Genomic DNA, 54921 nt, shown 5'->3' with positions numbered 1-54921 from the left:
GTGAGAGGCGGGGGATGGCCAGGACCTCCGGCCCTGCCCGCGACCGGCCCCGCGAGGTCCGATGGAGTCTGATCGTTCACCGTGCCGGGCGCAGCGGCGGGACCTAAGACTCCCCGACCTGGGACGTTCGCCGCTGCCGGGCCTGCCGGGCACAGGAGAGCGTGATAGCTGGAAGTGAGGTGACATCGATGACGATCGAGGTCAAGGACATCATGGGGCGCGTCGCCATCGCGGTGCTGCAGGAGGCCTCGTTCACGGAGATCGTGGACGCGATGAAGCGCTACGCCGTCGGCGCCGTCACCGTGATCGACGCCGAGCGGCGCCCCGTGGGCGTGGTGTCGGAGGAGGACCTGCTGCTCAAGGAGGTGGACACCGCCCGGCACAGCGTCTCGATGTACGAGTCGCGCAAGCAGCGCGAGGATCACGAGAAGGCCGCGGGCGTGACGGCGGCGCAGCTGATGACCTCCCCGGCGATCACGGTGACCCCGGAGACGGCCGTGCGCGACGCGGCCAGGATGATGCGCGACAGGCACATCAAGCAGCTGCCCGTGGTCGACCCGGCCACCGGGCACGTGGTCGGCACCCTGCACCAGCAGGACGTGCTGCGCGTCTTCACCCGCCCGATCGCCGAGATCGAGGCGGAGATCGCCGACCTGGTCGGCAAGCCCGAGGCGTTCTCGATCAAGATCGAGGGGGGCATCGTCACCATCGGCGGCAAGGTCGAGCGCAAGTCGCAGGTCATCGCCCTGGTGGAGCGGATCCGCGCGGTGGAGGGCGTCGTGGACGTCGTCTCCGACCTGACCTACGACAGGGAGGACATCCTCATCGTCCCGCCGCTGCTGTAGGCGGTCACGACGAGGCTTTCCACCGCTCGTAGGCGGCCACGGCGGTCGGCAGCGTGGGGAAGAGGAGGTCCGCGCCGATGGACTCGGTCAGGCCGAACGCGTCGAGCGAGGTGCGCAGGTCCTGCTTGACCCTGGCCATGGCGAACACGATGTCGCGGCGGGCCAGCTCGGCGCGGAGCGAGTCGACGGCGTCCAGCGCGGTGATGTCCACCTCCACGTTGGCCTCGGCGTTGAGGACGAACCACGACACCGGCTCTTTCTGCTGGTCGACGGCCGCCAGGGCGCGGCGCAGGAAGTTCTGCGCGTTGGCGAAGAACAGCGGGGAGTCGTAGCGGTAGACGACCAGCCCGGGAACGGTGCGCGCCTGCGGGTAGTCGTCGATGTCGTGCATTCCGGCCAGCCCCGGCACGATGCCCAGGATCGCGTCGTGCGGCCTGGCGACCCGGGCCAGCATCTCCACGACGGACAGGCCGACCGCCAGCAGCACCCCGTACAGGATGTCGAAGGCCAGCACCCCGGCGAGCGCGGCCAGCGCGAGCAGCAACTCGCTGCGCCGGAAGGACGCCAGCCGGCGGAACGCGGTCACGTCGATCAGCTGGATGGCGGCGAAGACGACCAGGGCCCCGAGCGCGGCGGTGGGGAAGTCGGCCAGCAGCGGGCCGGCGAACAGCAGCACCGCCACCACCCCGGCCAGGCAGACCAGGGAGTACAGCTGGGTGCGGGCGCCGGCCGCGTCGGCGAGCGCGGCGCGGCTGCCGCTGCTGCTCACCGGGAACCCCTGCAGCAGGCCCGCGCCCACGTTGGCCGCGCCGAGAGCGAGCAGTTCCTGGTTGGCGTCGATGGTCTGGTTGTGCTTGGCGGCGAACGCCCGGGCGGTGAGCATGTTGTCGGTGTAGCCGACCAGGAGCACGCCGAGGGCGGGCAGCAGCAGGTTCCGCAGGTCGGCGAGCGCGGGCAGGGCGGGCGCGGGCAGCCCGGTCGGGACGGGGCCGACCACCTTGATCCCGTACCTCTCCAGCCCGAACAGCGCGACACAGGCGGTGGCCAGGAGGACGGCGAGCAGCGGGGCGGGGAACCGCGGCAGTCGCCACTGGACGAGGAACAGCAGTGCCAGCACCGCGGCCGAGAGCAGCACCGTCCACAGGTGGACGCCGGGCAGCCCGCGGACGAACGAGACCAGCTCGGCCCCGACCCCCTCCCCGGACACCGGCACCCCGGTGATCTTGCCGAGCTGGCCGACGATCATGATGAGGGCCACCCCCGCCAGGTAGCCCACCAGGATGGGCCTCGACAGCAGGTCGGCGACGAAGCCCAGCCTGAGCAGCCAGCAGAGCAGGCAGAGCAGGCCCACGACGACGGCGAGCCCGGCCGCGAGCGCCGCGTACCTGTGCGGGGCGCCCGCCGCGAGCGGCCCGACCACGACCGCGGTCATCAGCGCGGTGGTCGACTCGGGCCCGACGGACAGCTGGCGCGAGGAGCCGAGGACGGCGTACAGCGCCAGCGGCGCCAGCACCGCCCACAGGCCCGTCACCGGTGGCAGCCCCGCCACCGTGGCGTACGCCATGACCTGCGGAACCAGGTAGGCCGCCACGGTGAGGCCGGCGAGCACGTCACCGCGCAGCCAGGCCCGCCGGTGCCGGGTCAGGTGCTGGACCATGCCGTAAGTCTCTCAGCACGCCTCCGGTCCGGCGCCGGTCCGGCGTCCTCAGGCTCGGCGAGCCTCACACCAGGCTCGGTGGGGTAGGAACCGGTGGAGTGCCGAACGTCCGCCGGACGAGGGCCGACGCCCTGTCAGGTCGGGACTTTCGACTCTCGCCCGCGCCCCTCCCGCCGTGATGCGCTGGCCTCATCACCAGCAGGAGGGGAAGCCATGACCACCGGTGGGACGCAGGACGCGGAGCATGCGATCAAGGCGTCGCTGGAGGCCGCCCGCTGGGCGCCGTCGGTGCACAACACCCAGCCCTGGTCGTTCGCGGTGTCCGGCGACGAGATCAGCCTGCGCGCCGATCCCGACAGGAAGCTGCGGGCGAGCGACACCGCGGGCAGGGAACTGCTGATCAGCTGCGGGGCGGCGCTGTTCAACATCCGGACGGCGCTGCGCGGCGAGGGGTACGAGCCGGTCGTGCGCGTCCTGCCGGACCCGGATCGGCCGTCGCTGCTGGCCACGGTCAGGCTCGCGCCCGCTCCGGCGGTCGACGACCAGGCGCGGGAGCTGGCCAGGGAGTTCGAGCGCAGGCGCACCCACCGGGCGGGTTTCGCGAACCTGCCCGTTCCCGCGGCCCTGATCGCGTCGCTGGCCAGGCACGCCGCCGAGGAGGGCGCCGAGCTGACCGTGATCGCCTCGTCGGAGGCGGTGCGGGTGCTGGCGGCGCTGACCCAGGCGGCGCAGGTGGTGCAGTCCCAGGATCGGCGGTTCTCGCTGGACGTGATCCGGTGGGCGCGCCCACCGGGCAGCACGCGTGCGGACGGCGTGCCGGCGGGCGCCTACCCGCGTCAGGAGGTGGCGGGCGATCCCGACTTCCCGCAGCGCGAATACGCCTGGCGGCACGACTGGGGCGGTCCGGCGCAGGGCGGGCCGACCACCACGGGGCTGGTGGCGTTGCTGACTACGGGCGGTGACGAGCGGGCGGAGTGGATCGCGGCCGGGCAGGCGTTGCAGAGCGTCCTGTTGCGCGCCGCCGCGCACGGTGTCAGCGCGGCCTTCCACACCCAGGCGCTGGAGATGTTCCACCTGCGGGAGTTCCTGCGCCAGGAGCTGTGCTCGGGCCGCTACCCGCAGATGATCATGCGGTTGGGCGTCGCCCTGGACGACAAGGAAGCGGTGCGCAGGCCGCTGGGCGACATGCTCGCGTGAACAGCCGCAGTCCCGGCAAATCCGCAAAAAGCACCCACAATCCCGGCAAACACGTATATAAGTAAAGAATTCCCTCCTCTGCCTCGTGTGTCCGTAGCACTGCTCCGGTGGGAGACTGGCTCGTATGACGCAAGGCATGCAGCGTGCGTTGATGCCGCAGATGCGGCTCGACGAGTTGCTGGCGGAGCTGCAGGTCAGGCTGAACGCCGTCCTGGCCACCCGCGACCGCGTGCACGCCCTGCTGGAGGCCGTGGTCCTGGTCGGCAGCGACCTCGACCTCGAGACCGTGCTGCGCCGCATCGTGGAGACGGCCACCAAGCTGGTCGACGCCAGCTACGGCGCCCTCGGCGTCGTCGGGCAGGAGCAGACGCTGATCCAGTTCATCCCGGTCGGGCTGACCGAGGAGGAGATCGCCGGGATCGAGCACTGGCCGCACGGGCTGGGCCTGCTCGGCCTGCTGATCAAGGACGCCCGGCCGCTGCGGCTGGGCCGCATCGCCGAGCATCCCGAGTCGTACGGCTTCCCGCCCGGGCATCCGCCGATGCGCACCTTCCTCGGGGTGCCGGTACGCGTGCGCGACGAGGTGTTCGGCAATCTGTACCTGACGGAGAAGCGCGGCGGCGGCGAGTTCGACGAGGAGGACGAGGCGATCGTCATCGCGCTGGCCGCGGCCGCGGGCGTCGCGGTGGAGAACGCCCGCCTGTACGAGGAGACCCGCCGGCGTGAGACCTGGCTGCAGGCGTCGTCCGAGGTGACCACCAGCCTGCTGTCGGGGGCCGACCCCCGCGAGGTGCTGACCATGCTGGCGACCCGCGCCCGGCAGATGAGCGACGCCGACCTGGTCAAGATCCTGCTGCCGGACGAGCCCAGGCGGTCCCTGGTCGTGGAGTACGTCGACGGCGAGCACGCCGAGCAGGTGGCGGGCATCACCTTCGACCTGGAGAGCACCCCGGCCGGCCAGGTGTTCACCGAGGGGCGGGCCCAGGCCGCGGGCGGCCTGCTCGACGACGTCAACTCGCCGCTGCGCGACCTGGGCTTCGGCCCCGAGCTGCTGATGCCCCTAGGCGTGGGGGAGGCCGTGCGCGGCGTGGTCGCGCTGGCCAAGCGGTCGGGGCGGCTGCCGTTCAGCGCGGCCGACCTGCGGATGCTGGAGGCGTTCGCCGGCCAGGCCGCGATCGCGCTGGAGCTGGCCGAGGCCCGCCGCGACGCCGAGCGGCTGAGCCTGCTGGAAGATCGCGACCGTATCGCCAAGGACCTGCACGACGTGGTCATCCAGCGGCTGTTCGCCATCGCCATGACGCTGATGAGCACGGTACGGCTGGTGGACCGCCCGGAGGGGGCGGGCAGGCTGCAGCACGCCATCGACGAGCTGGACGGGACCATCCGGCAGATCCGCTCGACCATCTTCGGGTTGCAGAGCGCGCACGAGGTCGGCGGGCCCACCCTGCGCGCGCGGATCGTGGAGCTGGTCGAGGCGGCCCGCGGCCATCTGGGGTTCATGCCGGGGCTGCGGATGGAGGGCCAGGTCGACCACCGGGTGCCCGAGCCGGTCGCCGAGCACGTGCTGGCGGTGCTGCGCGAGGCGCTGTCGAACGTGGTCCGCCACGCCAGGGCGTCCAGGGCCGACGTGTCGGTGGAGGTGGCGGGCGACCAGCTCACGCTGACCGTGCGCGACAACGGCGTCGGGATGCCGGCCGAGGGCCGCCGGAGCGGGCTGCGCAACCTGGAGGAACGCGCGGTGGGGCTGGGCGGCTCGTTCGAGCTCACGACTCCGGGAGGGGGTGGCACTCTGCTGAGCTGGAAGGTCCCTTTGTGATCCTGCGGCCGGTGACCTGCTCGGTCTCGACCGTGATGTAGTGGGCGCGCGCGCCCGGCGCCCATGGAGTCAACGGCAGCGTGTCCAGCCGGGCGATCTCGCGAGGTTCGTGCACGGCCCTGGCACGCCCGACGGCGGTGACCGACCAGCCGGTGCGCGTGTCGAGGTCGAAGCTGTCGGCTTCGAAGGCCACCACGGCGTGCCGGGTGGCGGCCGCCAGCTTGGAGCCCGTCGCCGTACGGATCACGATCGTCTCCCCGTCGAGGCAGAAGGTGACCGGCTGCACCGCGGGCAGCGCGTGGTCGGTGAAGACGATCCGTCCAATCGGTGTGGCCGACAGCAGGCAGAGGCACTCCTGCCGGGAGAGCACCTGAAGTCCTGACGAATCGAGTTGCATACCGTCCAGGATCATCGGCGGACGCCGCCCGGCATTAGAGGCGAAGGTCCTCTGATTCCCGCCGATCTGCCTGCGCTCCGGCAGCCGCGCGGCACTCCAGAGGCGGAGGTCCTTCCTGTGCGGGACCTTCGTCGCTAGGCCACCGCTCGCGGCCGGACTGTGATGAAGGAGAGGCCGGGGGAGGAAACATGATCACCGTTGGTGTCGACGGCTCGCGAGCCGGGCTGGAAGCCGTGGGATGGGCCGCCAGGGAGGCGGTGCTGCGTGAGGTGCCGCTGACCATCGTGCACGCCATGCCGCGCTGGGCCTGCGAGAGCGAGAGCGAGGGCGGCCACTACGCCGAGGTGGCCCGGTGGATCCGCGACGGCGGCCGGACGGTGCTGGCCGCGGCCGAGGAGCGGGCGCACCGCGAGCAGCCGAAGATCGAGGTGACGACCGCGTTCCTGCCCGGCGATCCCCGCACGGCGCTGGTCAGCGCCGCCGAGGACGCCGAGCTGCTCGTCATCGGCAGCCACGGCCTGGGCTGCGTGCGCGGGCTGCTCGTCGGGTCGGTCGCGTACGGGGTGGCGGGGCGCGCGGCCTGCGACGTCGTCCTGGTGCGGGAGCTGCCCTCGTTGCCCCGGGGCGAGGTGGTGGTCGGCGTCGACGGGTCGCCGGCGTCCCGCCGGGTGCTGGACTTCGCCTTCGCCGAGGCGGAGCTGCGCGGCGCCGACCTGCGCGCCGCGCACGCCTGGGCCTGGCCGCAGCTGGGCGGGTTCGAGCCCGCGGATCCCGACAGCGAGCGCAACGAACTGCTCGTGCTGAAGGAGACGCTGGCAGGCCACCGCGAGCGCCACCCGGACGTCACGGTGGTGGAGGAGGTCGTGCACGGGCACCCGGTCGAGGTGCTGAGGCAGGCCGCCACCGGGGCCGACCTGCTCGTGGTCGGCTCGCACGGCCACGGCACGTTCGCCGGCATGGTCATCGGGTCGGTCAGCCAGGCCATGCTGCATCAGTCCCCGTGCCCGCTCGCCGTGGTCCGCCGCAGGCAGGACAGCGAGGCGTGAACCGGCTCCGCCGGGATGTCGCGCCCCCGAACTGGGCATGATGAATTCGTGAATTCGGGCGACCGTTTCAACGCCTTCCGTGCCCTCGCCGACCGGCGCGGACGGCCCGGCGTCCGCCTGATCGAAGCCCTGGCCGAAGCCCCGAAGCAGGGCGGGGGGCCTGAGGAGTGGGCGCCACACGTGGCCAGGCGGCTGGGGCTGCCGGCCGGCTTCTACGCCGACCTGAGCAGCGGGCACACGCCCGCCGTCACGTCCCCTGGCCGTCCCGTGACCCCGGCGCGCCCGGAGAGACCAGGCTCTACCAGGAGCGGTTCGCCACGTCCGACGGGCTGGCCCATCTCGCCGCCCGGGGAGGAACCCGACGACGACCATCCGCTGATCCTCGTCACCGAGGACACCGCGCCAGGCCAGGTCTTCTGCGCGTTCCACTTCCCCCCGAGCCGGGTGAACAGCCTCACCTCCGGCCACGCGGACACGGTGACCTCGTGCCCCGAGTACAAGGTCACCGCCGTGCGACTGGCCGCGGACCCAGGGTGACAGGACTCGGACCAGATTGGACAATGGAGATGATGGGGTGATCGACCGATCACATGGAGTACCGCCAGAACGGGTACCACCAGAACCGACATGACGCGAAGCGCCCGTCGCCCGCTCGCGACGGTGGCAGAGGCCCGCGGTGATCATCCCGGGCCCACCGCTCGCCGGGCCACGGCCGGGCAGCTCAGGGGGATCCATGAAGGCAGAAGTCGGAGACACGATCATCGTTGAGCGCGTGCATCTGGGCGAGCCACGCCGGGTCGGCGTGATCGTCGAGTTGCGCAACGCGGACGGCTCGCCGCCCTACGTCGTGCGCTGGCACGACGAGGGGCACGAGACGCTGGTGTTCCCGGGGCCCGACGCCCACGTCGAGCACCATCACGCCACACCTGAATGGCGGTGACGCGCCGGGAGGCGCGGCATCACGGGGGGCGTGGCTCGCGCGTCCGGCGGGAGGGCCGGACGCGCCGCACCCATTCGAGGGGAGGCTCCGTGATGGAGACCAAGCGATGGAGCATACAGATCGACATCACCGAAGACCGCGACGTCACCTCGGCCCGCGCGGTCCTGTCCACCGGGGGAATCGACGACCACATGGCCGGTATCGGCCGGGCCCGCCGCAACCCGATCGACCGGCCCGTGCCCGACATCGGTGACGAGCTCGCGGTCGCCAGGGCACTGGCCGACCTGGCCGACAGGTTGCACGACGCGACCACCCAGGACATCGCCGAGTGCCTGGGCCGCTGACCGGCGCGGACGAGGGCGACACCCGGCGGCCGTCGAGTACGGGGAACGGAGGCGGCGCCGATGACGCCCTGGACGCAGATCAAGGAGACGCACGCCGCCGTCGTGGTGTTCCTCGGCGATCACGTCGTCAAGCTCAAGAAGCCGGTGAGCCTCGGCTTTCTGGACTTCGCCGCCCGTGAGGCCCGCGAGGCCGCCTGCCACGAGGAGGTGAAGCTCAACCGGCGGCTGGCGCCCGACGTGTACGAGGGCGTGGCCGACGTGCTCGGCCCCGACGGCAGGCCGTGCGAGCACCTCGTCGTGATGCGGCGGATGCCCGAGGACCGCCGGCTGGCCACGATGGTCCGGGCGGGCGAGGCGGTGGAGGAACACCTGCGCCGGATCGCCCGGCTGGTCGCCAGCCTGCACGCCCGCGCCCGGCGCGGCCCGCTGATCGACCGGCAGGGCGGGCGGGAGGCGCTGCGGTCGCGGTGGAGCGCGAGCTTCGAACACGTCCGAGCCCTGCCGGCAGCCCCGATCGACGCCCGGACGGAGGCCGAGATCGAACGGCTGACGCAGCGCTTCCTCGACGGCCGCCAGGCCCTCTTCGAGGCCCGCGTCGAGGAGGGCCGCATCGTCGACGGCCACGGGGACCTGCTCGCCGACGACATCTTCTGCCTGGACGACGGCCCGCGCATCCTCGACTGCCTGGAGTTCGACGAGCGGCTGCGCTTCCTCGACGGCCTCGACGACGCCGCCTTCCTGGCGATGGACCTGGAACGGCTGGGCGCCCCGAGGCTGTCCGAGCTGTTCCTGCACTGGTACGCCGAGTTCTCCGGCGACCCGTCCCCGCCCTCGCTGTGGCATCACTACGTCGCCTACCGGGCGTTCGTCCGCGCCAAGGTCGCCTGCGTCCGGTACGGGCAGGGCGAGTCCCGCGCGGCGGCGCAGGCCCGCGACCTCGCCGACCTGGCGCTGCGACACCTGCAGGCCGGTGCGGTCACGCTGATCCTCGTCGGCGGCACGCCGGGAACCGGGAAGTCCACCCTGGCCGCCGCCCTCGCCGACCGGTTCGGGTACACGCTGCTGAGCAGCGACCACGTCCGCAAGGAGCTCGCCGGCACCGCCGCCCTCCAACCCGCGCCCGCCCCGTACGGGGAGGGGATCTACACCGAGGAGTGGACCGAGCGCACCTACACCGAGCTGCTGTCGAGAGCCGGGAGGCTGCTCCAGTACGGGGAGCCCGTCATCCTCGACGCGTCCTGGATCCACGCCGCGCACCGGGCGGAGGCCGAGCGGGTCGCCGAGCGGACCTGCAGTGACCTGCTGGCGCTGCGCTGCACCACGCTGCCGCAGGTGGTCGCCGACCGCATCGCCGCGCGCATCGGCGGGGCCTCGGACGCCGACCAGGCGATCGCCACGACGATGGCGGAGGTGATGGCGCCCTGGCCGGAGGCCACCGAGATCGACACCAGCGCGTCGGCGGAGCAGGCGCTCGACCGGGCGCTGAAGGCGATCAGCGCCCGCGCGTTCGCCGTCCCGTGGCGCTTCCGGCAGCCCCTCATGGAGCCCGACTGACGGGTTCGGCTGATGGGGCTCAGCTGATGGGCCCAGTCGGTGAGTTCTGCGTCATTGCCGTTGCGGCTTCGGCACCACGGCGACCGGGCAGTGCGCGTGGTGCAGCACGCCGCGGCTGACGGACCCGAGCGCGGTGGCGCCGAGACCTCCCAGGTCGCGCGAGCCGACCACCACCAGGTCCGCCTGCGTCGACGCGTCGCAGATCGCCGCGACCGGGTGATCGCAGACCGCCGTGATGATCGTCGGCACGCGGGGGTAGCGATCGTTCCAGGCCCGCAGCCGCTCCTCGACGGTGTGCTTCCCGGCCGCGAAGAGGTCGTCGAAGTACGCGCTGTACCCGCTGGCGTACGGCGACAGGATGGCGGCCTGCCAGGCGTACACCACCTGCACCCGGGCCGTTCGCCGCTCGGCCTCCGCGAAGGCGTACTCGAGGGCGCCTTCGGAGTGCGCGGCGCCGTCGAAGCCGACGACGATCTGCCCCTGAACGGTGTCCTGGCCCCCGCGGACCACCACGACGGGGCAGGCCGCGTGCCCGGCGAGCCCGATGCTCACCGAGCCCATCAGCATGCCGGCGAACCCGCCCACGCCCCGGCTGCCGACGACGATCTGGAGCGCGTCGTCGGACTCCTTGATGAGCATGCCGATGATCCGTCCCGACAGCAGGGCCGTCGTCACCTCGGTCGCGGGCGCCTGGGCGCGGGCGACCTCCGCGGCGGCGTCGAGGATGCCCTCGCTGTAGCGCGCGATCCCCTCAGGAGCCTCGGGGACGGGCTGGTAGGGGAGGTCGTGGCCCCACGGCTCGAACACGTGGACGATGCGCAGCGCGGCTCCCCTGCGGGTGGCGTCCTCGGCGGCCCATTTGACCGCGATCGTCGCCGGACGCGAGCCGTCCGTGCCCACGGTGACGTGTTCAGACATCTGAGATCCCCCCAACCTCGGTCCCGCGGCCCCAGGGGGTTCACTACCCACGGGCGCCCGTCCTGTATGTCGGGGTTCTGTCCACGGTCGGGGACCGAGGGGGACGCCGTCCCGTCGCATGTGGTGGCCGCGACGGCTCCGGCGCCCCCTGGGAGCGGCCCGGGGGACATGGGGGAGCTCAGTACGGCAGCGGCCGGCCTGACGGGCTTCGCAGGTCCAGGTCGCCGCCTGTGGTGGCGTGCCGGCGTTTGCGGATCCGTGTCTGGCGCATCGTCGATGGCTCCTGTCGGCTCAGCGGTGGGCGTGCTGGTGGCCGTTGCCGGTGGGGAGCTCGAACCAGACGGTCTTCCCGTCGCGCGTGCGTTCGCAGCCCCAGCAGCAGGCCAGCAGGTCGAGCAGGGCCAGCCCGCGGCCGTGCTCGTCGTCGTCGGCGGCGTGGCACAGGTGGGGCAGCGTGGGGTCGGAGTCCTCGACCTCGCAGCGCAGCAGGCCGTCGGAGGCGAACAGGGTGAGCCGGTACGGCTCGTGCGCGTGGCACAACGCGTTGGTGACCAGCTCGCTGACCAGCAGTTCGACGACGTCGCTCGGCTCGTCGAGCCCCCAGGAGGACAGCCGGGCCCTGGCGAGGTGCCGGGCCCGGGGCACCGACGACATCCTGGGCGGGAGCGACCAGGAGGCGGCCTGCGCGTCCGGCTTCCGGGTGATGCCGGCGGCGAGGTCCTTGAATTGCTGGAGGCCGGCCTTGACCAGGTCCAGGAGGTATCGGCCGTGCCCTGTTACGGCTGAGTCCCGCCAGTCGCCCTGGCGGGGTGCGAGGTAATCCATGACGACGGATTCGGGGTATGCGTTCATGCTGCACGTCCGAGATGGGTGCGATGGGCGGGAACGGTGCGCCCATCGGGCAGAAGCTCGCCGGTGTCCTCGAAGATCACCACGCCGTTGCAGAGCAGGCCCCATCCCTGTTCCGGGTGGAAGGCCACCAGGCAGGCCGCGTCGTGGTCGGAGGCGTATGCGGACGGGCACTGAGGCTGGTGCCTGCACATGGTTCGCTCCTCTGTCTTCGCTGGTCACGACGTTTCTTGCGGACGTCATCCAGCATCGCCGGAGGAGGAGCGCCGGGGGACGGGATAAACGCCCACATAGGTACCCGTTCCTACCTACGTAGGTAATCTCCGGGCCTTGTTGATCTACAACGTAAAGGCGCTCGGGACGGGACGCGCCTAGCCGCGCACGGCGCGCAGAGCGCCGGGCTGGCGGCGGTTGAGGCGGTCCAGGGCGGCGGAGGTGGCGTCGTCGGCGGGGAGGTAGACGATCAGGCGCTGGCCCTCCGTGGCGAGGGTCTCGTAGGCCAGCCGCAGCTCGCCCACCTCCGGGTGGACGAGGCGCTCGACACCGGTGCGGTGCGGCGTGGACGGCGCGGCCCGCAGCCGTCCGGCGAAGGGGGAGCCGGCGACGATGGTCAGCTCGTCGACGAGGTGGACGAGGTCCGGGTCGTCGCGGGAGGACTCGGCCCTGAGCGAGGCGACCCGCTCGTCGGCGACGCGCTCCCAGTCGGGGTACGCGGCCCGGGCCCGGTCGTCGGTGAACACGTACGCGACCCGGTTCGGCGGCCGTCCGTCGAGGAGGCCGAGGGGCCTGGCGAGGCGGTCGTAGCCGGAGGTGTGGGCGACCGTCTCGTCGAGCCGGTTGAGCAGCACGGCCGGGGTGGGTTCCAGCCGGCCGAGCAGCGCCCGCATGGTGGGGGTCACGTCCCGTTCGGGCGGCAGCCTGCCCGCGCACAGGAAGTCGGCGCCGGAAGCCGCCTTGGCCAGGTTGCGCAGCCGTACCCGGTCGCCCGCCGACAGCTGGAGGGCGTCCGCGAGCGCGGCGAGGACCTGCGCCGACGGGTGCCGGTCGCGCCCCTGCTCCAGCCGGGTGAGGTAGTCGACGCTGACCCCGGAGATGGTGGCCAGCTCGGCTCGCCGCAGGCCGGGCGTGCGGCGACGGCTGCTGGTGGGCAGCCCCACCTGGCCCGGAGTGACGGCTTCGCGGCAGATGCGGAGGAATGTCCCCAGCTCGATGTCGCTCACAGGCAGAGTGTACGGCGGGCGCCGGGAGCGGATCGTGGCCCTGTCAGGGCTAGCCTCGTCCCGGCCTTCCCGGGGCCCGGCCGGGCTTCACACACTGGGTTCATGACCTTCACGACGAACGAGATCGCCTATCTGAACAGCCAGCCGCTCGGGCGTCTGGCCACGGTCGGGCCCGGCGGCCGGCCGCACATCGTGCCGGTCGGGGTCTTCTACGACCCGGAGACCGGGACCATCGTGATCGGGGGCCACGCGGGCACCGGCATGGCGGCGAGCAAGAAGTTCCGCGACGCCGCGCGCCATCCCGACGTCGCGTTCGTGGTGGACGACCTGGCGTCCGTCGATCCCTGGACGCCGCGCGGCATCGAGATCCGGGGGCGGGCGGAGACGCACACCAGCGGCGGCGAGGAGGTCGGCAGGCGCATCGGCGCGAACATGCCGTTCGACCCGGCGTGGATCCGCATCCACCCGCGCCGGATCCTGGCGCGCGGGATCGACACCGACCCCTACGAGCTGTCCGCCAGGGACGTGGCGTGATGCGCCACCGGCTGCTCGGCCCGACCGGGCTGCGTGTCTCGGAGCTGTTCCTCGGCGCGATGACCTTCGCCGGTCCTGACGAGGCCCGCAAGATGATCGACCTGTACGCGGACGCGGGCGGCAACGTCATCGACACCGCCTCCGCCTACGGCGCCAGCGAGGAGGTCCTCGGCGATCTCCTCCGGCACCGCCGGGACCGGTTCGTGCTGGCCACCAAGTACACGCTGTCGCGGGACGCCCGCGACCCGAACGCGGGCGGCAGCCACCGCAAGAACCTCGCCCTGTCGCTGGAGGCGAGCCTGCGGCGGCTGCGCACCGACTACGTCGACCTGCTCTGGGTGCACGCGTGGGACCCGTACACGCCGATCGAGGAGACCATGCGGGCGCTGGACGACGCCGTCCGCGCCGGGAAGGTCCTCTACGTGGGGGCGTCGAACCTTCCCGCGTGGCTGGTGTCGCGGGCCAACGCCCTGGCCGAGTGGCGCGACTGGACCGCGTTCGCCGGCGTGCAGGTGCGCTACAGCCTGCTCAGACGCGACATCGAGCGGGAGCTGCTGCCCATGGCCGAGGCGAGTGGGATGAGCGTGGCCGCCTATGGAGCGCTCGCCGGGGGCGTGCTCTCGGGCAAGTACGTCGGCGCCGCCCCGACCGGCGCCAGGCTGGATCCCGCGTCGCTCACCGCACGGGATCATGAGGTCGCGCGTGCCGTGCGGGAGGTCGCCGGCGACCTGGGGGTGACGGCGTCCCAGGTCGCGATCGCCTGGACCCGTGCCCGCTCGCGCGTGGTGCATCCGATCGTCGGCGCCCGCGACGCCGGGCAGCTCGCGGACAACCTCGGCGCGCTCGACGTCACCCTGCCGGCGGACGCCCTGGTTCGCCTGGACGCGGCGGCGCCGTTCGAGGTGGGCTACCCGGCCGACGTCAACGGCGGGTCCCGTCCGTGGCTGTTCGGCGACGGGGAGGACCGGTTCGAGGGCCGGGGGTGAATGTGTAGCAGCGCTTAAAGATATTCCCCATCACTTTTCACTTGTCCTGTCGGGTGCTGTCGGGCAGCCTGGCGAAGCGGACCAGCCGGACAGGGAGGCGGAAAGTGATGATCGGGGGACGTGGCTCGCTGGCGCGCATGGGCGTGCTCGCGCTGCTGTGGGGGTCGGGCTTCCTGTGGATCAAGCTGGCCCTGAACAACGGGCTGACCCCGCTCCAGATCACCTTCGCGCGCTCCGCGCTGGGCGCGGCCGTCCTCGTCGGCCTGGCGTGGTCGGCGCGCCAGCGCCTCCCGCGCGACCGGGCGACCTGGGGCCGCCTGGTGGTGGCGGCCTTCTTCTGCAACGCGCTGCCGTTCTTCCTGTTCAGCGTCGGCGAGCAGAGCGTCGGCTCGGGCGTGGCCGGGGTGCTGAACGCGACGACCCCGCTGTGGTCGCTGCTGATCGGCCTCGCGCTCGGCACGGAGCGCGGCCTCGGCCCGGTCCGCCTGGGCGGGCTGCTGCTCGGATTCGCCGGCACGTTGCTGATCTTCGCGCCGTGGCAGGCCGCCGGGCTGCTGAGCTGGGGCGCGCTGGCCCTGCTGGGGGCGGCGGCGAGTTACGCCGTCGCCTTCGCCTACATGGCACGCCGGCTCACCGGCAAGGGCACCGCCCCCATCGCCCTGTCCGCGGCCCAGCTCGTCACGGCGGCGGGGCTCAGCGCGCTGGCCCTGCCGGCGGGCGGCGCCTCGGTGAACCTGAACGCGACGGCGGTGATCGCCGTCGCCGTCCTGGGGATCTTCAGCACCGGGCTCACCTTCTACCTCAACTACCGGCTCATCGCGGACGAGGGCGCGACCAGCGCCGCCACGGTCGGATACCTGCTCCCGGTCGTCTCGGTGGCGCTGGGGGCGATCGTGCTCCACGAGGAACTCGGCCTTCGGGTCATCGCGGGGATGGCCGTCGTCCTCGTCGGCGTCGGGATGACGCGGTGGCGCAGGCAGCCGGCCGGACGGGCTCCGACGCCCCGCGAAGCGAGCACGGCGAGCCGGGTCACATGATGGCCAGCTGGCCGCCGTCGATGACCAGTTCGGTGCCGTGGATGAAGGCGGCGTCGTCGGAGGCCAGGAAGGCGTACGCGGCGGCGACCTCCTCGGGCAGTCCGGCCCTGCCGAGCGGGATGTGGTCGCGCTCGTAGGCGGAGACGAAGCCGTCGGCCAGGCCGGAGGAGATGGCGGCGTTCAGCGGGGTCTGGATGTAGCCGGGGCAGAGCGCGTTGACGCGGATGCCGTGCTTGCCGAGCTCGACGGCCATGGTCCTGGTGAGCAGGAGCACGCCGCCCTTGGAGGCGTTGTAGTGCGCGTAGTCGGCCTCGCCGCCGAGCCCGTTGGTGGAGGACATGTTGAGGATCACGCCACCGGAGCCGCGTGCCACCAGGTGCTGGGCGACGGCCTGGGCCATCAGGAACATGCCGCGCAGGTTGACGGAGATGATCCGGTCCCAGTGGCCGGGGGTGATCTGCAGGAACGGCTCGCGCCAGGCGGTGCCGGCGTTGTTGATCAGGACGTCGACGCCTCCCAGGGTGGCGACGGCGGCCTCGACCAGCCGGTGGACGTCGGCCTCCGAGCTGACGTCGCCCGCCAGCCCGCTCACCTGTCCGAGCGGGCTCAGCTCGGCCACGGTCCGGTCCACCTCGGCCTGGTCGAGGCCGCCGAGGACGACCCGGGCGCCCTCCTGGAGGAAGCGGCGGGCGGTGGCGGCGCCGATGCCGCTGCTGCCGCCGCTGATCAGTACCCGCTTTCCGGTCAGTCCGCGCATGGTGTCCTCTCTTCAGCGCACGGCGCCGCGGGCGGCGACGCGCAGTTCCTTGGTGACCTGCCCGTTCTCGACGCCGTAGGCATGGTCGAAGAGGTTGACGACCGAGCAGGCGTGGCTGGGGATGAGCTGGAGCCGCGTTCCGACGGGCAGCTCGGCGGGCGATTCGGGGTCCAGCAGGGCGACCCCGTGCTCCTCGTTGAGGAAGTCCATGCGCAGGTGCGGCAGGCCGGCGGCCCTGATCCAGCCGGGGGAGCCGGATCCGTCGGAGGTGAGGCTCTTGGTGCCGGCGTCGAGGACGACCCGCTCGGCCGTCGGGCGGCCGACGACCGTGGTCAGGACGCGGGCGGCGGTCGTCTGCTCGGTGGCGACGCCGAGGCGCATCATGGCGGTGTCGTTGAAGATGTAGGTGCCCGGGCGGATCTCGGTGACGCCCGCGACGCCGGCGACGTGCCGGGCGGTGGGGGTGCAGCCGACGCTGATCTCGCGCAGCTCGATCCCGTCGCGGGCGCACAGCTCGGCGGTGGCGATCAGGTCGGTGCCCTCGCGGCGCGCGGTCTCCGCGAGCTCCCGTTCCGTGCGGGAGTGGTAGGCGTGACCGGCCAGGGTGAGCAGGCCGGCGACGTCGATGCCGGGGATCGCGGCGATCTCGGCGACGAGGTCGGCGGTGGGGCGTCCTGGCGGGCGTCCGAGCCGGTGCTGGCCGGTGTCGACCTCGACCAGCACCTCCACGGGCGTTCCGCCCAGGCGGGCGAGCCCGGCGGCGACGTCGGGGGAGTCGAGGCTGACGCGCACCCGGGCCCGCTCGCGGAGGGCGGCCAGGCGGCGCAGCTTGGGCTCGCCCCAGATGGGGAAGGCGAGCAGGATGTCGTCGATCCCGGCGTCGGCCATGATCTCGGCTTCGCCGAGCTTGGCGCAGGTGACGCCGGTCGCGCCGGCGTCGAGCTGCATCCGGGCCAGCTCGGGCATCTTGTGCGTCTTGACGTGCGGGCGGAGTTTGACGCCGTGCCTGGCCGCCGTCCTGGCCATCTCGTCCACGTTGGCCCGGACCGTGTCGAGGTCGATGACCAGTGCCGGGGTGTCGATTTCGGGATGCATCGGGGTGACCGCCCTCTCGGGTGTATGGCGAGCTCCGCCAGAAAATAGCACCTGTTCCGTGATGTGCACCATCATTCCGCTATTCGGAATATACGGGCTGGTTTTCTGGAAGAGGGCTGGGGTCGGGCGGCCGTCCGCCTGCGAAGGTCGAGTGTACGGGTGACCCCTTGACAGTCGTTCGCCCTGCTGCTGTTCTTTCGCATGTACGGAACTGCATTCTGTGATGCGGAATAGGAGCATGTATGAGACTCGGCACGGTGCGAGCGGACGGGAGCCGCTTGCCCGCGGTGGAACGCGAGGGCCTGTGGCACGCGCTGGACGTCCCGGCGGGCACCCCGCTGGAGGCGGTGCTGGCCGGCGGGGCCGAGCAGGTCCGCCGCCTGGCCGGTTCGGCGACCCGGCCCCTCGAAGGGGCGGCGCCCGTCGCGCCGCTGCGGCCCGGCAAGATCGTCGCGATCGGGCTCAACTACCTCGACCACATCCGCGAGGCCGCGATGGACAAGCCGGAGCGGCCGCTGGTGTTCGCCAAGTTCCCCTCCAGCGTGATCGGCCCCGGCGAGCCGATCGTCATCGACGGCGAGCTGACCGCGCGGGTCGACTGGGAGGTCGAGCTGGCCGCCGTCATCGGCGCGCCGCTGCGGTACGCGAGCCCGGCCCAGGCGCTCGCGGGCGTGGCCGGCTACACCGTGGCCAACGACGTCTCGGCCCGCGACCTGCAGTTCGCCGACGGCCAGTGGACGCGCGGCAAGAGCCTCGACACCTTCTGCCCCCTGGGCCCGGCGATTGTGACCCCTGACGAGGTCGGCGACCCGCAGGCGCTGCGGCTGCGCACGGCCGTCAACGGCGAGACCGTGCAGGACTCCAGCACCGCCGAGATGCTCTTCGGCGTCGCCGAGCTGCTCGCCTACTGCTCGCGCGGCTTCACCCTGGAACCCGGCGACGTCGTCCTGACCGGGACGCCCTGGGGGTGCGGCGAGTTCATGGACCCGCCGCGTGGCCTGCGCCCCGGCGACACCGTCGAGGTCAGCGTCGAAGGCGTCGGCGTCCTGAGCAACCCGGTGATCGCGGGAGGGGCGCGATGAGAGCGCTGGTGTTCACCGCGCCGGGCGTCATGGAGCTGCGCGAGGAGCCCGAGCCCGAGGTGGGCGCGGGCGAGGTGCTGGTGCACGTGGTCGCCTCCGGCATCTGCGGCAGCGAGCTGCACGGCGTGAAGACGCCCGGCTTCCGGGTGCCGCCGCTGGTCATGGGGCACGAGTTCGCCGGCCGCACCGACGACGGCCGAGCCGTCGTGGTCAACCCGATCCTGTCGTGCGGCGCGTGCGACGTGTGCGCCCTGGGGCTGCGCAACGTGTGCAGGAAGCGGCAGATCGTCGGGGTGCACCGGCCTGGCGGGTTCGCCGAGCGGGTGGCCGTGCCGGAAGGGACGCTGACCACGCTGCCGGAGGGGCTCGGCTGGACGGCGGCGGGCATCGTGGAGCCCGCGGCCAACGCCGTGCACGCCTGGTCGCTGGCCGGTGCCCCGGCGGGGGCGAGCGTGGGCGTGATCGGCGCCGGCGCGATCGGGCTGGCCTGCATGCAGGTCGCGGTGGCCGGTGGCGCCTCGCGGGTCGAGATCGCCGACCGGTCGGACAGCCGCCGCGAGATCGCCGCCCGGCTGGGCGCCCACGCGGCGGTCGCCGAGCTGGGCGGCGAGTACGACGTGGTCTTCGACGCGGTGGGCGCGGCCGCCACCCACGAGCAGTCGCTCGCCCGGCTGCGCCCCGGCGGGGTGGCGGTGTGGCTGGGCCTGGCCTCTCCCGCCGCCGGCTTCGACGCCGCCGACCTGGTGCGGGGGGAGAAGCGGGTGCTCGGCTCGTTCGCCTACCGCGACGCCGACTTCGCCGCCGCCGTGGAGCTGGTCGGGGGGTGGGACCTGAGCTGGGTCGACACGTTCCCGCTCGGCCAGGGCGCCGAGGTGTTCACCACGCTCATGAACGGCGGGACGCTGCCGGTCAAGGCCCTGCTCACCCCCTGAACGGAGGCGCCCCATGGATCTCCCCCTCTCCGGGTACCGGCCCGTCTCCCAGCTCAGGGTGCCCGTCCACCGCGTCGAGCGGGCCCGGGTGCCCGCCGTGGACGCCCACCTCCATCTCGGCCGCTGGCTCAGCGCCGACGGCGGGTGGACGGCCCCGGACGTCCCGGCGCTGCTGGACATGATGGACGAGCTCAACCTGCGCGGCATGGTCAACCTCGACGGCCGCTGGGGCAGGGAGCTGGCGGCGAACCTGGAGCGTTACGACGCCGCGCACCCCGGCAGGTTCGCCACCTTCTGCCACGTCGACTGGTCGCTGACCGCCGAGCCGCACTTCGGCGAGAAGCTGGCCGCGCAGCTGCGCGCGTCGGTCGCCGAGGGTGCGGCAGGGCTGAAGGTCTGGAAGGACGTCGGCCTGCGGGTCCGCGACGGTCGCGGTGAGCTGGTCATGCTCGACGACGAGCGGCTGGGCCCGCTGTGGGCGGCGGCCGGGGAGCTGGGCGTGCCCATCGCCCTGCACACCGCCGACCCGGTGGCCTTCTTCGAGCCGCTCGACGAGCGCAACGAGCGGCTCGAACAGCTGGTGGCGCACCCCGACTGGGTGTTCTCTGGGCCGGGGTTCCCGCCGTTCGAACGGCTGATGGAGGCCATGGAGGCGATGGTCGCCGGGCATCCGCGGACCACCGTGATCGGGGTGCACGCCGGGTGCTGGCCGGAGAACCTGGCCTGGGTGGGGCGGATGCTGGATGCGTACCCGAACTTCCACATCGACATCGCCGCCCGCATCGCCGAGCTGGGCCGGGCCCCGCGCGCGGCGCGGGCGCTGGTGCTGCGCCATCCGGGGCGGGTGCTGTTCGGCACCGACGAGATCCCGCCCGAGGCGGAGGTGTACCGGATCCACTTCCGGTTCCTGGAGACGGCCGACGAGGCGTTCGCCCACTCCCTGGAGGACCCGCCGCTGATGGGGCGCTGGACGATCTCCGGCCTCGACCTTCCGGACGAGGTGCTGGGCCAGGTGTACGCGGGCAACGCGCTCAGGCTCGTGCCGAGGTTGGCATGAGGGGCAGGCCCCGCCGGTCGCGGGGCCTGCGGGCCGGGCTACCTGCACGGCGTGTAGGGCTTGTCCTTGAGGGAGTAGTCGGTCGCCTTCTTGATGGCGTTGAAGTTGAGCGTGGCGGCGTTGGCCTTGGGGCAGAAGGTCGACGGGGAGGTCTTGTACTCCACCTGGAAGACCGGCTTGCCGGCCGCGACGAAGGGCTTGAGCTCGTCGCACTCCTTCCACTGGAAGCACTCCTCGTTGACCGCGTAGTCGAAGGCCGAGACCAGGTCGGAGACCTGGCTGAGGTCGTTCTTCAGCGCCACGGACAGGCCGTTGCGGTGCGCGATGTCGGCCAGCGCCCTGTTGAAGACGAGCTGGGTGGCCGGGGTGACGTTCCAGCCGGTGACGGACTTCCCTTCCTCGTGCGCGTTGACGACGTCGAACTCCACGCCGTCGAAGCCGGCCTGGACGCACTTGGCGACCCGGCGCTCCATCATCTGCAGCAGGAAGTCGCGCTGGCCCTTGTCGTTGTTGATGTTGGCCCAGCGTTCGTTGGGGAACTCCGCGCTGAACGGCTTGCCCAGCAGGGAGTTGCCGTGGCTCTTGTGCCAGTCGACGAACTCCTGGTAGTCGGGGCGGAAGTCCTCGATCGACCCGGCGTCGACGTAACAGATGGCCTTGGCGCCCTTGGCGTGGACGGCCTTGACGGCCGCGGTGTTGAGCGTGGAGTTGTTGCCCGCGACGGCGGCGTCGGCGTAGAGGTCGATGTCGAACACGGTCGGCCGGACGCAGGCGCCGCCGGTCTGCGGGGCCACGCAGATGTCGACGTTGACGCCGCCGGTCGAGGCGTAGGCGGAGTTGCCCTGGAGCTGGTACTGCCAGCGGCTGTTGACCGGGGGTTTCCAGATGGCCGCGTGGGCGGTGGCACCGGTCTCAGCCGTCGTGGCCGTCGTAGCCGCGTCGGCGGCGGTGGCGCCGAGTGCCACCGCGGGCGCCAGGGTCAGGACGGTCGCCACGGCGAGCCGGGCGAAGCGGCGCAGCGGGGTGGAGCTCACTGTCTGGTGGGGGATACCCAACACACTCACCTCTGTTCCATATAGCGGAATGATATTCCGGGATAAAGGAAATCGGGGAGTATTGGAGGTTGTCAACCTTTCTCTTGATGTCGAGAATTCCGCGAAAAAGGTGCATGGCGCCGTCCGTTGACCGGCAAGCCGCGCTATCAGCGGCGTTCCGTATTGCGGAACCATAGTCTGTATCGCGGATAGATGGCTATACTCACCGCACGCAGCGGGCCGCCACGCCCGCCGTGCTCCGTGGAGGGAAGAGTCCCATGGCACGCATCGTGTTCGTCGGCGCGGGCAGCGTCGAATTCACCAAGAACGTCCTCTCGGACATCCTGACGTTTCCGGAGCTGGGGGAGTCCACCCTGGTCCTGCATGACATCGACGCCGAGCGGCTGGCGACCGCCGAGGCCATGGCCACCTGGATGATCGCGAAGCTCGGCCGGGGCGCCAAGGTGGAGGCCCACCTCGACCGCCGCGCCGCCGTGGACGGCGCCGACTACGTGATCAACGAGATCGCGGTCGGCGGGCACGCCGCCACGCGCGTCGACTTCGAGATCCCGCGCCGCTACGGCCTGCGCCAGACCATCGCCGACACGCTCGGCATCGGCGGCATCTTCCGCGCGCTGCGCACGATCCCCGTCATGGTCGCCCTCGGCCACGACCTGGCCGAGCTGGCCCCCGGCGCGCTGCTGCTGAACTACACCAACCCGATGGCGATGATCCCCCGCGCCGTCTACCAGGGCACCTCCTTCCAGCGGGTGGTCGGCCTGTGCCACTCGGTGCGCGACACCCAGGCCCGCCTGGCCTCCCTGGTGGGCCTGCCGCCGGAGGAGGTGTCGTTCGTCACGGCCGGGGCCAACCACCAGGCGTTCGTGCTGCGCTTCGAGCACCGCGGCGAGAGCCTGTACCCGGCGCTGGACGAGGCCATCGCCCGCGATCCCGAGCTGCGCAGGACCGTCCGGGTGGAGATGTACCGCCGCCTGGGCTACTTCCCGACCGAGTCCAGCGAGCACGGCTCGGAGTACCTGCCCTGGTTCCTGCACCACGACGACCAGGTGGCGCACTTCCGCATCCCCGTGGAGATCTACCTGCGCTGGTCGGAGGAGAACCTCGACACCTACGAGGAGACCAGGAGACGGCTGGCCGCGGGCCAGGGCGTGGAGATCGAACCGGCCATGGAGCTGGCCTCGGAGGTCATCCACTCCATCGAGACCGGCACCCGCCGGGTGGTCCATGGCAACGTGCGCAACGGCGGGCTGATCTCCAACCTGCCCGACGACGCCTGCGTCGAGGTGCCCTGCCTGGTCGATCGGGCGGGGGTGTCGCCGACCAGGGTCGGCGAGCTGCCGCCCCAGCTGGCCGCGCTGAACCAGACGTTCCTGAACGTGGGCGAGCTGACCGTGCGCGCGGCCCTGGAAGGGCGGCGCGAGCACGTCTACCACGCGGCCATGCTCGACCCGAACGCCGCGGCCACGCTCACGCTCCAGCAGATCCACGACCTCGTGGACGAGATGATCGCGGCCCACGGCGACCTGCTCCCCGAGGGGGTCCGATGAGAGCGGCGCTGGCGGCGGCCGTGCTCGTCGCCCTGGCCGCGACGGGCTGCAGCGCCTCCCAGGAGCAGGCGAGCGGGCCGGTGGAGATCACGCTCTGGCACGGCCAGGAGGACAACTCCGCCAAGTCGATCGAGAAGCTCGTCGGTCAGTTCAACCAGAGCCACCCGGACATCAAGGTCAGGACGGAGTCCGGCGGGGCGACCGCCGACGGCATGCTCCCCAAGATCACCGCCGCGCTGACCTCCGACACCTACCCCGACATCGCCTACCTCTACGGCTCGTGGGCGCCCAACATCGCGCGCAACCCGAAGACGGCCGACCTGTCGGAGCTGGTGAAGGACCCGGCCGTCGGCTGGACGGACTTCTGGGCCAACGAGCGCGAGGCCGTCACCGTCCAGGGCAAGGTCATCGGCTTTCCCGCCGTGGTCGACAACATGGTGGTCCTCTACAACAAGAAGCTGCTGGCCAAGGCCGGGGTGCAGGCGCCAGGGCCGGACTGGACGTGGGACGACTTCCGGTCCATGGCCAAGCGGACGACCGACCCGAAAGCCGGCGTCTTCGGCACCACGTGGGCGATCAGCGGCGGTGAGGAGGCCGTGTGGGGCCTGTGGCCGATGGTCTGGCAGGCGGGCGGCGACATCCTCTCGTCCGACCACAAGAAGGCGGTGTTCAACTCCGCCGCGGGCCAGCAGGCGCTCACCCTGCTCAGGAACATGACGATCGACGACAAGTCGGTCTACCTGGACTCCAGCCCGGCCGAGAAGGGGCAGAAGCTGTTCGAGTCGGGTCGGCTCGGCCTGTTCCTGTCGGGCCCGTGGGTGCTCCCCGACCTGCAGGCGGCCAAGGTCGACTACGGCGTGGCGCGGCTGCCCGGCACGAACGGCAACCATGAGACGGTCTCAGGCCCCGACAACTGGGTGGTGTTCCAGCACGACGAGCGGCGGGTCAAGGCGGCCGCCACGTTCCTGGGCTGGCTCACCTCGGCCCAGCAGCAGCTGGTGTGGATGACCGACACCGGGTCGCTGCCGATCCGCGAGTCGATCACCAAGCTGCCCGGCTACCAGCACTATCTCAAGAAATATCCGGGCATCGAGGTGGTCTCGGCCAACCTGGCCGACGCCAAGCGGGTCCGGCCGGCCACGACCAGGTACCCGCGGGTGTCGTCCTTCATGGCCGACGCGATCGCGCAGACCCTCCTGGGCAGGACCGACCCCAAGACGGCCCTGGACCAGGCGGCGGCCAAGTCGGACGCGGCGCTCGCCGTGCCGGGATCATGACCAGCACCGCGCCGGCGCTGAGCCGCCCCGCCCCCGCGCGCCGGCGGCGTCGCGACCGCCGCAGGCTGGCCGACAACCTAGCCGGGTGGTCGTTCGCGGGCCCGGCGACCCTGGTCATCCTCGGGTTCTCGCTGATCCCCATGGCGTGGGCGCTGGCACTGTCGTTCACCGATTCCGACCTGATGACGCCGGGGCGCAACGTCGGGCTCGACAACTACCGGGCGCTGCTGGTGGATCCGGTCTTCTTCCAGGCGCTGCGTAACACCGGGCTGCTGCTGGTGCTGTACCTGCCGGCCTCGCTGCTGGCGGGCCTGCTCGTGGCGGTGCTGCTGAACAGGAAGGTGCGCGGGATCGGCTTCTACCGGACCTGCTTCCTGGTGCCCTACGTCGCCTCCGCCACCTCGGCCGGGCTGCTCATGGGCTACATCTTCGACCGCGACTTCGGGCTGATGAACGGGCTGTTCGTCAAGGTCGGGCTGCCGGTGCAGGGCCTGCTGAGCAGCCCCTCGCAGGCGATGTTCGTGCTCACCCTGATCTTCTTCTGGACGCGCTTCGGGTTCGCGGTGGTGATCTACCTGGCCGCCATCCAGGAGATCAGCAAGGAGGTCCTGGAGGCCGCCTCGATCGACGGCGCGGGCCGGTGGGCGAGCTTCCGGCACATCATCGTGCCGTCGGTCCGGCCGATGACGATCTTCCTCGCGGTCTGGGGGGTGATCGACGCGCTGCAGTTCTTCGACCTGGTGGTGACCACCACCAAGGGCGGCCCGGCCAACGCGACGGTGACGATCGTCTACTACGTCTGGCAGCTGGCCTTCAGCTTCTTCACCGCCGGGTACGGCGCGGCGGTGGCCTACGTCCTGTTCGCCGGGACGCTGGTGCTGATCGTGGCGGGCCTGCTGGTCGCCCGGCGCAGGGGGGTCATGCGATGAGGCGTCGCCGTCTGCCCAGCGGGTGGCATCTGGTGCTCGTGCCGATGTCGGCGGTGACCGTGCTGCCGTTCGTCTGGATGGTGCTCAGCTCGGTGATGACCCAAGGGGAGCTCAACCGCTTCCCGCCGCCGGTGTGGCCGGCGGGCATCGACCTGGGCGGCTACCGCAAGGTGCTGGAAGGCTCGGACTTCCCGCGCTGGTTCCTCAACAGCGTCATCGTCTCGGGCGCGATCGTGCTCGCCCAGCTGGCGCTGTGCAGCATGGCGGGCTACGCGTTCGCCCGGATCAGGTTCGCCGGCTCCAAGCTCACCCTGGTGCTGGTCATCGCCACGGCGCTGATCCCGTTCCAGCTCACCGTGATCCCGACGTTCCTGATCTTCAACAAGGTGGGGCTGACCGACACGCTGGGCGCGCTGATCGTGCCGCAGCTCAGCTCGGCGGTGGGCATCTTCCTGATGACGCAGTTCTTCCAGTCCTTCCCCAGGGAGCTGGAGGAGGCCGCCCGCATCGACGGGTGCTCGCGGTTCGCGGTGTTCTTCAAAGTGGTGCTGCCGGTGGCCAGGCCGGCCCTGGCCGCGCTGGCCGTCATCACGTTCATCACGGCGTGGAACGACCTGTTCTGGCCGATGGTGGCGATCACCTCCGAGGCCAGGTACACCGTGCAGGTGGGGCTGACGTCGTTCCAGGGCCAGCACCGCGCCGACTGGCCGGCGATCATGGCCGGGACGGTGCTGACGACGCTTCCGGTGCTGGGCGTGTTCCTGTTCGGCCAGCGCCGCTTCGTCCAGGCGCTGACCGGCGCGGTCAAGGGCTGAGACCGCCAGGCAAGGTCGGCTGAGGCGCCGCGACCAGGTCGGCTGAGGCGCCGCGACCAGGTCGGCTGAGGCCGCTAGGCCAGGTCGAGGTAGGGGTTGGCGGGCAGGCCGGTGCTGGAGGTGCGGCAGCGCCACAGCTGCCCGCCGGTCCGGCCGTCCCAGGCGGTGGTCACGTACAGCACGTCGAGGTCGCCGCCGCCGAAGGCGCAGCTCGTCACGTTGGTGGCGGGGATCTCGACGCTCAGGTCGGGCCGCCCGTCGGGGCGCAGGCGGACGACCGCCCCGCCGCCCCACAGCGCGACCCACACGTGACCGGTGGAGTCGACGGTGATCCCGTCGGGCCGGCCGCGGGTGATCTCGGCGAACACCCGGCGATCGGCCAGGCCCCCGCTGACCGGGTCGTAGTCGAAGACGTCGACCCGGCCGGTGGGGGTGTCGACGTAGTAGAGCAGCCGCTCGTCGGGGCTCCAGGCGATGCCGTTGGAGATCGTCACGTCGTCCAGCAGCCGCTCGCAGCGGCGGTCGGGGTCGAGCCGGTAGAGCGCGCCCGCGCCGGGTGCGTCGTCCTCGGCCTTGGTGCCGGCGAAGAAGCGGCCCGCGCGGTCGCAGGCGCCGTCGTTCATCCGGTTGCCCGGCCGCTCGGCGGCCGTCACCGGCGCGAGCAGCTCCAGCCGCCCCCGCTCCAGGACGGCGAAGCCGTCCCTGACGGCGAGCGCCAGGCCGCCGGAGGTGGTGGGGACGGCGACGCCGACCGGCTGGCCGACGTCGATCGTCTCGTGCGAGCCGTCGGCGGGGTCGAGGCGGTGCACGAGGCCCGCGGGGATGTCGACCCACAGGAGCGTGCCCGTGCGCGCGTCCCAGCGCGGCCCCTCACCCAGCCGGGCGTGGGGCACGGGGACGATCTCCGGCTCCAACACTGGCACACCTCTGTTCTGTATAGCGGAAAGCCATTCCAATCGGCAGTCAGGACATCATCGGGAGGTTCGCGCTGTCAAGCGTCAGACCTGCTCGGCGACCGCCCGCCGCAGGCTGTGGCCGAGCTCCTCCATCCGGGCCGGCGACATGCGGTCCTTGATGGCGGTGACGCTCACCGCGGCGACAGGGGCGGTGCGGCCCATGAAGACCGGCACCGCGACGCACCGCACGCCCGGCTCGTTCTCCTCCAGGTCGAGCGCGTAGCCGCGCTGGCGGACCTGGTCCAGGTGGGTGGCGAGCTTGGCCGGGTTGGTGATCGTGTTGCGGGTGCGGGTGGCCAGCGGGCCGTACCTGTCGGCCCACGCCCTGATCGCCTCGTCGGTCGGGTACGTCCAGGCCAGCAGCGCCTTGCCCACGCCGGTGCAGTGCGCCGCGTTGCGCCCGCCCACGACCGAGGTCATCGTGATCGATCGCACCGCCTCGACCTTGTCGAGGTAGACGACCTCGGCGCCGTCGAGCATGGCCATGTGCACGGTCTCGGCGAACTCCTCGCTCACCCGCAGCAGCAAGGGGCGGACCAGGGTGCGCAGGTCCATGCTCTCGTAGAACCTGAAGGCCGTGGCGAGCAGCTCGGTGCCGAGGAAGTAGGGGCCGCTGGGCTCGGGCTGGGCGGCGAAGCCGCGATGCTTCAGCGCGCCGAGCAGGCGGTGCAGCGAGCTCTTGGGCAGGCCGAGCCGGGTGGCCAGCTCGTCCAGCGTCACCCCCCTGCTGTGCTTGCCGATCTCCTGCAGGATCAGCAGGGCCCGATCGACGCTCCCCACCGGGGACTGAGCCTCACCCATGAACTCTCCCTCGCCCGTTCCGAATAATGGAATGCTAGAGCGTAATGCGGAACCGTCCAACACTCCGCTGCGGAATCCGGGCGCCGGCTGGAGGTTCACCCTACGGGCTCGCCGGGCACCCCAGGGTCACGGCCCGGTTTCATCCCTGGTACTCCAGCAGGAGCAGCGCGATGTCGTCGAGGCGCTGTCCGGCGTGCGGATGGTGCTGGACGAGCATGTCGGCCAGTTCGGCGATGGGCTGGCGCGGAGCCCGGGTCAGCCGCCTGACCAGGCCGGCGAGCCCGTGGCCCAGGTCGGTGCCGGGCTTCTCGATGAGACCGTCGGTGTAGAGGGCCAGCAGGGCGCCGGGCGGCAGCGGATGCTCCAGGACCGGGTAGTAGGCGTCGGGGTCGATGCCGAGAAGCAGGCCGGGCGGGACGTCGATGATCTCCACGCGGCCGTCCGCGGGCCGCAGCAGCGGCGGCGGGTGACCGGCGCTGGCCAGGCTCAGGCTCTGCCGCCGCAGGTCGAGATGGATGTAGAGGCAGCTGGTGAACAGGTCCTGCTCCAGGTCGATGAGCAGGCGGTTGGTGTGGGAGAGCACCTCGCGCGGGCTGGCCCCGGCGGCGGCGTGCGCGTGCACGGCGGTGCGCACCTGTCCCATGAGCGCGGCGGCGGCGATGTTGTGCCCCTGGACGTCGCCGATGACGGCGGCGGCCGTGGTCTCGTCCAGCCGGATCAGGTCGTAGAAGTCGCCGCCGACGTCCATGCCGCTGGTGGCGGGCAGGTAGCGGGCGGCGACGTCCAGGCCGGCGATCCGGGGCAGGCTGCGCGGGAGCAGGCCGGCCTGCAGGTACTGGGCCAGCCGGTCCTTGGCGTCGAAGAGGCGGGCGCGGTCGAGCGCCTGGGCGATCAGACCGGCCAGCGAGATGAGGGTGGCGCGCTCGTCCGGGCCGAAGGGGTGGGGGTGGTCGTAGGCCAGCACGCAGGTGCCGATCGGCCGGCCCGAGGCGATCAGCGGCAGGAACGCCCAGGCGGACATGCCGTCGAGGTGCTCGGCGTGCGGGTAGCTCTGGTGGAGCTCGTCCCAGGTGGCGAAGAACGCGCCCTCGCCGGTGCTCTGGGTGCGCTCGCCGGGTGTGGCCGAGGTCAGCGGGACCCCGTCGAAGTGTTCGACGAGCACGGGGGCGTAGCCGCGCGAGCCGACGATCCGCGTCCGACCGCCCTCGGCGAGCGAGACGACCAGGGCCTGGACACCGCACACCGGCATGACCTTGTCGGCGACCAGGTCGACGACGTCCCGCACGGTGACCGCGCGGGTCAGGGCCGCGGCGAGGTGCATGAGGTTGTAGAGCGCGTCCGCCCGCGCGGGCCTGTTGGCCACGGTCACGGGGCCGGCTGTCTGCCAGAACGCCCAGCCGCCGGAATGCTCGGCGATCGGCGCCCGCTGCTCCGGTGGCGCGGCGTCGGAGGTGATGCGCAGGCTCACCCCCGACGGGTCCGGATACAGGTGAAAGGTCAGCTTCTGGCCGTCGGGATGGCGGGCGGTCCAGGAGGTGACCTGCTGGCTGACCACCGCCGCGCGGTGGCGGTCCTCGAAGGCCGGGTCGCGCAGCCACGGGAGCACCTCCCAGGGCACCCTGCCCAGCACGTCGGCGGCGGGGCAGCCGAGCAGGCCGGCCGCGGCGGCGCTGATGAAGGTGACGCGGCCGTCCAGGTCCAGCGCGGCGCAGCTCTCGGGCAGGCGGTTGAGGCAGTCCATCGCCGCGAGGGCCTGCTTGGGGCCGGCCGACCGGGCGCGCGCCGGGTTCAGCAGGCGCGGCCGGGGGCCGGGAAGGACGGGACGCCCGCGGTCGGCAGCCTGCCTCAGCAGAGTCCCCATCTTGCGGCAGGTGGACTCGATCACCTCCAGCTCGTGCCGGGTGAGCTGCTGCGGATGCGGTTCCGGCCACAGCAGCAGCAGAGCGCCCCAGTCGTCGGCGCCGGTGTGAAGGGGAGCGGCGGCCATCGCGAACCGGTACGGCAGGGCCAGCGCGGCCCCGGGGAAGCAGCGGGCCAGCTCCTGGTGGTCGGAGAGCCACACCAGGGACCGCTCGCGGACGGCTTCGGCCGCCGGAACCTGGCCGTGCAGCCCGATCCTGGCCCACGGCCTGGCGATCTGGGCCGGAAGCCCGATCGCCGCGTCCATCAGCAGGACCTGCTCGCCGGGTGCCAGGAGGTAGACCGTGCCGATGTGCGCTCCGGCGTCCTGGACGGCCTGAACCAGCAACGCGTCCAACCCGGGCGCGTTCCGTTTGGATCCGGTGGCGAAACCGGCCTGGCTCCGCATACTCACTCAGCTTCACGCCTGGGGCGGGACCGAAACCTCAAACCATCGCATAGTTGGACAATATGCCCAGGTCGGTGGTGGGGTCGCTTCCTGGTGGGCTGCTGGTGTCCGCATGTCCGAAACATGGACAGCCGTTCATCGGGCCCGGATCATCTCGGCCGTACGCACACCTACGAGAAGGACTGAGGCCCGAGACGGCGGAGCAGGCGCTCTCGCCGCTCGGCCGGAAGGAACGCCGCGGCGGCCGCGCTGAGCTGCGCGGACCGGTCGTCCGCGGCGGTCCAGCCGAGCTCGCGGCGCAGCACCTCGAACTCGTCGCCGAGGGTGGTGCCGGAGACGGTGCGGGCGTCGGTGCTGACGGTGACCGGGACTCCGCGGGCCATGAGCCGCCGCGCCGGATGCGCGGCCAGCGAGGGCACGGCGCCGGTCTGCAGGTTGGACGTCGGGCAGGTCTCCAGCGTGACGGCCTCACGGGCGAGCCTGCCGACCAGGACGTCGTCGTGGACGGCGCGGACCCCGTGCCCGATCCGCCTCGCGCCCAGCTCGTCGAGGGCCTGGCGGACGCTGTCGGGGCCCTGCGTCTCGCCCGCGTGGACGGTGACGGGGAGCCCGGCCTCGTGGGCGAGCCGGAACGCCGCCGCGTGCGGCGCCGCCGGGATGGCCTCGTCGCCGGCCAGGTCGAGCCCGGCCACGCGATGGGCGTTGGCGGCGGCCAGCTCGGCGACCCGGATGCTGGTCGTGACGGGGTCGGGGCGCAGGCAGCAGAGGATCAGCCCGGTCTGCACGCCCGTCGCGGCGGCGCCCTCGGCGAGCCCCTCGCTCACCGCGTCCAGGATCTGGGGGAGGGTGAGCCCCCGCCGCTGGTGCAGTTGCGGCGCGAAGCGGGCCTCGCCGTAGACGACGCCGTCGCGGGCCCAGTCCTCGACGAGTTCACGGGCGGTGCGGCGCAGCGCCCCGGCGGTCTGCATGACCGAGAGAGCGACGTCGATGCGGCTGATGTAGGCCGGGAGGCTGAGCGGCCGGGCGGGCGCCACGGCCAGGTCGCGTACCGGGCCGGGCAGGCTCACGCCCTGCTCTTCGGCGAGCTGGGCGATGGTGGGGACGCGGACGCTGCCGTCGAGGTGGCAGTGCAGCTCGATCCGCGCGCTCATGCCGCGCACAGCCGGTCGATGTCCGCCTTGAACGCCGCTGTGTCGACGTCCCAGACGATCGTGACGTTGGGCGGCGGCGCGGCCCGCCGCCGGTCGATCATGAGCAGGCCGCGTGACTCGTCGCCGGTGGCCACGGCGGCGTGCAGCCGCTCGCTGCGCAGCACCAGGTCCGGCCGCAGCGCGACCGCCATGGCGACAGGGTCGGGCAGGTCGAAGCCGTCGAGGCCGGTCACCGTGCGGCACCAGTCGGCGACGGCGGCGTTGACGTCGAGCAGGAAGTCGGCCCGCGGTGTCCCCATCCGGCGCAGGCGGGCCTGGTCGGCGTCGGTGAAGACGGCCGACTGGCGCGACACGTTCCAGCCGACGAACGTGACGTCGCCGGGGGCGGCGAGGACGACGGCAGCCGCCTCGGGGTCCGCCCAGACGTTGTACTCCGCGACGGCGCTGATGTTGCCGTGGCCGTCCGGCGCGCCGGCCATGCAGTAGACGCGGTCGTACAGGCGGAGCAGGTCGGGCTCGACGAGCAGGGCCGTCGCCACGTTCGACAGCGGGCCGAGCGTCACCAGCGTGAGCTCGCGCGGGTTCTCCCGGGCGAGCCGGACCAGCGTCTCGACCGCGTGTTCCGGCCGCGGTGAGCGGGCGGGCGCGGGCAGCGCCACGCCGCTCATCCCGTCCGGGCCGTGGACGTGCTGGGCGGTCGCCGCCGGGCGCAACAGCGGGCCGGGACGGCCGGCGTAGACCGGGATGTCGGCGCCCATGAACTCGGTCGTGACGAGCGCGTTGGCCGTCGCCTGCGGCAGCGGGACGTTGCCCGCGACCGTCGTGATGGCCTCCACCTGCGTTCCGGGGGTCGCGATGGCCAGCATCAGCGCGACCGCGTCGTCGCTGGCGGTGTCGGTGTCGATGACCAGGCGCAAGGGGGCCTCCTTAGGAATCTACTCGAGTAGACTGGGATGCTACACGAGTAGAATCCGTCCGGACAGGGGAGGTGCGGGAACTGAGCAGGCCGACTCGTGACGACGTGGCACGCCTGGCCGGCGTGTCCACCGCGGTGGTGAGCTACGTGCTCAACGAAGGCCCCAGGCCGGTCGCCGAGGCCACCCGCCGCCGGGTCCTCGACGCCGTCGCCGAGCTGGGATACCGGCCGAGCGCGGTGGCCAAGGCGCTGCGCTCCCAGCGCACCAACCTGCTCGGGCTCGTCGTCCCCGACTGCGCCAACCCGTTCTTCGCCACGCTCACCAAGGACGTCGAACGGGCCGCGTTCGCGGCGGGGATGCTCACCCTCGTCGGCAACGCGGCGTTCGACGAGACCACCGAACTGGCCTACCTGCGCGCCTTCCTGGAGCTGGACGTGGCGGCGGTCGTGCTCATCGACGCCGTCGGCACCCCACCCGTCCGCGAACTGCTCGCCGGTCACGCCGGCCGCGTGGTGATGCTGCACCGGAGCGTCCCGGGCGTGCGCGGGATCTCCGTCGTCAGCGACAACCGCCACGGAGGCCGCCTGGCCACCCGGCACCTGCTCGGGCACGGTCACCGCGCCGTCGCCTGCCTGACCGGGCCGGACCGCCTCGCCCCCGTACGAGAACGGGAACGCGGCTGGCAGGAGGCCCTGGACGAGGCCGGGCCCGCGGCCGGCGGCCCGCTGGTGCGCTGCGACTACAGCCGGGACGCGGCGGCGGAGGCCACCCGACGGCTCCTCGACCAGGCCGAACCACCGACCGCGATCTTCGCGACCACCGACGAGCTGGCGCTCGGCGCGCTCGCCGCGGCGAGCAGCAGGGGAGTCCCGGTCCCCGACCGGCTGGCGGTGGTCGGCATGGACGGCATCCCCGAGGCCGCGCACTCCCACCCCCCGCTCACCACGGTCGCCCAGGACGTCGCGGGCCTCGCCGAGCAGGCCGTACGCGCGGCCGCGGGCCGGCTGCACGAGCCGGTGACCCTGCCGGTGGCTCTGATCCCGCGCCGCACCTGCGGCTGCTGACCCCGTTGAGGGGAAGGCCCAAGGGGAGGAGGGACGTGAGGGGAGGACGATGACCGGGAAGATCCGAGTCCGGGTACGCCGGGTCTACGAGGAGCCGATGACGGACGACGGCACGAGGGTGCTGGTCGACCGGATCTGGCCACGGGGGCTGAGCAAGGCCGACGCGGCCCTCGACGAGTGGTGCCGGGAGGTCTCCCCGTCGACCGAGCTGCGCCAGTGGTACCGCCACGATCCCGGCCGCTTCGCCGAGTTCGGCCGCCGCTACCGCGACGAGCTGCGGCAGCCCGAACGCGCGGCCGCGGTGGAGCACCTGCGCGAGCTCGCGGGGCGCGGGGTGCTGACACTCCTGACCGCGACCAGGCAGGCGGAGATCAGCGAGGCGGCCGTGCTCGCCGAGCTCCTCCAGGAGTGAACCGGCTGCTCCACGAGCCGGGATGCGGCCCCCAGAGCGCGGGTCGCCCACCGGCTGCGGGGACGTCAGTGCGAGGCGTCGTGCCCGTGCAGGCGCAGCAGGTTGTGCTGCTGGGTGCGCCACTCGACCAGGAGCACGGTGGCGTCGTCCTGGAGCCGGTCCTGCTGATACTCCAGGAGCGTCTGGATCAGCCTGCGCAGCGTCTCCGGGGCCGCCACGCCGTCGGCCTCGCGGCGGATGATGAAGTCGGTGAAGCGCTCCAGGCCGAACTCCGGCCCACCGGGGCTCCTGGCCTCGATGATGCCGTCGGTGTAGAACAGCAGCCGGTCGTCGGGTTCGAGCTGGTAGCGGGCCGGGGGCTGGTTGGCGGGCATCCGGAACCCCATCGGCGGGTCCGGCTCCGTCTCCAGCGTCGCCACCACGTGCCCGCGGCGCAGCACCAGCGGCGGGTAGTGGCCGCGGTTGACCCACGTCAGGACGCCGCTGCCGAGATCGAGCTGCGCCAGGATGCCGGTGGCGAAGTGCAGGTGGGCGAACTGCTCGGCGATCGCGTTGTCGATCGCCTCGGCGGTGGCCTGCAGGCCGGCGCCCTGGAGGCGGACGTTGCGAGCGGTGCCTATGGCGAGGGTGGCGGTCAACCCGGCCGCGGTGTCGTGCCCCATGGCGTCGAAGATCGACAGTTGGAGCGTGTCACCGGCCACGGCGTAGTCGAAGGCGTCGCCGCCCACGATGTAGGCGGGCTCCAGCGCGGCGCTGACGACGACCCGGTCCGTGGCGAAGGTGCGCATCGGCAGCATTCTCCACAGCACCTCGGCCGACAGCTGCATGGGCTGGGTGCGTACCAGCTGGGCGTAGGTGTCGCTGGTGCTGCGCTTGACGACCACCAGGATCGCGATCAGGGAGGCCAGCTGGGCGGCGCGCCACCGGATCGTCTCGTCGTCGCCGGGCGCGGTCATGGCCAGCACGCCGATGCGTTCGGTCCCGTCCAGCAGCGGCAGGTACATCCGGCGCGGTCCCTGGCTGGTGAGGTCGGCGTCCGCGGTGTCGCCGGGCAGCCTCGTCTGGACGATGCCCAGGGTGCGGTAGGCGCGCCCGGCCACGGTGGCGTCGATGCGCATGCGCTCGAGTGGCGAGCCGTCGAGGTCCTGCTGGCCGGGCAGCGGCACCAGGAACTGGTGCTGCAGATCGGCGACGTACAGGATCGTCTGGGAGAACCCGACCAGGTCGGCGTGGCGGGCCACCAAGGCCGGCAGGTCCTCCAGGGAGGCCAGGTGATGGGCGGCGATCAGGCCGCCCAGCATCTGCTCACCGTCACTGTGCACTGAACCGCTCCTCGTCGTCCGTATGGTCCTTCCTAACCGGTGGGCTGAGGGTTACGCACGGATGGCCGCCGCTCGTGTCGGGGACGTCCCCTCAGGTGCCGACGGTGGCTGGGCCCGGGACCCAGCAGAGCGTCCCGGGCCGTGATCCGTCAGTCGCCGAGGACGGCCAGGTCGAGCCGGCTGAGGCGGTCGACGTCGGCGAGGATGTCGATGGCGACGACCTTCCCGTCGGAGATCGTGAAGCTCATGACCGACATCGGCCGCCCGTCCGCCGTGTTGACGAGCCCGGCGGTTCCGTTGACCAGCGCCGCCCGCGCGGAGTAGCCCGCCCCGCGGAACATGAGCGCCTGCCCGGCGACGTCCGCTGCGCCGCGGACCTCCGTCATCTTGCCCGTCATGCCGCCCTCCACCAAGGCGCCGTGGTCCGCGCGGAGCACCACGTCGGGGTCGAGCACGGCGACGAGTGCGTCGAAGTCGCCGTCGCGCGCGGCGGCCTGGAAGGCGTCGACGACCTCGCGCTGGCGGGCCAGGTCGGTCTCGGGAACCGGGGCCGCGCCCTGCACCCGGCGGCGGGCGCGGCTGGCGAGCTGCCTGGTGGCGGTGAGGGAGCGTCCCACGATCGGCGCGATCTCCTCGAAGGGCACCGCGAACATGTCGTGCAGCACGAACGCCAGCCGTTCCGCGGGACCGAGCGACTGCACCACCACCAGCAGCGCCATCCCGACCGAGTCCGCCAGCAGCGCCTGCTGCTCGGGGTCGATCCCGCTGGCGCGGCTCACGATCGGGTCGGGCATGTGCGCGCCCACGGGGTGCTCGCGCCGCGCCTGGCGGGAGCGGAGCATGTCCAGGCACACCCGGCCGACGACCGTGGTCAGCCAGCCGCCCAGGTTGTCCACGTCGCTGGTGTCGGACCGGCTGAGCCGGAACCAGGCCTCCTGGACGGCGTCCTCGGCCTCGCTGAGCGAGCCGAGCATCCGGTAGGCCACCGCCTTGAGATGGGTGCGGTGTGTCTCGAACCGGTCCGCCAGATATTCGTGTTCGTTCACTGGTCACATCTCCTTGTCACGCCCTGTCCTATCAGGGACGAACCGAAGCCGACCGATGTGACGACCCAGGAGAAGCTCGGCACCACTCTGCCGCACGAGGCCTGAGCGCGCCCCCCAGCCGACCAACGGGTGCCCCGTCCCTTCCCGGGGCCGCGGCGAGCATGGCGGGGCAATTGACCATCAAACGTAAGATTCTGTATCAAAACCAGTCAATTTTCACAGAAATGAGCAAACGCCACTAGCATCACTGCGCGTGTCCCCTGAGCAACCCCATACGACAGCGGTCTTCGTCGACCAGAGCGGGCGCCGGAGGCGGCTGATCATGGTCGGCTCGATCATGTCGAGCGTGCTGGCCCTCACGGTGCTCGCCGTCCTGATCGGCGGCGCGTTCTCTGGCACGAAGCTCTCGGTGAACGGATGGCCGGGCGATCACCCGGGAGCGGTGGGCGCCACGGCCTCGCCGGACCGTTCGGCGACCGCTCGGACGAGCCCGTCCAACCGGCCGACCCCCTCGTTCACCCGCACGACGGCGCGCCCCACCCCCAGCGAGCCCACCAGGTCCGCCGAGCCCACCTGGTCCGCCGTACCGCCCCACGAGCCGACGCCCCGGCGGACCCCGTCGCGGCGGCCCTCACCCACCGTGCGGCCGAGCACACCGGAGCCGAGCGAGGAGCCCACCGCCGAGCCCACGCCGGAGCCGACCGAGAGCAGTGACCAGCCGCGTGGCGGGCACAGGACCCCGCCAGGGCTCGACCCGAACCGGACAAAAGGCCCCAAGAAGTGAGCAGCCAGGACGTGCGGGTCTGGCCGCCTCCGCCGGTTCCGGCCTGGCAGGACCCCTCCTCGGCGCAGGCATCGGGCCGACCGGCCCCGACGCCGGCAGACCGGCCGATCCCGACGCAGCCGGAACAGTCAGCCCCGACGTCGCCGGACGAGCTGATCCCGATGCTGACGGAGTCGTCGCGCGCCAGGCAGGTCGACCCCCGGGGCCACTGGTTCCTGCTGGCCGTCGGCGTGCTGCTGGCCGCCGCCGCGCTGCTGCTCGACGGATTCGCGACCAACGTCGTCGGAGAGACGCGCGCCGCCCCGCCCGTCGCCGACCGCCCGTCGCCCCAGCTGGAGAAGGTCCGGGAGGGCGGCCCCGTCCTCAACCTGACGGGCGGCGAGCCCTCCAGCGCCCGCCTGCCGGTCAGGACGATCGCCCTGACCTTCGACGACGGCCCCGATCCCGCCTGGACCCCGCAGGTGCTCGACGTGCTGAGGAAGCACGGCGCGACGGCGACGTTCTTCACCGTCGGCTCCAAGGTGGCCCAGTACCCCGACCTGGCGCGGCGGATCGTCGCCGAGGGCCACGAGCTGGGCAACCACACCTACACGCACGCGGACCTGGCGACGGTTCCCGGCTGGCGGCTCAGGCTGGAGCTGTCGCTGACGCAGCAGGCGCTGGCCGGGGCGACGGGGTTGCACACGACGCTGGCCCGCCCGCCGTACTCCTCCACGCCCGCCGCGATCACCGGCCCGCAGTGGGAGGGCATGAGGTCGCTGGCGCGTGAGGGCTACCTCGTCACACTGACCGACCTCGACACCAAGGACTGGGGCCGCCCCGGCACGGAGAAGATCGTGGCGTCGTCGCTCCCGTCCGGCGGGCGGGGCGCCGTCGTCATGATGCACGACTCGGGCGGCGACAGGCGGCAGACCGTCGAGGCCCTCGATCGCGTTCTGACGGAACTCTCCGGCGACGGCTACCGCGCGGTCACGGTGACCAGGGCGCTCGGCATGCCGTCGGCGCACCGGCAGGCCGGGGGAGCGGACCGGTTCGCGGGCGCCGCCCTGAACGCGGCCCAGCGCGCCTCGGGGCTGTTCACCGGCGCGCTGTCATGGGTGCTGTTCGTGGCGGGGGCGCTCACCCTGGCGCGGCTCGGCTTCTTCGCCGTCCTCGCGTGGGTGCACGCCCGCCGCAACAGAGGCGGCAAGCGGCGAAAGGGCCGCGCGCCCGCCTGGCCGGCGCCCCCACCGGTGACCGTGATCGTGCCCGCGTACAACGAGGCGGCCGGGATCCAGGCGACGATCCGCTCGCTGGTCGACACCGCCTACGCGGGCGAACTGGAGGTCCTCGTCGTCGACGACGGCTCGACGGACGCGACCGCCGAGCTGGCCGCGGAGCTGGGGTTCGGCAACGTCCGGGTGATCCGCCGGCACAACGGCGGCAAGCCGGCCGCACTCAACACCGGCATCGCGCAGTCCAGGCACGAGCTGCTCATCATGGTGGACGGCGACACCGTCTTCGAGCCCGCCACGATCGGCCATCTGGTCCGCCAGCTGGCCGACCCCACGGTGGGCGCGGTCAGCGGCAACACCAAGGTCGGCAACCGGCGCGGCATGATCGGACGCTGGCAGCACATGGAGTACGTCATCGGGTTCAACCTCGACCGGCGCGCCTTCGAGCTGCTCGACTGCATGGCGACCGTGCCGGGCGCGATCGGCGCGTTCCGGCGTTCGGCCCTGCTGGCGCTCGGCGGGGTCAGCGACGACACGCTGGCCGAGGACACCGACCTGACGATGGCGCTGTGCCGGGCCGGGTGGCGGGTGGTCTACGAGGAGAAGGCGCTGGCCTGGACGGAGGCGCCGGCCACGCTCGGCCAGTTGTGGAGGCAGCGCTACCGCTGGTGCTACGGCACCCTGCAGGCGATGTGGAAGCACCGGCGCGCGGTGCTCGAACGCGGCCCGTTCGGGCGCCGCTGCCTCGGCTACCTGGCGCTGTTCCAGGTGGCGCTGCCGCTGCTGGCGCCCGTCGTCGACCTCATGGCGATCTACCGCACGATACTGAGTGATCCGCTGCCCGTCGTGGCGGTGTGGGCCGGTTTCGTCGTGGCGCAGGCCGCGACCGGCTGGTACGCGCTGCGTCTGGACGGCGAGCGCGTCTCGGCGCTGTGGGTGCTGCCGTTGCAGCAGTTCGTCTACCGCCAGCTCATGTACCTGGTCGTCATCCAGTCGGTGGCGACGGCGGTGCTGGGGGTGCGGCTGCGCTGGCACACCATCCGCCGTGAGGGCACCTTCGACGGCCCCGGCCGGCCGCACGCCAACCCGGCGATCAGCCCTTGACGGGCAAGGAGCCACACGGGAGGCGCCCGAGCGGTTGCGGCTAAGCTTCCCAGGGCTTGACGATCGAGGAGGGGACGGCGTGAGCAGCGGATTCGCCTCGGGCGAGGAGCAGTGGCGGGCCCGGCTGGGCACGCTTCGCCAGGTCGTCCGCCAGGAGGTGGTGGCCCGGCAGCTCGAGACGCACCTTCCGGGCGAGCCGTCCCGGTCCGTCCTCGACGTGGGATGCGGCCAGGGCACGCAGGCCGTGCGCCTGGCGCGCCGCGGCCACCGCGTGACCGGGCTGGATGCCTCCGCGCGGCTGCTCGGGGATCTCCGGAGCGCTCTGGAGGCGGAGGCCCCCGAGGTCCGGGAGCGAGTGCGGGCCGTCCGTGGCGACGCCGAGCGGCTGACCGGCCTGTTCGGGCCGTCGAGCTTCGACGCGGTGCTCTGTCACGGCGTCCTCATGTACTTCTCCGACCCGGGGCCGCTGCTGGACGCCGTCGCGCAGGTCGTCGCCCCGGGCGGCACGGTGTCGCTGCTGGTCCGCAACGGGGACGCGCTGGCGATGCGGCCCGGGCTGCTGGGTGACTGGGAGACCGCCGGGCGGGCGTTCGACGGCGCCTCGTACCTCAACCGGATCGGGGTGACCGCCCGCGCCGACCGTCTCGACGACCTGACCGCCGCGCTCGCCGGGCGGGGGCTGTCCGTGCGCGGCTGGTACGGCGTCAGGGTGTTCACCGACGCCGCGGCCTCCGACGCGCCCGTGCCCGGCCCCGAAGAGCTCGAGACCCTGCTCGCGTGCGAGGAGCGGGCCGGAAGGACCGACCCCTACCGCCGGGTGGCCGCCCTCCTCCATGTGATCGCCGTACGGGAGTAGGCCGGGTCAGAGCAGGGTGGACGTCACTGGCGCCGCGGACGCATCGACGACATGTCGAGCCCGCCTTCGAGGACGCGCCCGATCAGGAAGCCCAGCACGCCGAGGACGAGCACGATCAGCAAGGCGACGAGGCCGCCGAACGCTCCTGCCAGGCCGACCACGGTGCCGAAGAGCAGCCCGGTGACAGACCAGATGGGGAAACCCTCCATGATGATCTTCCCTTCTTTGCGGGCTTCGCGAAGCGACCTACCCGGTGGTTTGTCCGGGTAAGGCCGGGTTTGTGTAGAGCAACCATTGCCTCGAGGCGGGTGCGCCTGCGGGGTTCCCTGAGGGGTGGGTGAAAGGTCTGTCCGTTTTCTGAGGTTATGTGTTTCCGTATCCGCTTCGCGGGCAGGGTGGTCGCGGCGGTGCACCAGAACAAGGAGGGCTGGTCATGAAGGACAGGTGCCGGGTGGCGCTGGCTCTCATCGCAGGCTATGTCCTTGGCCGGCGTCACAAACTGCGTTGGGCGGCCGCACTGGCGGCAGCCGGAGTGGTCGGCGGGATGCGGCGAAGCGAGGGCGGCCTGCTGAAGCAGGGGATCAAGATGCTCGGTTCGTCCCCGGAGATCGAGCAACTCACCAGCCGGCTGCGCGGAGAGCTGATGGAGGTCGGCAAGGCGGCCGCCGTCGCCGCGACGAGCAAGCAGATCGACTCCCTGACCGAGAAGCTCCACGGCCGGGCCGACTCGCTGCGGCACGCGGGCCGCCCGCGCGCCGAGGAAGCGGAGCCGGAAGAGCCGGAAGAGGAGGAAGAGTACGTTGAGGAGGACTACGAACCTCCAGAGGACAGGCCCCGCGCCCAGCGGTCGCGGGCGCGTTCCGCCCCGCCCGTGAGCCGTGGGCGGAGGTGAGGTCCATGACGGAGGCGATCAAGGCGAAGGCGAAGCCGGTTCAGAAGGCCGCGCAGGAGCTGCCGACGGAGCTGCTGGTACAGGGGCTGCAGAAGCTCGCCCAGGCTCTCGTGGAGCGGGCGCTGTCGTCCATGACGGACCGGATCGAGGGTCTGACGGGCCGGCTCACGGCGTTCGCCGAAGGCGGCGGCACCGGGCTGATCAGCGCCATCACCGGGTCGGACAAGCTGGGCGTCGGGAAGATCCTGGGAAAGTCTCTGCTGGCCGGGGCGGGGGAAGCCGTCAAGGGAGCGGTCCAGGGGCTGGGCAAGAAGGGCAAGAAGGGCGGAAAGCTCAAGGTCATCAACATCGTCGAATCGATCGATGTGGGCGCTCCGATCCGGGTCGTCTACAACCAGTGGACTCAGTTCCAGGACTTCCCGGGCTTCATGAAGAAGGTGGAGAACGTCGAGCAGGAATCCGACGAGAAGCTCAACTGGAAGGCGCAGATCTTCTGGTCTCACCGGTCCTGGGAGGCGCACATCCTCGAGCAGGTGCCCGACCGGCTGATCATCTGGCGGTCGAAGGCGGCCAAGGGCCACGTCGACGGCGCGGTGACCTTCCACGAGCTCGCCTCTGATCTCACCCGCGTGCTGGTCGTCCTCGAATACCACCCGCAGGGGCTGTTCGAGCACACCGGCAACATGTGGCGGGCGCAGGGCAGGCGGGCGCGTCTGGAGCTCAAGCACTTCCGACGGCACGTCATGACGCAGGTCCTGCTGCATCCCGAGGAGATGGCGGAGGGCGGCTGGCGCGGCGAGATCCACGAGGGCGAGGTGGTCAAGGACCACGAGGCGGCACTCGAGGAAGAGCGGGCCGAGGAAGAGCCGGCCGACGAAGAGCGGGCTGAGGAGGAGCCAGAGGAGGCGGAAGAGCCGGAGGAACTCGAATACGAGGAGGAAGAGGAACCCGCAGCCGAACACGAGGCAGAGGAAGAACAAGAGCGACCCCGTCGCCGCGCCGAGCCTGCCAGAGGTCGAGGCGTCCGGCGCCCGGTGCGGCTGCGTTCCACGGAAGAAGAGGAAGCACCGTCGCGGCCGGTTCGCCGCAGGGCGGGGGCCCGCCGAGGGTGACGCCGCCGCCAGGCGGGGCGAGATCGAGGAGCTGGGAAATGACTGTGCAACCCGCGGCGGGCGGAATGGCAGAGCGTCCGACTCCGACGGGTCTGGCGGACGTGATCGACACCATCCTCGACAAGGGCCTGGTGCTCGACGCCTACGTCCGGGTCTCGCTGGTCGGCATCGAACTCCTGACCATCGACGCGCGCATCGTGATCGCCAGTGTCGACACGTACCTGCGCTTCGCCCAGGCCGTGGACCGGCTGGACCTCGCCGAACAGGGCCAGGGGCTGCCCGAGATCATGCAGGAGATGAAGGGGGGCCAGATCGGCGACAAGAGCAAGGAGATGGCGCAGGGGGTGCTGGAAGCGGCCGGGGAGAAGCTGCACGACATCGTCGGTGAGCTCGGCTCGGAGCGGGACTCCGCCCGCCGTCGGAAAGAGGAGAGCTGACCATGGCCGAATCTGTCGAAACCGCCCCAGCCGCCGCCTCGGACGAGAGTGCGGCCCAGGAGCAGGGCCTCAGCGCCTACGTCTACGGAATCGTCCCGGCGGACGTGCAGGTCTCCGACGACGCGCGCGGGGTCGGATCCCCTCCGGCGCCCGTGCGGCTGGTTCGGCACGGCGAGATCGGGGCGCTGGTGAGCGAGATCGCCATCGACCGGCCGCTCGGCACGCCCGACGACCTCGTGGCGCACCAGCAGCTCCTGGACGCCACCGCGGCCGAGGTGCCCGTCCTTCCCCTCCGTTTCGGCGCGGTGACGACCAGCCTGGAAGCGGTGGCGGACGAGCTGCTCGCCCCCCATCACGACGAGTTCCTCGCCGCCCTCGACGAGCTGGAGGGCCGGGCCGAGTTCGTGGTCAAGGGACGCTACGACGAGCGGACGTTGCTCAGGGAGGTGCTGACCGAGAGCCCCGAGGCCGCTCAGCTGCGCGACGAGATCAAGGGCAAGCCCGAGGACGCGACCAGGAACGCCCGGATCCAGCTCGGGGAGCTGGTGAACCAGGCGGTCAGCGCCAAGCGGGAGGCCGACACGGACGCCATCCTGGACCGGCTCGCCCCGCTCAGCGTCCTGACCGTCGTGCGCGACCCGTCCCACGAGGAGGACGCCGTGCACCTGGCGCTGCTCGTCGAAAGAGACCGGCAGGACGACGTGCGGGAGGCCGTGGACGAGTACTCCCGGCAGTGGGAAGGGCGGATCGGGCTGCGCCTGCTCGGCCCGCTGGCGCCGTACGACTTCGTGGTGACCGCCGGGCAGGAGGGCGGCTGATGGGCCTGATCGGCATCCTCTTCGGCTGGCCGGTGGCGCCGCTCCGCGGCGTGATCCGGCTCGGAGAGGTGATCCAGGAGCAGGTCGAGCGCGAGATGCGGGACCCGGCCGTGGTCCGGCGCCGGCTGGAGGAGATCGAGCGGGCCAGGGCCGCCGGCCAGATCTCGGAGGAGGAAGAGGCTCTGGAGATGCAGGAGGTCCTGCAGGGCATGGTCGGCGGGCCCGGCCAGGCCGAGCCCGCGCGGAAGGAAAAGAGGAGGTGATTTCGTGCCTGCCAGGCGAAGGGCACGCGAGGAGGGGGCGCGCCGGATCCCGGTTTCGGCGCGTTCAAGGGAGCTCGCCGACGACTCCACGGAGACGAGGGAACTCGCTGACGACTCCGCGGAGACGAGGGAGCCGAGACGCCGCCCTCGCAGCCTGTCAGCCGCGACAGCTGGCGAGCTCGGGCTGCGTCACATCGCCGATCTGACCTGCAGGGAGATAGAGGGCGTGACGCGGGTGATGCCGGAGGACGAGGGATGGCTGGTCGACGTCGAGGTCGTCGAGGACCGCCGCGTCCCCTCGTCCGGCGACATCCTCGCGCTGTACGAGGCCGAGCTGGACATGGAGGGCAACCTGCTCGCCTACCGCAGGCTGCGGCGTTACCGGCGCGGCAGCGGCGACAGCCAAGAGGGGCCGCGATGACCGAGCAGTACCGGCCGGGGGCGGTGGAACGCCGACCCTACTCTTCCACGACGCCCGCGGGACGTGAGCCGGCCAACCTCGGCGACATCCTGGAGCGCGTCCTCGACAGGGGCGTGGTGATCGCCGGCGACATCCGCGTGAACCTCCTGGACATCGAGCTCCTCACGATCAAACTGCGGCTGATCATCGCGTCGGTCGACACCGCCAGGGAGATGGGCATCGACTGGTGGGAGCACGATCCCTGGCTCACCGGCAAGGACCAGACCCTCGTCGAGGAGAACCGCCGGCTGCGCGATCGGATCGCGGCACTGGAGGAGGGCCGCCCGAGACGCCGCGCCATCGAGACCGTCGAGGGCCAGCTCGAGGGCCAGGTCGAGGCCGTCGAGGATCGGCAGGTCAGGCGGGACGAGCGTGGCGGCTACAGAAGGGACGAGCGCGGTGGCTGACGCGGGCACGTACCTGTACGCGGTGGCGCGGGACGTGGACGTCCCCTGCCCGGAAGGCCTCAGGGGGGTGGCCGACCAGGCCGTGCGGACCATCGCCCGTTCGGGGCTCGTCGCGTACGTGAGCACCGTCCCCCTCGACCAGTTCGGTGAGGAGCCGCTGCGGCGGTCCATGGAGGATCTCGACTGGCTGGGCGAGACCGCGCACGCCCACCACCGCGTGGTGGAAGCGGTCGCGGCGGCGGCTCCGGTGGCCCCGGTGCGGCTCGTCACGGTCTACAGCGGCGAGGAGCAGGTCCGCCGACTGCTGGACGAGCGGCACGACGACTTCGTGGAGATGCTCTCGCGCGTCGCCGGCCGGCAGGAATGGGGAGTGAAGGCGTACGTCGAGAAGGCCCAGTCTGCCGCACAGTCTGTCGCTCAGCCCGCCGCCCCGCAGGAGCGCGAGGCGAGCCGCCAGGAGTCCTCCAGTCCGGGAACGGACTACCTCAGACGGCGCCAGGCGAGCCTGCGCACCCGCGAGGAGACGTGGCGGCAGGCGGGGGCACGGGCGGAGCGCATCCACGACGTCCTCAGGTCCGTCGCGGTCGCGAGCCGTCGCCACCGGGCGCAGGATCCGGAGCTTTCAGGACGGGACGAGTGGATGGTCCTCAACGGCGCCTACCTCGTCGACGAGGAGCGCGCGGAGGAGTTCGCGCGGGCCCTGGACGGGCTGCGCGGCCAGGGGATCGAGCTGGAGCTCACCGGCCCCTGGGCGCCCTACTCGTTCACCGTTCTGGAGGAGGGAGGCGCGCGGTGACCCACGACGAGCCGCGCGGCGCCGTCCTGGCCGCCGAGGGGCGGTTGCCGGCCGAGCGGGTGGCGCTGGTCGACCTGCTCGATCGGCTCCTGGCCGGCGGTGTGGTGGTGAGCGGGGACCTGGTCCTGTCGATCGCGGACATCGACCTGGTCCGCATCTCGGTCCGCGCACTGATCATGTCGGTCCGCGAGTCCGGCACGACAGCTGAAGGAGGCGGGTACGACCAGATCGGGCGATGAGCCGAGCGTGCGGAAGGCGCAGCAGGTGCGGGAGGCGCGCTCCGGCCGCCTGCGCATCGAGGCCGACCGGGAGGCGGTGGAACGCGACCTGTCGCGCCTCGTCCTCACCCTGGTCGAGCTGGTGCGTCAGCTGGTGGAGCGCCAGTGCGTGCGGCGGATGGAGCAAGGGGACCTGTCGGACGAGCAGGTCGAGGTGCTGGGCGTGACGCTGATGCGGCTCGAGGAGGCCATGACCGAACTGTGCGAGCGGTTCGACCTGTCGCCGGCCGACCTCAATCTCGACCTGGGACCGCTCGGGACGCTCCTTCCCGAAGACCGGTAGCACGCGACAGCGGAGGCGTCGCGAAGGCCGGTGCACGCGAGAGGGGAGCTGCGCGGAGGCCGGGGCATGCGAGAGGGGAGCTTCGCGAAGAGCGGGTAGCACGTGACAGCGGAAGCCTGCCTCCCGGGTGGGCTTCCGCTGCCGTCTGTCACTCAGCGACTTGTCCTATCTCTTGAATGCGTCCTTCACCTTCTCCCCGGCCTGCTTGAGATTGGCCTTGACCTTTTCAGCCTTCCCCTTGGCCCGGAGCGACGCGTTGCCAGTGGCTTCGCCGAGGCGTTCCTTGATCGTGCCCTTGGCCTCGTGGGCCTTGCCCTTGGCTTTGTCGTCCATACCCATGACTGAGCCTCCCCTGCGGCCCGAAGCCCGCATAAACACTCTAGTTTGATATATGCCATTTGGCACGGGCCTTTGTCGTGAAATATGGCTGTTTGGGTGGATGTGGGTGGGGTGTGGTTGGCGGCGATCCAGGTGTCGATCCGTTCCCACTGGGCGAACAGCCAGCGAATACGGGCCGCACGCTCCCGTGGCACCTCGGGCGCCGGCACCCGCCACCACCGTGCGGTGATCCGGGCCGCGACCGGCAGACTGTGCCACATGTCCCCGAGGGTGACCAGGTCGTCGAGCCCTGTGTGCGCCACGAACACCACGTCGGCCGCGGGACAGGCGTCGATCGCGGCGATGGCGCCACCGGGGCGGGGCGGCAGCACGTGCTCCAGGCGGCGGGCCCTCGCCGCCTCTTCCGCCAGCCCCTTCTCCTCCAGCCGTCTGATCTCCAGGCGGCGGCGACGCGGCGAGAAGTTGCCGCCCTCGGGGAAGAGGACGAGCGCGTCGCCGCTGTCCATGGTCGACGCCAGCCGCCGGATCTCCGCGATCACCCGGCGCCGGCCGCCCTTCTCCGGCACGAGGGCGTTCGGCAGCCGGTTGACCATCACGTCCACCGAGGGGTCGAACTGGAGCTTGGTCTTCATCACGATCCGCGGCCGCCTGCCGTACCGGGCGAGCAGATGGTGGACGAGCAGGAACGAGTCGCCCGGCCCCGCGTGCCGTGACAGGACGATCACCGGCCTGGCCCGCAGGGCCGCCCGGTCGGCAGGCGTGAGCGGCGGTTCGTGGATGTCGACGGCCAGGTGGAAGACGCGCTCGGCCGCGCCGTACACCTTGCCCAGGAACCAGGTGATCAGGGCGTAGTGCCGGTCCTGGTACTGGTCGCGGTTGAGCCGCCCGCCGAAGCCGTTGGCCACCCAGAGGCCGAGGCAGGCGATCAGTAGGGCACACTCCAGCGTCAGCCAGGCCGCGCCGAACCACACGAACCGCGTTCCCCTGCGTCGCGGGGGCGGGGTGCCGAGCGAGGCCGCCGTGCCCAGGGCCAGCCACACGGGCAGCGTGAGAAGCAGCACCGGCGTCAGCACGATGAGCAGCGGGGCCAGGACGACGCGCCGCACGATCCGGGGCGGGAGCACGGAGACCTCCCTGCCTGGCATGGGACCAAAAGAGGCCCAGAACGGCCCAGAATGGGACGGTGGACCCGATCTCATCGGACCACGACAGCGACCGTCTGTATCCCTATATAGCGCCAAAAATTTGTATATAGCTGGATGGTTCGTGACGTCACCGCCTCCACCTCCCCACCCGTACCGGCACGTCGGGACAGGCGTGCAGCAGGGGAGCGTGGTCGGGGGCCGGCAGGCCCGCCGCCTGGAGCAGGTCCTGCTCCAGCGCGACCAGCCGGGCGTGGCGCAGCGGCAGAGGCGGATGCTCGACCTCGGCCGCGGCCAGTCCGCCCGCGACCACGGTGAACAGCCGGTAGCGGGCGGTGAGGAAGTCCGGCAGCCCGTCCCGCTCGGACTCCTCCAGGCGCGGGCCCACCTCCACCTCGGCGTCGCACCGCGCGCCCGGTCCCGGCCAGCGGCGCCGGCAGCGGTAGCGGCACCGGGCGCCGTCACCCCGCAGGGACATCCGCGACCAGTGGAAGGGCAGCCGGTAGCAGGCCCGGCCGGCGAGGACGGCGGGAAGGCGGGCGGCGTCCAGCGACAGCAGCCAGATGCCGTCGCGCCCCCGCTCGTCGCGGACGTACGTGCGCAGGTTGATCTCGGGGAACCGCGACAGCCACGGCAGGGCCGGCGTGCCCGGCAGTCTGACGCCCTCCATGAGGAAGGGGACCAGGCTGACCCACGCCGTCCCGTCGAAGGTCTCGACCGTGAGCGAGTCAGGCACGAGCGGACGGACGGCGGCGGCGGGATACCGCCAGTGCAGGAACGCCTGCGCGGACCAGCGCAGGCACATCACCGGCCAGGCGACTCGCGGAGGCGACGGAGCCCGCATGGTCCGCCCCGTACCCAGGGGACCCGGATTCATAGCGGTCAGCGCAGGCAGGTCGCCGCTCGGCTTAGTTTGGAAGGAGGGCACTTCCGCGCGGTCGGCCCGCCACCCCTCGGCCTGTGGGAGCTCCGTAGGTCGGTCGGCCCGCTGCTGTCGGCCTGTGGGAGCACGGGGCTCTTCCGCGCCCGCTGCCGCTCGCGACGACGACGGTCTCCCCCAGAGCGTTGCCGCAGTTCAGCGCGGGTTCACCTATTGACTGGACAATCCACAACGACGCATACTAACCCTCATGAAGCCACAGGATTCCACAGAAGCGGGCAGTCGTGCTGCCTGCTGAGCGGCATTCGCGGATCGAGGAGGCGCTGCGGGCCTCCCGCATCGTCAGCACCGACGACCTCGCCAGGGAGTTCGGGGTCTCGGCGGAGACGATCCGGCGCGACTTCGTGCTACTGGAGCGGCAGGGGGCGCTCGCCCGCGTGCACGGCGGGGCGACCAGCGCGCTGGGCCGGGCGGCAGGGGAGGAGGCGCCGTTCGCCGAGCGCGCCGAGTCGGCCGCCGAGGCGAAGAAGCGCATCGGGCGCACCGCCGCCGCGCTGGTCCGGCCCGGCCAGACGATCGTGATCGACGTGGGCACCACCGCCGTCGGCATGGCCCGCGCCCTCCCGCACGACTTCTCCGGAACCGTGGCCACCTGCTCCCTCCTGGTCGCGGCGGAGCTCGCCGAGCGGCCCGGGATCGACGTCCTGGTCTGCGGCGGCAGGCTGCGCGGAGGGGATCTCGCGCTGTCCAACTCGATCGCCCAGTCGTTCTTCGCCGACCTGCACCCCGACGTCGCCTTCCTCGGCTCGGGCGGCGTCGACGCCGCGGCCGGGCTGACCGACTACCACCTCGACGAGGTCGCCGTGCGCAGGGTGATCCTGCGGAACGCGCCGCTCGCCTACGTGCTCGCCGACTCCAGCAAGTTCGGCAGGGTCGTGCGGCACCGGGTCGCCGGGGTGGACGAGTTCGCCGGTTTCATCACGGAGGCGGAGCCGCCGCCGGATGTCCACGACGCCATCACCCGTAAGGGCGGGGTGATCATCTCGTCGTGATCTCCAGAGGAGCCGGGCGACGCGGGCACGTCACCCGGCTCGGGACCACCCCCCAGCCGGTTCACCATCTGACTAGCGACAACGGAGTTGGGCAATCCATGACCCAGTATTCACCATCCGCCCCCGGAGGGCAGTCGTCCGGAGGCGTCGAGGAGTTCGGTTACAAGCAGGCGATGAAGCGCGGCACCGGCCGCTTCGCCTCGTTCGCGGTGGCCTTCGCCTTCGTGTCGATCGCCACCGGCATCTTCACCACCTACGGGTCCGTGCTGAACAGCTCGGGGCCCGCCGGCATCTGGACCTGGCCGATCGTGATCATCGGCCAGCTCGCGGTGGCGTTCATCTTCGGCGCCCTGGCCGCCCGCATCCCCGTGAGCGGATACTCCTACCAGTGGGTGTCCCGCCTGGCGAACCCGGTGCTCGGCTGGATCATGGGCTGGATCTCGTTCACGTTCCTGGCGATCGTGGTCGTGGCCGTCGACTACACCATCGCCTCCACCGTGCTTCCTGTGCTGCTCCAGTACGAGGGGTCGGCGCTGAACGCGTGGGTGATCACCGGCGTGGTCATCCTGTTCCAGGCCCTCCTGGTGGCGCTGTCGACCAAGTGGACCGAGCGGGTGAACAACTTCGCCGTGTCGGCCGAGCTCGTCGGGATGGTCGCCCTCGTGCTGCTCCTGCTGGTCGTGGGGTTCGTCGCCAAGGAGGTGAACGTCGCGAACCTGTTCAGCACCGGCAACGTTCCCGCCGAGGGCTACTTCAGCCTGGGAACCCTCACCTCGGCGGGTCCATGGATGCTGGGCTTCCTGCTGGGGGCGTTCACCATCGTCGGCTTCGAGTCGGCGGCCAACCTCGCGGAGGAGACGAAGGACCCGGCCAGGGTCGTCCCCCGCGCCATGTGGCAGGCGGTGCTCGCCTCGGGCGTCCTCGGCTTCCTGTTCCTCATCGCCGTCACGCTGCTGGCCGGTGACCCGGTCGAGCTGGCCAAGTCGGGAACCCCGATCGCGGACGTGATCGCCCGGGTGCTCGGCCCGGTCGTCGGCACCGGCCTGCTGGTCCTGGTGGTCGTCGCCATCTTCGCCTGCGGCATGGTGATCCTGATGACCGGCGTGCGGCTGGTCTGGGCGATGTCCCGCGACGAGCGATTCCCCGGCTGGCAGGCCCTGCGCAAGATCTCGCCGACGTTCGGCACGCCGCTGAACGCCACCGTGTTCATGTTCGTCGTCGGCGAGCTGATCCTGGCGATCTTCTCCCACCGGACCGGTGCCCTGTTCGGGCTGTTCGCCGCCGCCACCCTGCTGCCCGCGATCATCTACACCGGGACCGTCGTCATGTACGTCGTCAAGCGTAGGTCGCTGCCCCCGAGCAAGGGGTTCGACCTGGGCCGCTGGGAGATCCCGGTGATCGTCGTCGCGCTGGTCTGGCTCGTCTTCGAGCTGCTGCTGTTCCGCGACGCCTCCTTCGCCGACCCGTGGCGGTACGTGCTCGTCATGCTCGCGCTGGGCGCCGTCTACCTGGTCTACCTGCTGGTCAGGCGGGGTGGGGCGAAGCGGCTGGCGATGCCCGACATGCACTCCATCGACGCGGAGCTCGCGGAGCTCGACGCGGACGCCGTGAACCGGGATCGGGTGCACCGGCCGTGACGACGATCCTGGCGATAGACCAAGGGACCTCCGCCACCAAGGCGGTCGTCGTCGACGGCGCGGGCCGGATGCTCGGTCTCGCCGAGCTCCCCGTCCGGCCCACCTACCTGCCCGGCGGCGGGGTCGAGCAGAACCCGAGGGAGCTGCTCGACTCCGTGCTCAACGCGGGCCGCAAGGCCGTCGCGCAGGCCGGGGTGCGCATCGACGGCGTCACCATGGCCAACCAGGGCGAGACCGTGCTGGCCTGGGATCCCGGCACCGGCGAGCCGCTCTCCAACGCCATCGTGTGGCAGGACCGCCGCTCGCAGGGCGTCTGCGACGAGCTGGCCGGCGACGGACGGCGGATCGCCGACACGACCGGGCTGGTCCTGGATCCGTACTTCTCGGCGCCCAAGATGGCCTGGCTGCGCCGCAACGTCACCGGGGAGGGGGTGGTCACCACCTCCGACTCGTGGATCGTCCACCACCTGACCGGGCAGTTCGTCACCGACGCCGCGACGGCCAGCCGGTCGCTGGTCACCCGGCTCGACGACGTCGAGTGGGACCGGGACCTGCTCGAGTTGTTCCAGCTCGGCGAGGAGCGCCTGCCGCGCATCGTCGCGTGCGACGAGCTGGTCGGCCGCACGTCCGCGTTCGGCGGGGACGTCCCCGTGGGCGGGCTCGTGGTCGACCAGCAGGCCGCGCTGCTCGCCGAGAACTGCCTGACGGCGGGCGACGCCAAGTGCACCTTCGGCACGGGCGCGTTCCTGCTGGCCAACACCGGCGGCTCGGCGGCACGTTCCACGGCGGGGCTGGCGGCGTCGGTCGCCTGGCGTGTCAGGGGCGAGACCACCTACTGCTTCGACGGCCAGGTGTACACCGCCGCCTCCGCGGTGCGCTGGATGCAGGACCTCGGCTTCATCCGCACCCCGGCCGACCTCGACACCGTCGCCGCGGACGACTCCGAGGGCGTCCTGTGCGTCCCGGCGCTGGCGGGTCTGGCCGCGCCCTGGTGGCGTCCGGACGCCAAGGCGGCGTTCACCGGGATGACCCTCTCGACCGGCCCGCACCACCTGGTGCTGGCCGTGCTGCAGGGGATCGCGGCGCAGGTCGCCACGCTCGGCGAGCTCGTGACGGGCGACCTCGGGCAGCCGCTGACCAGGCTCAGGGCCGACGGCGGGCTCACCAGGAGCCGGGTGCTCATGCAGGCGGTCGCCGACCTGGCGCAGGTCCCGATCGACGTCTACCCCTCACAGCACGCCACCCCGCTGGGCGCGGTGGCGCTGGCCCGCGCCGCGCTCGACCCCTCGCTGTCCCTCCGGGACGCGGTCGACGGCTGGGAGCCCAGCACCAGCTACGAGCCCCGATGGTCCGCCGAGCAGGCGCGGGAGTTCCGCGCCCGATGGGACGGGGCCGTGGCCGCGACCCTGACGAGAGAAGGAGAAAGGTGAACAGCACGCCGTCCACCACCACGTACGACGTCGCGGTGATCGGCGCCGGCATCGTCGGCTCGGCCATCGCCAGGAAGCTGGCGGGCCACGAGGTGAGCGTCGCGCTGCTGGAGGCGCGCGACGACGTCGGAGACGGTACGAGCAAGGCGAACACCGCGATCCTGCACACCGGATTCGACGCGACACCGGGCACCCTCGAATCCCGCCTGGTACGTGCGGGCTACCGCCTGCTGTCGCAGTACGCGGAGCGCACCGGCATCCCGGTCGAGCGCACCGGCGCCCTGCTGGTGGCCTGGAACCAGGAGGAGCTGGACGCGCTGCCGGGCCTGCGGGAGAAGGCGGAGCGGAACGGCTACACCGAGGCCCGGATCGTCGGCCCCGACGAGGTCTACCGGCAGGTTCCCCACCTCGGGGAAGGGGCCCTGGGCGGGCTCACGGTCCCCGACGAGTCCATCATCTGCACCTGGACGACCAATCTCGCCCTGGCCACCGAGGCGGTCCAGCGCGGCGCGACGCTGCTGCTGAACCGGCGAGTCCACGCGGTGGAGGACGACGGCGAGCACACCGTGCTGCGCACCTCGGGCGGCGACGTGCGCGCCCGCTGGGTGGTGAACGCCGCCGGCCTGGGCGCGGACGTCGTCGACCGGCTGTTCGGTTACGACCGTTTCACCGTCACCCCGCGACGCGGCGAGCTCCTCGTCTACGACAAGCTCGCCCGGCCGCTCGTCGACCGGATCGTGCTGCCGGTGCCCACCTCCCGCGGCAAGGGCGTGCTGATCAGCCCGACCATCTACGGCAACGTCATGCTGGGCCCGACCGCCGAGGACCGCACCGACCGCACCGACACCGGCACCTCGGAGCAGGGGCTCGAGTTCCTGCTGGGCAAGGGGGAGAAGCTGATGCCCAAGCTGCTGCGGGAGGAGGTCACGGCGACGTACGCCGGCCTGCGGGCCGCGATCGACCGTCCCGACTACCTCATCGAGGCCGACGCGCGGCGGTGCTACGTCCTGGTCGGCGGGATCCGCTCGACCGGGCTCACCTCCGGCATGGCCGTCGCCGAGCACGTCGCCGGGCTCGTGGAGAAGGCCGGGCTGGCACTGCGGCCACGCGAGGACCTGCCGGAGCCGCCCCGCATGCCCAACCTCGGAGAGGCGTTCCTCCGCCCGTACCAGGACGCCGCCAGGATCGCCGCCGACCCCGCGTACGGCACGGTGGTCTGCTTCTGCGAGCGGGTCACCGCCGGCGAGATCCGCGACGCCCTCCGCTCGCCGATCCCACCGGCCGGCGTGGAGGGGCTGCGCCGCCGCACCCGCGCGATGAACGGACGCTGCCAGGGGTTCTTCTGCGGCGCCGAGGTCAACCGATCGATGAACACCAGGCAGGACGACAGCCGATGACGACCGACCTCACCACCCTCACCCCGGCCGTCGTCATCGTGGGCGCGGGCCCGGCCGGTCTGACGGCCGCCCGCGCGCTCGCGCCGAGACTCGGCGGCGACGTCCTCGTCCTGGAGCGGGAGAGCACGGCGGGAGGCATTCCCCGGCACAGCGACCATCCCGGCTACGGCATCAGGGACCTGGGCCGCTTCATGACCGGCCCCGCCTACGCCCGCAGGCTCGTGCGGCAGGCGGAGGCCGCAGGGGCGACCATCCGGACGAACGCCACCGTGACGAACTGGGCCGGCGACCGCGCGATCGAGGCCACCACCCCGCAGGGCCGCATCCGTGTCGAGGCCGGGGCCGTCATCCTGGCCACCGGCGCCCGCGAGCGGCCCCGCCCCGCCCGGCTCATTCCCGGCGACCGCCCGCGCGGCGTCTACACCACCGGGCACCTGCAGAACCTCGTCCACCTCCAGCACGGCAGGCCCGGCAGGAGGGCCGTCGTCGTCGGCGCGGAACTGGTGAGCTGGTCCGCCGTCCTGACCCTGAGCGAGGCGGGCTGCAAGACCGTCCTGATGACCACGGAGTACCCGAGGCCGGACTCCTCCTCCTTCTTCAGCGTCCCCGGCCGGATCCTGTTCCGTACCAGGGTCGCCACCCGCACCCGCGTCACGAAGATCATCGGCCGCCGGCAGCTGGAAGCGGTGGAGATCGCGGACCTCGACTCCGGTGAGCGGCGGATCGTCGAGTGCGACACGCTCGTCCTCACCGGCGACTGGATCCCCGACAACGAGCTGGTGCGGGCCGCGGGGATCGCCCTCGACCCGGGAACGCTGGGCCCGCTGGTCGACAGCGCGTTGCGCACCGACCGTCCCGGTGTCTTCGCGGTGGGCAACCTGCTCCACCCGGTCGACACCGCCGACATCGCCGCCATCGACGGCTCGCACGTGGCCGCGTCCGTCCTCAGCTGGCTGGACGGCGAGGGTGTGCCCGCCGAGCACGTGCGCCTCGTCGCCGACCCGCCCTTCCGCTGGGTGGCGCCGGAGCTCTTCCGCCCCGGCGACCCGGCCCCCGCCCGCCGCCGCCTGCTCCTGTGGAGCGACCGGTACGTTCCGACCCCGCGGATCGTGCTCCGGCAGGACGGCAGGGTCATCGCGCACAAGCGCGTCTGGTGGCCGATGGCTCCGGGCCGGGTGTTCCGCGTTCCCGCGCACATCCTCACCGCCGTCGACCGGCGAGGCGGGCCCGTGCACGTGGGCGTGGAGTAGCGCGTCGGCTACTTCTCGAGCGAGTCGAGGTGCGCCGACAGCACCCGTGTCGCCCAGCCGGTCTCCGCTGACGGCGGTTCGTAGAGGAGATGGGCGGCCAGCCCGTCCAGGAGGGCGTGCAGGCGACGGGCCTCGAGCTCGACGTCGAGCCCCGGCGCGAGGACGGCGCCCTGGTCGAGCTGGCCGATCATCCAGCGGCAGGCGTCGCGCAGGGCGTCGTGGGCCTG

58 protein-coding genes and 1 pseudogene (1 of these 59 cut by a window edge) are annotated in these 54921 nt (G+C 72.0%); 38 read left to right on the top strand and 21 right to left on the bottom strand.

Annotated features, from left to right (window positions below):
- Positions 1 to 188: 188 nt before the first annotated feature.
- Positions 189 to 845, top strand: a complete 657-nt coding sequence (locus ABT294_RS39995) for a CBS domain-containing protein (protein WP_350811658.1) — start codon at positions 189 to 191, stop codon at positions 843 to 845.
- A 4-nt stretch (positions 846 to 849) separates the two neighbouring features.
- On the opposite strand, the gene sulP is transcribed toward ABT294_RS39995, so the two are convergent.
- Complete coding sequence (gene sulP / locus ABT294_RS39990) at positions 850 to 2502, bottom strand: sulfate permease (protein WP_350811657.1); 1653 nt, start codon at positions 2500 to 2502, stop codon at positions 850 to 852.
- A gap of 213 nt (positions 2503 to 2715) precedes the next feature.
- Here sulP and ABT294_RS39985 point away from each other — a divergent pair, with 213 nt between their 5' ends.
- Positions 2716 to 3699 (top strand): Acg family FMN-binding oxidoreductase, encoded by a 984-nt coding sequence (locus ABT294_RS39985; RefSeq protein WP_350811656.1) that lies wholly within the window; start codon positions 2716 to 2718, stop codon positions 3697 to 3699.
- A gap of 136 nt (positions 3700 to 3835) precedes the next feature.
- Positions 3836 to 5515, top strand: coding sequence for a sensor histidine kinase (locus ABT294_RS39980; RefSeq protein WP_350811655.1), 1680 nt, complete (start codon positions 3836 to 3838; stop codon positions 5513 to 5515).
- Here ABT294_RS39980 and ABT294_RS39975 read toward each other — a convergent pair.
- Positions 5463 to 5912: a pyridoxamine 5'-phosphate oxidase family protein gene (locus ABT294_RS39975; protein WP_350811654.1), complete on the bottom strand. Its 450-nt coding sequence runs from the start codon at positions 5910 to 5912 to the stop codon at positions 5463 to 5465. The genes ABT294_RS39980 and ABT294_RS39975 overlap by 53 nt on opposite strands.
- A 188-nt stretch (positions 5913 to 6100) precedes the next feature.
- On the opposite strand from ABT294_RS39975, the gene ABT294_RS39970 reads away from it, so the two are divergent.
- The 5 genes from ABT294_RS39970 to ABT294_RS39950 all read left to right on the top strand — a co-directional run bounded on the left by ABT294_RS39970 (position 6101) and on the right by ABT294_RS39950 (position 9796).
- Positions 6101 to 6958, top strand: a complete 858-nt coding sequence (locus ABT294_RS39970; RefSeq protein ID WP_350811653.1) for a universal stress protein — start codon at positions 6101 to 6103, stop codon at positions 6956 to 6958.
- A gap of 48 nt (positions 6959 to 7006) precedes the next feature.
- Complete coding sequence (locus ABT294_RS39965) at positions 7007 to 7495, top strand: hypothetical protein (RefSeq protein WP_350811652.1); 489 nt, start codon at positions 7007 to 7009, stop codon at positions 7493 to 7495.
- 196 nt (positions 7496 to 7691) lie between these two features.
- Positions 7692 to 7898: a DUF1918 domain-containing protein gene (locus tag ABT294_RS39960; RefSeq protein WP_350811651.1), complete on the top strand. Its 207-nt coding sequence runs from the start codon at positions 7692 to 7694 to the stop codon at positions 7896 to 7898.
- 92 nt (positions 7899 to 7990) lie between these two features.
- Positions 7991 to 8242, top strand: coding sequence for a dsRBD fold-containing protein (locus ABT294_RS39955; RefSeq protein ID WP_350811650.1), 252 nt, complete (start codon positions 7991 to 7993; stop codon positions 8240 to 8242).
- 60 nt (positions 8243 to 8302) lie between these two features.
- A complete protein-coding gene (locus ABT294_RS39950; protein ID WP_350811649.1) occupies positions 8303 to 9796 on the top strand; it encodes a bifunctional aminoglycoside phosphotransferase/ATP-binding protein in 1494 nt (497 codons plus the stop codon).
- 51 nt (positions 9797 to 9847) lie between these two features.
- Here ABT294_RS39950 and ABT294_RS39945 read toward each other — a convergent pair whose 3' ends face one another.
- From ABT294_RS39945 to ABT294_RS39930, 4 genes are all read right to left on the bottom strand, one after another.
- Entirely contained in the window at positions 9848 to 10714 is an 867-nt protein-coding gene (locus tag ABT294_RS39945; RefSeq protein WP_350811648.1) for a universal stress protein, read from the bottom strand.
- 291 nt (positions 10715 to 11005) lie between these two features.
- Positions 11006 to 11539 (bottom strand): ATP-binding protein, encoded by a 534-nt coding sequence (locus tag ABT294_RS39940; protein WP_350811647.1) that lies wholly within the window; start codon positions 11537 to 11539, stop codon positions 11006 to 11008.
- Positions 11540 to 11562: 23 nt separating this feature from the next.
- A complete protein-coding gene (locus ABT294_RS39935; protein WP_350811646.1) occupies positions 11563 to 11757 on the bottom strand; it encodes a DUF5999 family protein in 195 nt (64 codons plus the stop codon).
- Between the two features lie 177 nt (positions 11758 to 11934).
- Positions 11935 to 12783: an MmyB family transcriptional regulator gene (locus ABT294_RS39930; protein ID WP_350811645.1), complete on the bottom strand. Its 849-nt coding sequence runs from the start codon at positions 12781 to 12783 to the stop codon at positions 11935 to 11937.
- A 102-nt stretch (positions 12784 to 12885) separates the two neighbouring features.
- Here ABT294_RS39930 and ABT294_RS39925 point away from each other — a divergent pair, with 102 nt between their 5' ends.
- The 3 genes from ABT294_RS39925 to ABT294_RS39915 all read left to right on the top strand — a co-directional run bounded on the left by ABT294_RS39925 (position 12886) and on the right by ABT294_RS39915 (position 15340).
- Complete coding sequence (locus tag ABT294_RS39925) at positions 12886 to 13317, top strand: PPOX class F420-dependent oxidoreductase (RefSeq protein WP_350811644.1); 432 nt, start codon at positions 12886 to 12888, stop codon at positions 13315 to 13317.
- Positions 13317 to 14303 carry an aldo/keto reductase gene (locus ABT294_RS39920; RefSeq protein ID WP_350811692.1) on the top strand — a complete coding sequence of 329 codons (987 nt, stop codon included), beginning with the start codon at positions 13317 to 13319 and terminating at the stop codon, positions 14301 to 14303. The genes ABT294_RS39925 and ABT294_RS39920 overlap by 1 nt, the downstream gene beginning before the upstream one ends.
- Positions 14304 to 14410: 107 nt before the next feature.
- Positions 14411 to 15340 carry a DMT family transporter gene (locus ABT294_RS39915; protein WP_350811643.1) on the top strand — a complete coding sequence of 310 codons (930 nt, stop codon included), beginning with the start codon at positions 14411 to 14413 and terminating at the stop codon, positions 15338 to 15340.
- On the opposite strand, the gene ABT294_RS39910 is transcribed toward ABT294_RS39915, so the two are convergent.
- Both ABT294_RS39910 and ABT294_RS39905 read right to left on the bottom strand, forming a co-directional pair.
- Positions 15333 to 16097, bottom strand: a complete 765-nt coding sequence (locus ABT294_RS39910) for an SDR family NAD(P)-dependent oxidoreductase (protein WP_350811642.1) — start codon at positions 16095 to 16097, stop codon at positions 15333 to 15335. The two genes, ABT294_RS39915 and ABT294_RS39910, sit on opposite strands and share 8 nt — an antisense overlap.
- Before the next feature lie 12 nt (positions 16098 to 16109).
- Positions 16110 to 17192 carry an alanine racemase gene (locus tag ABT294_RS39905; RefSeq protein ID WP_350811641.1) on the bottom strand — a complete coding sequence of 361 codons (1083 nt, stop codon included), beginning with the start codon at positions 17190 to 17192 and terminating at the stop codon, positions 16110 to 16112.
- Positions 17193 to 17434: 242 nt separating this feature from the next.
- Here ABT294_RS39905 and ABT294_RS39900 point away from each other — a divergent pair, with 242 nt between their 5' ends.
- The 3 genes from ABT294_RS39900 to ABT294_RS39890 are packed head-to-tail and all read left to right on the top strand — an operon-like array spanning position 17435 to position 20263.
- A complete protein-coding gene (locus ABT294_RS39900) occupies positions 17435 to 18274 on the top strand; it encodes a fumarylacetoacetate hydrolase family protein (RefSeq protein ID WP_350811640.1) in 840 nt (279 codons plus the stop codon).
- Positions 18271 to 19206, top strand: a complete 936-nt coding sequence (locus tag ABT294_RS39895; protein WP_350811639.1) for a zinc-binding dehydrogenase — start codon at positions 18271 to 18273, stop codon at positions 19204 to 19206. The genes ABT294_RS39900 and ABT294_RS39895 overlap by 4 nt, the downstream gene beginning before the upstream one ends.
- Positions 19207 to 19219: 13 nt before the next feature.
- Positions 19220 to 20263, top strand: a complete 1044-nt coding sequence (locus ABT294_RS39890; protein WP_350811638.1) for an amidohydrolase family protein — start codon at positions 19220 to 19222, stop codon at positions 20261 to 20263.
- A gap of 38 nt (positions 20264 to 20301) precedes the next feature.
- Here the strand turns inward: ABT294_RS39890 and ABT294_RS39885 are convergent, their stop codons facing one another.
- Complete coding sequence (locus tag ABT294_RS39885) at positions 20302 to 21327, bottom strand: endo alpha-1,4 polygalactosaminidase (protein ID WP_350811637.1); 1026 nt, start codon at positions 21325 to 21327, stop codon at positions 20302 to 20304.
- A gap of 248 nt (positions 21328 to 21575) precedes the next feature.
- On the opposite strand from ABT294_RS39885, the gene ABT294_RS39880 reads away from it, so the two are divergent.
- Genes ABT294_RS39880 through ABT294_RS39865 form a run of 4 tightly spaced genes read left to right on the top strand, consistent with a single transcriptional unit; the run spans position 21576 to position 25886 of the window.
- Positions 21576 to 22865: an alpha-glucosidase/alpha-galactosidase gene (locus tag ABT294_RS39880; RefSeq protein ID WP_350811636.1), complete on the top strand. Its 1290-nt coding sequence runs from the start codon at positions 21576 to 21578 to the stop codon at positions 22863 to 22865.
- Entirely contained in the window at positions 22862 to 24142 is a 1281-nt protein-coding gene (locus ABT294_RS39875) for an ABC transporter substrate-binding protein (RefSeq protein WP_350811635.1), read from the top strand. The genes ABT294_RS39880 and ABT294_RS39875 overlap by 4 nt, the downstream gene beginning before the upstream one ends.
- Entirely contained in the window at positions 24139 to 25071 is a 933-nt protein-coding gene (locus ABT294_RS39870; RefSeq protein WP_350811634.1) for a carbohydrate ABC transporter permease, read from the top strand. Before ABT294_RS39875 ends, ABT294_RS39870 begins: the two co-directional genes overlap by 4 nt.
- Positions 25068 to 25886, top strand: a complete 819-nt coding sequence (locus tag ABT294_RS39865; protein ID WP_350811633.1) for a carbohydrate ABC transporter permease — start codon at positions 25068 to 25070, stop codon at positions 25884 to 25886. Before ABT294_RS39870 ends, ABT294_RS39865 begins: the two co-directional genes overlap by 4 nt.
- Positions 25887 to 25960: 74 nt before the next feature.
- Here ABT294_RS39865 and ABT294_RS39860 read toward each other — a convergent pair whose 3' ends face one another.
- From ABT294_RS39860 to ABT294_RS39840, 5 genes are all read right to left on the bottom strand, one after another.
- Positions 25961 to 26803, bottom strand: a complete 843-nt coding sequence (locus ABT294_RS39860; protein WP_350811632.1) for an SMP-30/gluconolactonase/LRE family protein — start codon at positions 26801 to 26803, stop codon at positions 25961 to 25963.
- An 81-nt stretch (positions 26804 to 26884) separates the two neighbouring features.
- Positions 26885 to 27643, bottom strand: coding sequence for an IclR family transcriptional regulator (locus ABT294_RS39855; RefSeq protein WP_350811631.1), 759 nt, complete (start codon positions 27641 to 27643; stop codon positions 26885 to 26887).
- Positions 27644 to 27782: 139 nt separating this feature from the next.
- Complete coding sequence (locus tag ABT294_RS39850; protein ID WP_350811691.1) at positions 27783 to 29951, bottom strand: SpoIIE family protein phosphatase; 2169 nt, start codon at positions 29949 to 29951, stop codon at positions 27783 to 27785.
- A 170-nt stretch (positions 29952 to 30121) separates the two neighbouring features.
- Positions 30122 to 31102: an adenosine deaminase gene (add, locus tag ABT294_RS39845; protein WP_350811630.1), complete on the bottom strand. Its 981-nt coding sequence runs from the start codon at positions 31100 to 31102 to the stop codon at positions 30122 to 30124.
- Positions 31099 to 32019: a nucleoside hydrolase gene (locus ABT294_RS39840; protein ID WP_350811629.1), complete on the bottom strand. Its 921-nt coding sequence runs from the start codon at positions 32017 to 32019 to the stop codon at positions 31099 to 31101. The genes add and ABT294_RS39840 overlap by 4 nt, the downstream gene beginning before the upstream one ends.
- A 71-nt stretch (positions 32020 to 32090) precedes the next feature.
- Between ABT294_RS39840 and ABT294_RS39835 the strand changes: the two genes are divergently transcribed.
- Positions 32091 to 33083, top strand: a complete 993-nt coding sequence (locus ABT294_RS39835; RefSeq protein WP_350811628.1) for a LacI family DNA-binding transcriptional regulator — start codon at positions 32091 to 32093, stop codon at positions 33081 to 33083.
- 49 nt (positions 33084 to 33132) lie between these two features.
- Positions 33133 to 33495 (top strand): DUF488 domain-containing protein, encoded by a 363-nt coding sequence (locus ABT294_RS39830; RefSeq protein ID WP_350811627.1) that lies wholly within the window; start codon positions 33133 to 33135, stop codon positions 33493 to 33495.
- Between the two features lie 65 nt (positions 33496 to 33560).
- Here ABT294_RS39830 and ABT294_RS39825 read toward each other — a convergent pair whose 3' ends face one another.
- Both ABT294_RS39825 and ABT294_RS39820 read right to left on the bottom strand, forming a co-directional pair.
- Positions 33561 to 34817: a PP2C family protein-serine/threonine phosphatase gene (locus tag ABT294_RS39825; protein WP_350811626.1), complete on the bottom strand. Its 1257-nt coding sequence runs from the start codon at positions 34815 to 34817 to the stop codon at positions 33561 to 33563.
- A gap of 149 nt (positions 34818 to 34966) precedes the next feature.
- Positions 34967 to 35863 (bottom strand): sigma-70 family RNA polymerase sigma factor, encoded by an 897-nt coding sequence (locus tag ABT294_RS39820; protein ID WP_350811625.1) that lies wholly within the window; start codon positions 35861 to 35863, stop codon positions 34967 to 34969.
- A gap of 253 nt (positions 35864 to 36116) precedes the next feature.
- Here ABT294_RS39820 and ABT294_RS39815 point away from each other — a divergent pair, with 253 nt between their 5' ends.
- The 3 genes from ABT294_RS39815 (at position 36117) to ABT294_RS39805 (ending at position 39821) form a co-directional block, all read left to right on the top strand.
- Entirely contained in the window at positions 36117 to 36647 is a 531-nt protein-coding gene (locus ABT294_RS39815; protein WP_350811624.1) for a hypothetical protein, read from the top strand.
- A gap of 161 nt (positions 36648 to 36808) precedes the next feature.
- Positions 36809 to 38965: a bifunctional polysaccharide deacetylase/glycosyltransferase family 2 protein gene (locus tag ABT294_RS39810; RefSeq protein WP_350811623.1), complete on the top strand. Its 2157-nt coding sequence runs from the start codon at positions 36809 to 36811 to the stop codon at positions 38963 to 38965.
- 79 nt (positions 38966 to 39044) lie between these two features.
- Positions 39045 to 39821 (top strand): class I SAM-dependent methyltransferase, encoded by a 777-nt coding sequence (locus ABT294_RS39805; RefSeq protein ID WP_350811622.1) that lies wholly within the window; start codon positions 39045 to 39047, stop codon positions 39819 to 39821.
- Positions 39822 to 39844: 23 nt separating this feature from the next.
- Here ABT294_RS39805 and ABT294_RS39800 read toward each other — a convergent pair whose 3' ends face one another.
- A complete protein-coding gene (locus ABT294_RS39800) occupies positions 39845 to 40030 on the bottom strand; it encodes a hypothetical protein (protein WP_350811621.1) in 186 nt (61 codons plus the stop codon).
- A 224-nt stretch (positions 40031 to 40254) separates the two neighbouring features.
- Here ABT294_RS39800 and ABT294_RS39795 point away from each other — a divergent pair, with 224 nt between their 5' ends.
- The 10 genes from ABT294_RS39795 to ABT294_RS39750 are packed head-to-tail and all read left to right on the top strand — an operon-like array spanning position 40255 to position 45567.
- The gene (locus ABT294_RS39795) at positions 40255 to 40713 is read left to right on the top strand and encodes a hypothetical protein (RefSeq protein WP_350811620.1); all 459 of its coding nucleotides are present in this window, start codon (positions 40255 to 40257) and stop codon (positions 40711 to 40713) included.
- Between the two features lie 5 nt (positions 40714 to 40718).
- Positions 40719 to 41825, top strand: a complete 1107-nt coding sequence (locus tag ABT294_RS39790) for an SRPBCC family protein (protein ID WP_350811619.1) — start codon at positions 40719 to 40721, stop codon at positions 41823 to 41825.
- Positions 41826 to 41863: 38 nt separating this feature from the next.
- A complete protein-coding gene (gene gvpJ, locus ABT294_RS50925) occupies positions 41864 to 42262 on the top strand; it encodes a gas vesicle protein GvpJ (protein ID WP_502912205.1) in 399 nt (132 codons plus the stop codon).
- Positions 42263 to 42264: 2 nt separating this feature from the next.
- The gene (locus ABT294_RS39780; protein ID WP_350811618.1) at positions 42265 to 43080 is read left to right on the top strand and encodes a GvpL/GvpF family gas vesicle protein; all 816 of its coding nucleotides are present in this window, start codon (positions 42265 to 42267) and stop codon (positions 43078 to 43080) included.
- Positions 43080 to 43343 (top strand): gas vesicle protein GvpG, encoded by a 264-nt coding sequence (locus ABT294_RS39775; protein ID WP_350811617.1) that lies wholly within the window; start codon positions 43080 to 43082, stop codon positions 43341 to 43343. Before ABT294_RS39780 ends, ABT294_RS39775 begins: the two co-directional genes overlap by 1 nt.
- A gap of 4 nt (positions 43344 to 43347) precedes the next feature.
- The gene (gvpO, locus tag ABT294_RS39770; protein ID WP_350811616.1) at positions 43348 to 43764 is read left to right on the top strand and encodes a gas vesicle protein GvpO; all 417 of its coding nucleotides are present in this window, start codon (positions 43348 to 43350) and stop codon (positions 43762 to 43764) included.
- Complete coding sequence (locus ABT294_RS39765; protein ID WP_350811615.1) at positions 43761 to 44210, top strand: gas vesicle protein; 450 nt, start codon at positions 43761 to 43763, stop codon at positions 44208 to 44210. The genes gvpO and ABT294_RS39765 overlap by 4 nt, the downstream gene beginning before the upstream one ends.
- Entirely contained in the window at positions 44203 to 45006 is an 804-nt protein-coding gene (locus ABT294_RS39760) for a GvpL/GvpF family gas vesicle protein (protein ID WP_350811614.1), read from the top strand. The genes ABT294_RS39765 and ABT294_RS39760 overlap by 8 nt, the downstream gene beginning before the upstream one ends.
- Complete coding sequence (locus tag ABT294_RS39755) at positions 45003 to 45245, top strand: gas vesicle protein (RefSeq protein ID WP_350811613.1); 243 nt, start codon at positions 45003 to 45005, stop codon at positions 45243 to 45245. Before ABT294_RS39760 ends, ABT294_RS39755 begins: the two co-directional genes overlap by 4 nt.
- Positions 45246 to 45252: 7 nt before the next feature.
- The gene (locus ABT294_RS39750) at positions 45253 to 45567 is read left to right on the top strand and encodes a gas vesicle protein K (RefSeq protein ID WP_350811612.1); all 315 of its coding nucleotides are present in this window, start codon (positions 45253 to 45255) and stop codon (positions 45565 to 45567) included.
- Between the two features lie 165 nt (positions 45568 to 45732).
- Here the strand turns inward: ABT294_RS39750 and ABT294_RS39745 are convergent, their stop codons facing one another.
- From ABT294_RS39745 to ABT294_RS39735, 3 genes and pseudogenes are all read right to left on the bottom strand, one after another.
- Positions 45733 to 45900, bottom strand: a complete 168-nt coding sequence (locus ABT294_RS39745) for a CsbD family protein (protein WP_350811611.1) — start codon at positions 45898 to 45900, stop codon at positions 45733 to 45735.
- A 350-nt stretch (positions 45901 to 46250) separates the two neighbouring features.
- Positions 46251 to 47051 (bottom strand): annotated as a pseudogene (locus ABT294_RS39740) (1-acyl-sn-glycerol-3-phosphate acyltransferase); the annotation flags it as partial.
- 127 nt (positions 47052 to 47178) lie between these two features.
- Complete coding sequence (locus ABT294_RS39735; RefSeq protein ID WP_350811610.1) at positions 47179 to 47892, bottom strand: YqjF family protein; 714 nt, start codon at positions 47890 to 47892, stop codon at positions 47179 to 47181.
- A 320-nt stretch (positions 47893 to 48212) separates the two neighbouring features.
- Between ABT294_RS39735 and ABT294_RS39730 the strand changes: the two genes are divergently transcribed.
- From ABT294_RS39730 to ABT294_RS39710, 5 genes are all read left to right on the top strand, one after another.
- The gene (locus ABT294_RS39730; RefSeq protein ID WP_350811609.1) at positions 48213 to 48980 is read left to right on the top strand and encodes a DeoR/GlpR family DNA-binding transcription regulator; all 768 of its coding nucleotides are present in this window, start codon (positions 48213 to 48215) and stop codon (positions 48978 to 48980) included.
- A 98-nt stretch (positions 48981 to 49078) separates the two neighbouring features.
- Complete coding sequence (locus ABT294_RS39725) at positions 49079 to 50617, top strand: amino acid permease (RefSeq protein ID WP_350811608.1); 1539 nt, start codon at positions 49079 to 49081, stop codon at positions 50615 to 50617.
- Positions 50614 to 52047 carry an FGGY family carbohydrate kinase gene (locus tag ABT294_RS39720; RefSeq protein ID WP_350811607.1) on the top strand — a complete coding sequence of 478 codons (1434 nt, stop codon included), beginning with the start codon at positions 50614 to 50616 and terminating at the stop codon, positions 52045 to 52047. Before ABT294_RS39725 ends, ABT294_RS39720 begins: the two co-directional genes overlap by 4 nt.
- Positions 52044 to 53444 carry an NAD(P)/FAD-dependent oxidoreductase gene (locus ABT294_RS39715; protein WP_350811606.1) on the top strand — a complete coding sequence of 467 codons (1401 nt, stop codon included), beginning with the start codon at positions 52044 to 52046 and terminating at the stop codon, positions 53442 to 53444. The genes ABT294_RS39720 and ABT294_RS39715 overlap by 4 nt, the downstream gene beginning before the upstream one ends.
- Positions 53441 to 54694, top strand: coding sequence for an NAD(P)/FAD-dependent oxidoreductase (locus ABT294_RS39710; RefSeq protein WP_350811605.1), 1254 nt, complete (start codon positions 53441 to 53443; stop codon positions 54692 to 54694). The genes ABT294_RS39715 and ABT294_RS39710 overlap by 4 nt, the downstream gene beginning before the upstream one ends.
- 8 nt (positions 54695 to 54702) lie before the next feature.
- Here the strand turns inward: ABT294_RS39710 and ABT294_RS39705 are convergent, their stop codons facing one another.
- Positions 54703 to 54921, bottom strand: partial view of a TetR/AcrR family transcriptional regulator gene (locus tag ABT294_RS39705; RefSeq protein WP_350811604.1) — the 3' end only. The gene runs 372 nt beyond the window's last position; 219 of the gene's 591 nt are visible here — the last part of the coding sequence; its start codon lies off the right edge, out of view; the stop codon is at positions 54703 to 54705.

The sequence above is a fragment of the Nonomuraea sp. NPDC000554 genome (assembly GCF_040300065.1).
Lineage (GTDB): Bacteria > Actinomycetota > Actinomycetes > Streptosporangiales > Streptosporangiaceae > Nonomuraea.
Note: the sequence above shows the minus strand (reverse complement) of the source record. Positions and strands in the feature narration are given on the sequence as shown.

Coding starts and splice junctions, on each gene's coding strand:
- ABT294_RS39995 (WP_350811658.1), top strand. CDS start 189: ATGACGATCGAGGTCAAGGACATCATGGGGCGCGTCGCCATCGCGGTG.
- sulP (WP_350811657.1), bottom strand. CDS start 2,502: ATGGTCCAGCACCTGACCCGGCACCGGCGGGCCTGGCTGCGCGGTGAC.
- ABT294_RS39985 (WP_350811656.1), top strand. CDS start 2,716: ATGACCACCGGTGGGACGCAGGACGCGGAGCATGCGATCAAGGCGTCG.
- ABT294_RS39980 (WP_350811655.1), top strand. CDS start 3,836: ATGCAGCGTGCGTTGATGCCGCAGATGCGGCTCGACGAGTTGCTGGCG.
- ABT294_RS39975 (WP_350811654.1), bottom strand. CDS start 5,912: ATGCAACTCGATTCGTCAGGACTTCAGGTGCTCTCCCGGCAGGAGTGC.
- ABT294_RS39970 (WP_350811653.1), top strand. CDS start 6,101: ATGATCACCGTTGGTGTCGACGGCTCGCGAGCCGGGCTGGAAGCCGTG.
- ABT294_RS39960 (WP_350811651.1), top strand. CDS start 7,692: ATGAAGGCAGAAGTCGGAGACACGATCATCGTTGAGCGCGTGCATCTG.
- ABT294_RS39955 (WP_350811650.1), top strand. CDS start 7,991: ATGGAGACCAAGCGATGGAGCATACAGATCGACATCACCGAAGACCGC.
- ABT294_RS39950 (WP_350811649.1), top strand. CDS start 8,303: ATGACGCCCTGGACGCAGATCAAGGAGACGCACGCCGCCGTCGTGGTG.
- ABT294_RS39945 (WP_350811648.1), bottom strand. CDS start 10,714: ATGTCTGAACACGTCACCGTGGGCACGGACGGCTCGCGTCCGGCGACG.
- ABT294_RS39940 (WP_350811647.1), bottom strand. CDS start 11,539: ATGGATTACCTCGCACCCCGCCAGGGCGACTGGCGGGACTCAGCCGTA.
- ABT294_RS39935 (WP_350811646.1), bottom strand. CDS start 11,757: ATGTGCAGGCACCAGCCTCAGTGCCCGTCCGCATACGCCTCCGACCAC.
- ABT294_RS39925 (WP_350811644.1), top strand. CDS start 12,886: ATGACCTTCACGACGAACGAGATCGCCTATCTGAACAGCCAGCCGCTC.
- ABT294_RS39920 (WP_350811692.1), top strand. CDS start 13,317: ATGCGCCACCGGCTGCTCGGCCCGACCGGGCTGCGTGTCTCGGAGCTG.
- ABT294_RS39915 (WP_350811643.1), top strand. CDS start 14,411: ATGATCGGGGGACGTGGCTCGCTGGCGCGCATGGGCGTGCTCGCGCTG.
- ABT294_RS39910 (WP_350811642.1), bottom strand. CDS start 16,097: ATGCGCGGACTGACCGGAAAGCGGGTACTGATCAGCGGCGGCAGCAGC.
- ABT294_RS39905 (WP_350811641.1), bottom strand. CDS start 17,192: ATGCATCCCGAAATCGACACCCCGGCACTGGTCATCGACCTCGACACG.
- ABT294_RS39900 (WP_350811640.1), top strand. CDS start 17,435: ATGAGACTCGGCACGGTGCGAGCGGACGGGAGCCGCTTGCCCGCGGTG.
- ABT294_RS39895 (WP_350811639.1), top strand. CDS start 18,271: ATGAGAGCGCTGGTGTTCACCGCGCCGGGCGTCATGGAGCTGCGCGAG.
- ABT294_RS39890 (WP_350811638.1), top strand. CDS start 19,220: ATGGATCTCCCCCTCTCCGGGTACCGGCCCGTCTCCCAGCTCAGGGTG.
- ABT294_RS39880 (WP_350811636.1), top strand. CDS start 21,576: ATGGCACGCATCGTGTTCGTCGGCGCGGGCAGCGTCGAATTCACCAAG.
- ABT294_RS39875 (WP_350811635.1), top strand. CDS start 22,862: ATGAGAGCGGCGCTGGCGGCGGCCGTGCTCGTCGCCCTGGCCGCGACG.
- ABT294_RS39870 (WP_350811634.1), top strand. CDS start 24,139: ATGACCAGCACCGCGCCGGCGCTGAGCCGCCCCGCCCCCGCGCGCCGG.
- ABT294_RS39865 (WP_350811633.1), top strand. CDS start 25,068: ATGAGGCGTCGCCGTCTGCCCAGCGGGTGGCATCTGGTGCTCGTGCCG.
- ABT294_RS39855 (WP_350811631.1), bottom strand. CDS start 27,643: ATGGGTGAGGCTCAGTCCCCGGTGGGGAGCGTCGATCGGGCCCTGCTG.
- ABT294_RS39850 (WP_350811691.1), bottom strand. CDS start 29,951: ATGCGGAGCCAGGCCGGTTTCGCCACCGGATCCAAACGGAACGCGCCC.
- add (WP_350811630.1), bottom strand. CDS start 31,102: ATGAGCGCGCGGATCGAGCTGCACTGCCACCTCGACGGCAGCGTCCGC.
- ABT294_RS39830 (WP_350811627.1), top strand. CDS start 33,133: ATGACCGGGAAGATCCGAGTCCGGGTACGCCGGGTCTACGAGGAGCCG.
- ABT294_RS39810 (WP_350811623.1), top strand. CDS start 36,809: ATGCTGACGGAGTCGTCGCGCGCCAGGCAGGTCGACCCCCGGGGCCAC.
- ABT294_RS39800 (WP_350811621.1), bottom strand. CDS start 40,030: ATGGAGGGTTTCCCCATCTGGTCTGTCACCGGGCTGCTCTTCGGCACC.
- ABT294_RS39795 (WP_350811620.1), top strand. CDS start 40,255: ATGAAGGACAGGTGCCGGGTGGCGCTGGCTCTCATCGCAGGCTATGTC.
- ABT294_RS39790 (WP_350811619.1), top strand. CDS start 40,719: ATGACGGAGGCGATCAAGGCGAAGGCGAAGCCGGTTCAGAAGGCCGCG.
- gvpJ (WP_502912205.1), top strand. CDS start 41,864: ATGACTGTGCAACCCGCGGCGGGCGGAATGGCAGAGCGTCCGACTCCG.
- ABT294_RS39780 (WP_350811618.1), top strand. CDS start 42,265: ATGGCCGAATCTGTCGAAACCGCCCCAGCCGCCGCCTCGGACGAGAGT.
- ABT294_RS39775 (WP_350811617.1), top strand. CDS start 43,080: ATGGGCCTGATCGGCATCCTCTTCGGCTGGCCGGTGGCGCCGCTCCGC.
- ABT294_RS39765 (WP_350811615.1), top strand. CDS start 43,761: ATGACCGAGCAGTACCGGCCGGGGGCGGTGGAACGCCGACCCTACTCT.
- ABT294_RS39745 (WP_350811611.1), bottom strand. CDS start 45,900: ATGGACGACAAAGCCAAGGGCAAGGCCCACGAGGCCAAGGGCACGATC.
- ABT294_RS39735 (WP_350811610.1), bottom strand. CDS start 47,892: ATGCGGGCTCCGTCGCCTCCGCGAGTCGCCTGGCCGGTGATGTGCCTG.
- ABT294_RS39725 (WP_350811608.1), top strand. CDS start 49,079: ATGACCCAGTATTCACCATCCGCCCCCGGAGGGCAGTCGTCCGGAGGC.
- ABT294_RS39710 (WP_350811605.1), top strand. CDS start 53,441: ATGACGACCGACCTCACCACCCTCACCCCGGCCGTCGTCATCGTGGGC.